Raw genomic sequence first — 52,429 nt, 5'->3', positions numbered from 1 at the left:
ACCTTTTTGCTGGGCCTGACCCAGACGGCAGGCTTTGTACTGCTGACCAATCTGGCGCTGGCTGCCGGCGGGGCGGGCAAGGTGTCGGTGTTGTGCTACACCATGCCGTTCTGGACGCTGTTGCTTGCGCGTGTTTATCTGGGCGAGCGCCTGCTGAAAGTGCAATGGCTGGCGGTGGGTCTGGCTTTTGCCGGCCTGCTGGCGATTCTCGAGCCGTGGAATCTGTCCGGTAGCTGGTTGTCCGATGTGCTGGCCATTGGCGGCGGCCTGGTATGGGCTATCGCGGCCATCATCGCAAAAAAACTCAGAACCCAGCATAAGGTCGACACGCTGGCGCTGACCTTCTGGCAAATGCTGTGGGGTGCCGTACCCTTGTTGCTACTGTTGCCGCTCTTTCCGGCGCAGCCGCTGGTGTTCTCGTGGTCCTTGTTGTGGGTCTCTTTGTTTGCCGGTGTGTTGGCTGGCGGTCTGGGCTGGCTGGCATGGATGAGCCTGCTGACGCGCTTGTCGGCCGGTATGGCCGGGTTGAATATCCTGGCCGTTCCTGCCGTGGCGGTCATGATGGCGTGGCTGGCGCTGGGCGAAGTGCCGACGTTGGCCGAGGGGCTCGGTATGGGCCTGGTGACGCTGGCTTTGGGTCTGCTCGCCGGGGTGACCTTGTGGCGTGAGCGCAAGTTGGGCTAAGTGCGATAAAAATTGATTGAAAGCCAATTTGAAAAAATGGTTGACGCCTTCGATTCTGCTTGCTTATAATGCGTCCCACTGATCGCGGAGAGATGCCGGAGAGGCTAAACGGCCCTGACTCGAAATCAGTGGGCGGCGTATGCCGCACTAGGGTTCGAATCCCTATCTCTCCGCCAGTACCACAGCGCTAAGCCCCGAATTTCGGGGCTTTTTGCTTTTCTAGTCGAGGACTAGCGCCAATTTTTAGCGTGACGTGACTTCTACAAAAATCAGCAGTCTTCTACAAAAACGCTGTGTTCATCTCCAGCACACAAGACACGCCATCATGAAATTGGTTAAGCATGATAGACATCATGCTTGGCTGTTGTGCTTGACGGTCTGATCAACAGACCGTATTCTGCAATCTCTCTCAAGTTCGTCAGCAGCACCCCGCGACTGTATCGCGGTATTTTTATGCCCTCTATCGGCTAACGTGCGTCTGCACGCGGGTCATACAGATCAAGGGGGGTGTCGGGTGACGGTAACGCCCCGGACGCGCTGACGTGCGTTGAGAGCACCCCCACCCGCATACGGTGGTTCTCAATCTCTCGAAACGTCAGGAGCCCATCATGGCCCAAATTCTCTGCGCACTTACGCGCCTGTTCCGTAGCAAGCCCCAATCCATCGGTTTTTTCGCCACCCGCGAGCAAGCTACCGGCTACGCCCGCCGCGAGCTTGGCCACCTTGGCAAACGCATTGCCGTGGTCAACCACCTTGATGGCTTCGCCGTTTACCGCATCGGGGGGCTGTGATCATGAGCGCACCCACACTGTTTCACCTGATGAATCTGCAAACCCGGATGGAGCGCCTGCGTGGCATGGACAGTGATGTGCTCAAAGCCGCCGGATTTGACGAGATGCTCGATGAACTGCAGGCCGTCACCACCAACCTCAACACCCTGCGTGCGGTGGTATCGGACGTGGCCGGCATCGATGAAGCGATCGAACTGCTGCTGGGCCTGCTGCAAAGCGCAGAGGACAAGCCGCTGCACGCCGCCAGCTTGATGTACCTGTTGCAGCCATTGCACGGAAACCTGCACCGGCAGACAGAACGGCTGGGCGGGTTGGTCTAAACATATAGCGCCACCAATTGTGGCGCTTATTCATATATTACAAGTGATATCATATCGTATGATTTCATATCATATCGGAGTATAGGCTATGATCTTATTGGTCGGCGGTGAAAAGGGCGGTGCAGGTAAGAGCACCCTGGGCAGCAACCTAGCGGTGGTGATGGCCAAGCGCGGCGTCGACGTGATGCTGCTGGACGCGGATCCACAGGGCACCGCGAGCAAGTGGATCGGCCGTCGTAACGACGCAGGCCTGCAGGTGATCCACTGCGCGCAGAAGACGGGAGAGGTGTTCGCCACGGCCAAGGATCTGGCCAAGCGCTACGAGCTGGTGATCATCGATGCTGGCGGCCGCGACAGCAAGGAACTGCGCTCGGCGATGATGGCGGCCGACGTGATGCTGATGCCGATCCAGGCGAGCATCGCGGATCTGGAAACCCTTGAGCACATGAGCGAGGTGATCGGCATGGCTAAGTCGATCAACATGAGCCTGCAGGTCAAGGCAGTGATCACCAGGGCGCCGACCAACCCGAGCATCACCGAGGTGGCCGAGGCCCGCGAGCTGCTGACCGACTACCCTGAGATCGAGCTGGCCAGCAGTATCATTCGTGATCGAAAGGTATATCGTGACGCGCTACTGGAGGGACGTGGCGTCGTGGAAATGGACAACAGCAAAGCCCGGGCTGAGGTACAGCTGCTGTCGTATGAAATTTTTGGGGAGGTGGAATGAGCAGTAACCGATTCAAACGGGCACTACCTGGTGCTGTACAGCCGTCAGATCCCGCAGCCGTGGCTAGCTTTATTGCCGGCGCTGATGCACACGAGGCGGCGCCAGCCGCAGGTACTGGCATCGATGAGCCTCAATACAAGGTTATCTCGGTTCCGGAGTACGACCAGGGTGGCGGCAAGATGTCAGAGGCGGTGCTGTTCCGTTGCACGCCGGCGGTATTCCAAGAGCTCGATTTCGTGTTCAAGCACAGCACGGCCAAGAGCAAGCAGAAGCTGATCGAGTCGATCTTGCTGCCGCAATTGAAGGCGATGGCCAAGGAGATCAAGGGAGGGCAGTAGATGCAGCTATATCAGAAAGCCTTTGTTGAATTGATGGATGCACAGGCCGCGCTATGGAAGGAGTGGGCACTTGGTGACTATGAAAACGGTGATACTGGATGCCCGCGCTGCGGGCGAATGCGCCTGTGTAAGTGCCCCAATGGAAAACACCGATGCGAAAAGTGCAACTGGTCGCCGGAGTTGAATGGCTTCGCCCCTGTAAGTGAATGATATGACCACAGCTACAAGCCCCGAGCGATCGGGGCTTTTTTCATGCACGTAAGAGACCTCACGCATGCGCGCCCCTACGTGTGTAGGCAGGCATTTTTCAAAGTCATGGCCGTGGTCAGAAAAAAGGTAACATCGGTAACCAGTGATGCAGAACACGGCTATAAGCCGCGCCATATAAGGCTTACAGCGGTTTGGCAAAAAGTAACATCGAGGTAACTTAGAAGTAATCAGGTTACCAAATAAGAAGTAACTTTTTACTAAACATACACCTATACAAATCAATGACTTATCAGTGTGTTACCTTTTGTGTTACCTGAAATTACCTTTGCCGGTAACAAAAATAAACAAGCAATATCAAGCACTTGCGTTGTAAAAATACATGCTTGGCGTGGTGGTTACCTTTTTCCAAACCCCCTACCCAGTACTTGAACTCCCAATCCTTGCATGAACACCCCCTCCAGCTGCATGAATCCGCAAGTTTTCCAGCGTGCTGCCACCCCCTGTGATGCCCAGCACGGGCGGGCTTTACAGCCGATTCATGCAGCTGCACGTTTTCCCACACATGAAGCCCGGGGGCGTGGCGGGGTCATGAGCGCGCGCGCTGGGTGCTGGTAGGGTAGGGGGTGGTCACGAACCTCGCCGCCTGGGCAGCAGAAAGGCCACCTGATGGTGGCCTGGATGGTTGTGTGGCTGACGGGTCGGATCAGGCGGCTGGCGGCAGCGCTAGCTGGTAGGGGCCGAAGTCGATCACCTGCTCGCCGATAATCTCGTTGATCTCTTGCAGCCGCGCCTGCAGCGGCATGATCTCGTTGTAGTAGAACACCTCGGCCGCTTTGCTCGCATCGCCGAAGCCACCGGTATTGCTCGGGATGATCCCCATCAGCTGCGGCGGTACCCTGTGCGCCGCCAGTACATCGTCTCGGGTGACGTTCTTGATGTTGAAGAATTCATCTTTTGCGGCCACCTCGCTGATCGGGATGATCTGTATCCCTTCTTTTTTACCGTTTGGCGCGTACATGAACAGGTTGCGGAAGTTGCCCGGCCCCTTGCTGTCCTTCAGTGCTTTGCGCAATGCGTCGACGTCACTCTGCTGCTGGGCCGCATCTGTCATGTACAGGATGAAGCCGGCGTGGCTACCGTTCTGGTAGTACTTGCGCCGAAATAGCGTGGCCGACTCATTCAGCCAGGCACTGTTGAGCGCAGCCAGATACTCGGGCAGGCCGTAGACCTCCTGGTTGATGTCGTGCTCCATCAGGTGGATCACATTGTCGAGCTGCCGCTCCTGGTTGTAGGACGGTACCCACCAGTAGCTGGACAGATCCACCCCGCGCCGCGTGAACTTCGCCGGTGCCGGATCCAGACTCATCAACCCGCCCAGACGGTTCTTAACCTGTTGCAGGAACATGTTGCCGAACACCAGATGGTCGGTCACCACCTGGGCGAAGGCAGAGCGCGACAGGAGCGGGTGCGGCTTGAAGGTGCTGACCAGCACATTGCGTTTCACCGCGATCGCGCTGTTGTGATGCACCGAAGCGCGCCAGCTGCGCGCCAGGCCTTCCCAGCTGATCGGCGGCTCGTACCACTTGCCGTCATTCAGGCACTCGGCATAGTCCATGATCTCGCGCCGATCAAGCACCGGAGTCGGGTCTCCGAATGTGAAGGCTTCGATCTTATCAGCAGGCCGGGGCGTGGCAAGGTGAGCCGGCGGTACGTGAGGGGTAAACCGAGAGCGGTGTCTCTTGGCCATCAGGAAATCTCCATAAAGCTGGAGTTGGCCGCTGTCGCCCCCTCCAGCGGTTCGTTGAAAAGTGCGTGCATGGCTGCCCATGCAATATCGGCGTGGCTGGTATCTTCAGATCGCCCAGCCTGATACGTGGCCTGTCGGCCAGATGCCGTCAGGGTTTTCTTGATTGCCATAAAGCTGGCAGCGATATCCGTGTGCCCGGCATCGTACTCAAGCCGGCCGTTGTGCAATACGTTTAGCGCCTTCAGCACCATCTTGGTTTTCAGCTCAACGTTGTACGTGAATGTCACCGTATCTGGCCGGAACTGCTTGACCAGCTGGTACACCGCAGAACCGATGCCGGTCACATCCATACCGATGTACGCAACGTTGAAGCGATCGCAGGTGGCCTTGATCATCTTGGCCTGCCCCTCATAGTCCGAGCCATGAAACTGGATCCGCTCAAGAATACGGAACTTGCCACCCGGCACCATCGGCGGTGCCAGCACCACCAGCGCTGCTTTGTCACCACCATTCGATGGGTCATACCCAACCCATACCGGCTTGTTGCCGAACGGTCGTAGTGAAAATGGCTTCCAGTCATCCCATACCTCCCAACTGTCCACCATGCCGCGCTGCATCAGGCTAAAGCCGAACACCGACTCGCCATCGTCAATGAACTGGCACATGAACAACTGCGCGAACTCCTCCGGCGTGTTCTCAAGCCTCAGTCGGTCTAAGTCGAATAGGTCGCAGCCACCAGCCAGTGCGTCCAGGATGGTCACGATCTGGCGCCACTGACCATCAGGACAGGTTAAGCCTTTGCAGAGTGCGGCATGACTCAGATCAAGCTTGACGTGCTCGATCTTTTGGCGCCCCTTGTTGAACGCTTCTCCCGTCCACACTGGATACGCCTCGTGGCTCATCGCAGACGGCGTCGAGAAGTAGGTCATCCGGTACTGCTTTTGCGACGCCATGCCGCTGGCCAGCTTCTTCAGCTCACGGTAACGCGGGATCCAGAAGTATTCGTCCAGGTACAAGTTGCCGTGGCGACCCTGGGCTGTTCGGCTGTTGGTTCCGAGGAACATCAGCTCTGCCGCGTTAGGCAGCTTGATGACCTCTCCCTTCAGCTCGACGTCAGCCACCTCCTTGGCGAAGTCCACGATGTAGCTGCGGAATTGGAAGGCCTGCGCCTTACTAGCACTGAGGAAGATCTGGTTGCGCCCGGTCTTTAGCGCATCGATGAAGGCCTCGTGGGCGAAGTAGTAGGTCGCGCCGATCTGGCGACTCTTGAGGATGTTGCGGATCCGCTCGACCAGGCCTGCCCGGTACCAGTGTTTCTGGTAGTCGAACATCCGGTCGAGGAAGGCCTCCTCGAGCAACTTTTGCTGCTCTTCGCTGATGGCGTTCTTTTCCGGCTGGCGCTTAGGTACCGAATTGCGGTTGGCGATCTTCGGATTGAGATCGATCTCCTTGCCTGTCTCCTGGTACTTGCCCACTCGCGCCATGCGCTCGACCTGCCGCCCGAGCAGGTCAATCTCCTTGAAGTCGATCCCTTCCTTGTGTTCCTTCAGGATCAGCTGTTGCAGACGGGATTCGATGGTGGAGGCGATACGTTCTGTCGGATCCGAATCATCCCAGGAGTCGCGCCTCTTCCAGCTGTGAATCGTCGCCGGCTTCTCTCCAAGGTGCTCGGCAATGCGCGCGATACGCCATCCCTGCCAGTACAAGGATCTTGCTGCGCGACGCGGATCAAGGTCCGGTGTTTGTGGTGTGGTGATATCACTCATACCCGCCAGTCTGACGCGCGCGCAAAAGCCAGCGGACATGTGCTTGTCGTGCCAAAAGCCAGCACAGCCGGCACCTGTTGAATGGGGCGCGTCAGCGTTTCAGCATGGGCGCATCTGACCCGATCAGCCCACGGCAAAACCGCAAAAGGATCCGCACATGGCAGGCAAGTCCAAGAAATTCCGCGTCGCCACTGAAGGCGCTACCACCGATGGCCGCATCATCGAACGCTCGTGGATCGAGCAGATGGCAAAGAACTACGACCCCAAGAAGTTCGGCGCGCGCGTGAATATGGAGCACATCAAGGGCTATAGCCATGATGGAACGTTCAAACGCTATGGCGACGTACTGTCCTTGAGCGCTGCCGAGAACAGCGAAGGTAAGCTGGAGTTGTTCGCGGTGATCGATCCCACCGATGAGCTGGTCACCATCACCACCAAAGACCGGCAGAAGATCTACACCTCGATCGAGGTCAACCCGAAGTTTGCCGACACCGGCGAAGCCTATCTTGTCGGTCTGGCCGTTACCGACGACCCTGCCAGCCTCGGCACCGAGATGCTGGCTTTCTGCGCCAAGGCGGCAAAAAGCCCGCTGGCCAAGCATAAAGCTGATCCAGACAATCTTTTCACCGAAGCCGTCGAATTCACCCTTGAGCTGGAGGAGGAAAGCACCGGTCTGATTGATGGCTTCGCCGCCAAAATCAAGGGCATGGTCAGCGCCTTCAAGAAATCCAGCGACACCAATTTCACGGAGCTGCAGGACGCTATCACCGTCATCGCAGAAAGTCAGCGGGCGCTGCTGGAGAAGTACGTCCAGCTGGAAGCCGGCAGCGCCAAGTCCGACGCACTGAAAGCTGAGCTGGAAAAACTGTCTGCCGACCACGCCGCCCTGGTGCAGAAACTCAGCCAAGAGCCGGCTGGCCAGCGCCGTGACCGCACGCCTGGCGGCAATGCCACAGCTGCCATCACCGACTGCTAATCCACCATACTCCAGAAAGACGACAATCCATGCGTAACGAAACCCGCCCACTGTACGAAGCCTTTGCCGCCCAGGTCGCCAAACTGAACGGTGTGGCCACGGCTGAAAAATCCTTCACGGTTTCCCCGACAGTCCAGCAGACGCTGGAGAACAAGATCCAGCTGTCCAGCGCCTTCCTTGGCACCATCAACGTCGTACCGGTCACCGATCAGGAAGGCGAAAAGCTCGGACTGGGCGTGATCGGCACTATCGCTGGCCGCACCAAGACCACCACCAACAAGAAGCGCCAGCCGCGCTCGATGGCGGACTTCGTGTCCGGCAAGTACCGCTGCGAAAAGACCGACTTCGACACGGGTATCCCGTATGCGCAGATCGACATGTGGGCCAAGTTCCAGGACTTCCAGACCCGCCTGCGCGACGCCATCATCAAGCAGCAGGCGCTCGACCGCATCATGATCGGCTTCAACGGCGTATCCGTCGCTGAAGATACCGACCGCGATACCAACCCGCTGCTGCAGGACGTCAACAAGGGCTGGCTGCAGCAATACCGCGAGAATGCGCCGTCGCGCGTGATGAAAGAGGTCAAGGCGGGTACCAACAAGGTTCAGATCGGCCCGAATGTCGCTCCGGCTGATGGCTACAAGAACCTGGACGCCATGGTATTCGATGCCACCAATAACCTGATCCACGAAGTATTCGCCGAGCACCCGGATCTGGTGGTGATCGTTGGCCGCGACCTGCTTGCCGACAAATACTTCCCGATCCTCAATAAGGACAATGCGCCGACCGAACAGCTGGCGGCGGACTTGGTCATCAGCCAGAAGCGTATCGGCAACCTGCCCGCCGTGCGCGTGCCGTTTTTCCCGGCCGGCAAGATGCTGATTACCCCCCTGTCCAATCTGTCGATCTACTTCCAGGAAGGCGCCCGCCGCCGCCACGTGCGCGAAGAGCCGGACTACAACCAGATCGCCAACTACGAGTCGAGCAACGACGCCTACGTGGTCGAGTGCTATGAAGCCGGTTGCCTGATCGAAAACATCGAGCTGGTGGTCTGATGACTAGCCCCGCCCGCGCCCATTTCCTGCGGGCCACCGCTGCCGAGGCCTCCGCCTCGGCAGTTTCTGGCCAGCCGCTGGAAAACTGCACCCAATACGAACTGATGCTGCTCAAGCTTGCCGAAGACCGCCGACGTCTCAAAGACGTCCAGTCCATGGAGGCCAAGGCCGAACTCAAGCGCAAGCTGCTTCCTGACTACGCCCCATGGGTGGAAGGTGCTATCTCCGTCGGTAAAGGAGCCCAGGATGATGTGCTGATGACGGTGATGTTGTGGCGCATTGATGCTGGCGACTACAGCGGCGCGCTCGACATCGCCGAGTACGCGCTGCCGTACCAGCTCGTCATGCCTGACCGCTATCAGCGCACTACTGCCACCACGCTGGCAGAGGAGGTGGCTGATGCGGCCAAGCGCGCCCGAGATGGCAAGCAGCATTTCGAAACGGCCATCCTGCATCGCTGCCAAGCACTTACCGAAGCTGAAGACATGCACGATCAGGTGCGCGCCAAGCTGCATAAGGAGCTTGGCCTGCTGCAAGAGGCATCCGATCCAGCTGCTGCACTCGCCAACCTAAGACGCGCCAAGGCCCTGCACGAAAAGGTCGGCGTGGTAAAGGACATCGAGCGCATCGAGAAGGCCATCAAGAACAATACCGCCCCCGGCGGTTAACCGAGCGTACCCCGCGCACCAGGGCGGCAGGGGGCGGCGACAGCATCGTCTGATCAAAGCCCCCTCCACCGCCCCCACCCGGAGCCGACATGCTAATCCAACCCGCCAATCCACCCGCAACAGGCAGCCAGATCGATGGCAATGCCATCCGTTCCGGCACATTCTGGCCCGAGCTGGATCCGGTGGCCGCTCGTGCAGCCATGCGTCTGGACGGTACGGTTACTGCAGAGCGCCTGCGTGGTGCGCTGATCGAGGCGATCGCCAGCGTCAACAGCCAACTTGCAGACTGGCGCCGTACACAGCAATCCGCCGGTTATGCCGGTCTGGACGCGGTACCTGCCGATGATATTGACGGCACCTCCATGCTGGTGCAGCGCTGGCAGCGTGCCGTGCTGTGCGATGCCACGGCCACTCTAACCGAGCGCTATCGCAGCTTTGATAGCACTGCAGCCGGTAACAAGAAGGCAGACGAGCTGGACACCACCGTCGATGACCTGCGCCGCGACAGCCGCTGGGCCATCAGCGATATCACTGGCCAGCAGCGCACCACGATCGAGCTGATCTGATGCGAGTCATTGCCAACCAGGGCGACACCGTCGACCAGATTTGCCAGCGCCACTATGGCCGAACTGCCGGTATCACCGAGCAGGTCTATGCAGCCAACCATGGACTGGCAGACCTCGGCCCGATCTTGCCGCTAGGTACTGTCGTCACCTTGCCCGATTTACCAACTCAGCCAGCTGCAACAACCCGCCAGCTGGTCAACCTATGGGACTGAAAATGGCAGAACCCGCCTCCACCACTGTAGCTACCGCCGCCATCACCGGTGTCAGCCTGCTGGCGCTGTTTCCCGGCCTAGATGCCGGTGCCGTCCTTGGCGCATTTTCCGGCGCGGCCGTGTTCGTCATGTCCAGCCGTGAGCTGGGGGGCATCCAGAAGTTGATCTTCCTGTTTCTGGCCACTATCGCCGGCCTGATTGGTGCAACGCTGGCCGCTGACCTTATTGCCACCGTGTTGCCTGCCAGCGTCAAAGTGTCCATCGGCGTCGGTGCCCTGGTTGCTTCTGCCCTGGTGATCAAAGTGCTGATCTGGATGATCAACAAGGCCGACAACCCGGCCGACCTGTTGTCTGGTCTGAAAGGGGGCGGGAAATGACCACCACCATGCTGCTCAATGCACTGCTGGCCGCCGCCATTTGCCTGCGCCTGATCCTGTTCCGCCGCGAAGGCGGTACCCACCGGCCGCTGGCCAGCATGCTGGCGTATGTCCTGACCGTTGCGTCCGGTGCCTTCGCCATTGCCATCCTGCTGCTTTGTCTATTGCCGGACTTCACGCAAGCAGCCATCGATCTGCTGCTCACCAGCATCGGTTATGCACAGACGCTGCTTAATCTTGTGCTGTGCCTGGCCATCGTCGCCATGCGCGGCAATGTAGTTGAGCTGTTCCGACGCAGCGACGATATCTCCGATAACCCCATCACCCGCTGGCTGAGGAAAGAAAAATGGCTGTAATCATCAAGAAGGGAGACCACGGAAGCGCCGTCCATGATCTGCAGAGTCGGATCAATCTGCACGGTACACGCCTGATCGTCGATGGCTGGTTCGGCGATGCCACTGAGGCCGCCGTCGCAACTATCCAGCGTCGCGCCGGATTGGTGGTTGATGGTGTGGCCGGTCCCAAGACCATGGCAGTGCTGCGTGGTGAGGATTGCAACCGACGTTTGAAGGAAGCGGACCTGCAAGCCGCTGCTGATCGCCTGGGTGTGGAACTTGCCTGCGTCAAGGCGGTGAATGAAGTAGAGTCGCGCGGCTCCGGTTTTCTGGACTGTGGCCGCCCGGTCATTCTGCTGGAACGCCACGTCGCCTACCGCCAGTCCAAGGCGTCAGGTCTGCCAATTGATACGCTGGCGCTGCGCTATCCAAACCTGGTCAGTCCGAACCGTGGCGGTTACGCCGGCGGCACGGCAGAGTGGTCACGCTTCGATAATTTGCGCAGTGTCACCACCCAACAGATCGCCGTCGAATCCTGTAGCTGGGGCTTGTTTCAGGTGATGGGCTACCACTGGCAGACGCTAGGTTATGCCAGCGCAGATGACTTCCAGCTGTTGATGATGTTTAGCGAGGCAAATCAGCTCGATGCCTTCATCCGCTTCATTGAGGATGATCCGGCCCTGCTCAAGGCACTGAAGGCTAAGAAGTGGGCCGAGTTTGCCCGTCGGTACAATGGACCGGCATACAAGGAAAACCTCTACGACGCCAAGTTGGCCGCTGCCTATGCCAAGGCTGAAAGGTTGGCCGCATGAGCTGGATCCGCGACAACCTGAAATGGCTGGCTGTGCTGGTCTGCTCTCTGTTGGCCGCCGGCGCCGGCTTCACCATCTGGCAGCAGCAGAGTGACAACACAAAGCTGACGCAACAGCTTACCGCCTCCAACACCCAGCGTGATCTGCTGACTGGCCAGCTCAAAACGGCTGAGACCACGATCAGCACGCAAAGCGGCCAGATCCTCGCCCTGGTCGAACTTAATCGGCAGCAGTCGGCAGACGTCGCTGCCCAGCTGCAGCGCCTCGACACCATCACCCGCAACGCGACGGCGCGCGCCGTCAAACTGGAAGCTATCACCCATGAAGACGAAGCTGCTCGTATTTGGGGCGACACTCGCCTGCCTGACTCAGTTGCCAGCCTGCTCGACAACACCGCCAGCGGTGGTGATCCCGCCAGCCAAGCCGATCGTGACGCAGGCCTGCGCGCCGGTAGTGGCGTGCCGGATCCCGGCCAATCGCCCGCTGGTCAACCGCCAGCTGGCACAAAGCCTGCTGGACACGCGCGCAGCACTTGAGGCCTGCGCTATCCAGGTCGACACCCAACTTGCCTGTCAGCAACGCACTGCGAGCAATCACCAATGAGTCACGCCATCACCATCACAGCGCTGCTGCTGGCCTTCGCGCTGGCCGCATCGCCCGTCGCCTGCACCATGCACCGCCAGCAGTTGGTCGCAGATGCGATCGCATCCGGTGTCGAGCCGATCGCCGCACGCTGCGGCATCGAGGGGCCGATGCATGACACCAAGGCTGACACCACATGCATCATCAAGGCCATGGAGAAGGGCACGCGATGACAGACATTTTCGACCGTGCCCAGGAGCTGGAGCAGCGCCAGCGTGAAACGGCGCTGGCACGCCAGGCTGAAGCCGCCCGCCGGCGTGGAGGCAGTCTGAGCCACTGCTACGACTGCGGCTACGAGATCCCGCCGCTGCGTCGTGAAAAAGTACCCGGCTGCACTCGCTGTGTTGAGTGCCAGGCCGCTGCCGAGAAAGCCATGCGATGAACAAGCCCGCCAGTTGCCGCGCTGCCATAGAGGCGGCTTTGCCATACCTGAAAGACGAACCCGACCGCTTGGTGATGTTCATCGAAGCGGGTCAGATTGCCTCTGGCCTTGGTGGCCCCAGCTTCGAGTACCGCTACACGCTGACAATCGGCTTGCTCGACTTCAACCAGCACCCGGACACGGTAATGATCCCGCTGCTGCAGTGGCTACGCGCCAACGAGCCAGCTGCTATGCAAAACCCGGACAGGGCAAAGGAGGCCATCACCTTCGAAGCCGAGATCCTCAACCACACCACCTGTGATTTGCGCCTGCAGCTGAAGCTGACCGAGCGCGTTAGCGTTACCAGCGATGGCACCAACACCATTGCTACCCATCTGCCAGAACCTGACCTGGGTAAGACGTGGCCAATGGCGGAGCGACTGCGGATTTTCGTGAAGGACGAGCTGGTATATGACAGTACAGCGGTTTGAGGATCAGCTCGCCGGCCTGCTGGCCAATATGGATGGCAAGGCGCGCCGTGAGCTGGCGCGCGAAATTGCAAAGCAGATGCGCCAGAGCCAGCAGCGTCGTATCGCTGCCCAGCTCAACCCGGACGGTACAGCATTCGAGAAGCGCAAGCCGCAGATCCGCGAGCGGAAAGGGAAACTTCGCCGCACCATGTTCGCCAGGCTGCGCACCGCCAAGTACCTCAAGACCGAGGCCAAGCCAGACGCAGCCGTGATCGGCTTTGTCGGTGAGGTGGAGCGCATTGCCCGCGTTCACCAGTATGGTCTGCGCGACCGCGCACAGAAGGGCAGCCCCGATGTGCAGTACCCAATCCGCCAACTGCTCGGCTTCACCGATGTCGATATTGAGGCCGTCAGCGACGCGACCATCAAGCATTTGGCACGATGACACCCGCTTCACGTCGTGCCAGCAGCCTGCACGACGACTATCCCGCGACCAGCCACCGCGCGCGCGGCACACTCGCCGTATGGACGAAATCGCAGACCTCATTCGCCGGCTGGAAAGCCTGATCCGCTACGGCACCATCGCCGAAGTGCAGATGGCACCACCGCGCGTACGCGTGCAATCTGGAAAGCTGATCACCGCCTGGCGGCCGTGGGTTTCCCTGCGTGCCGGCGATACGTCTGAATGGGACCCGCCGACGGTGGGTGAGCAGTGTGTGTTTTTCAGTCCAAGCGGCGATCCATCCACCGGCTTTTCCCTGGTCGGCCTGTTTTCAGATGCCCACCCAGCCCCATCTAGCAGTCCGGATGAGCACGTCCGTGCATATCCTGACGGTGCCCGCATCATCTACAACCATGCCACCGGCGCACTGTCGGCAACCGGCATCAAGACGGGCCTGATCGGGGCCGCCGAGAAATGCACCGTCGACTGTCCGCTAACCGAGTTCACCGGTGACGTCCACATCCTGGGCAAGCTCACCGTTGACGGAGAGACCTTGCTCAAGGCGCTGCTCACCTACATGGCCGGCATGGCTGGGCAAGGTGGAGACGCCGGCGCTAAGACCGTCATCAAGGGCGACGTCGAGTTTGATGGCGACTTCCACCACAAGAGTGGCAGCTTCACTTCCGATGAGATCCTGCAAGATGGCCATACGCACCGAGACAGCATCGGTGGCATGACTGGAGGACCGCAATGACCGCCCGCTATATCGGTCTGAATGCAGCCACCGGCGCTCAGCTTAGCGACCTCGACCACATCAAGCAGAGCATCGCCAAAATTTTCAACACCCCCATCGGTACCCGCGTCATGCGCCGCGACTTCGGCAGCCTGATTCCGGATCTGATCGACCAGCCGCTCAATGGCAAAACCCGCATGCAGCTGATGGCCGCTACCGCCATGGCCATCGCATCCTGGGAGCCTCGGGTGGCGCTTAATAGCGTCATTCTGCAGCAGGGCGATGAAGCCTCATCCTTGTACGCCGACCTTGATATCACTCGCCGCGATGGCCCGGGCGCCGGCCAGCGCAGCAAGCTGCAGATTCCCATGAAAGCCTGACATGCCATCTGTAGACCTCACCCAGCTGCCCGCGCCGAAGGTGATCGAGGAGATCGATTACGAGACCCTGCTGCAACAGCGCAAGAATCGCCTGATCACAGCAGTGCCGGCCGACATCCGCGACCAGGTTGCTGCCACGCTGGCTCTGGAAACCGAACCGCTCACCATTTTGTTGCAAGAGAATTCCTACACCGAGATGATTCTGCGCCAGCGCATCAACGAAGCAGCCAAGGCCGTCACCTTGGCTTACGCGCTTGATAGTGATCTTGACGTGATTGCGGCCAATCTGGACACCGAGCGCAAGATTATCCAGCCAGCAGAACCCGATGCGGCACCGCCGGTGCCGGAAGTCATGGAGAGTAACGACGAGTTCCGAGCACGTGCACAGCTGGCCTTCGAAGGACTTTCTGTCGCAGGACCGCGCGGTGCCTACGAATTTCATGCGTTGTCTGCAGACCCACGTGTGGCCGACGTGAAAGCCGTCAGTCCGGCTCCATGCGAGGTTGTCGTCACGGTACTGGCTCGCGCCGGCGATGGTGCGGCACCGGCCGATCTGGTGACTGTCGTAGCAACAGCCCTAGACGATGAAGACATCCGTCCGGTTGGTGATTTTGTCACGGTACAAAGCGCTGCGATCGTGCCGTATGTCATCGAAGCGACCCTATTCTTTTTCCCGGGCCCAGAAGCCGAGCCTATCCGCGCCGCGGCCGAAGCCTCGCTGCGGGACTTCATCAGCAAACAGCGCCGTATCGGCAGGGATATCCGACGCTCGGCGATCTACGCCGCACTGCACGTCGAAGGCATACAGCGCGTGGAGCTGGCCAAGCCATCTCAAGACATCGTGATTACTACCAGCCAAGCGGGACACTGCACCGGCTACACCCTAACCATGGGCGGCGCCGATGAGTAAAACCCTGCTGCCGACAGGATCCACTCCGCTGGAAAAAGCCGCCAGCAGCGCCATGGCGGAGTTCATGGCACTGCCAGTGCCGCTGCGCAACCTGTGGAACCCTGAGCGCTGCCCGGTGAACATGCTGCCCTACCTCGCCTGGGCCTTGTCGGTAGACCGCTGGGATGAAAACTGGCCGGCTCACATCAAGCGCCGGGTGATCAAGACCTCGTTCTTCGTCCACCAGCACAAGGGCACCATCGGCGCCTTGCGCCGTGTGGTAGAGCCGCTCGGCTACCTGATTGAGGTGGTTGAATGGTTCCAAACCAACCCGTGCGGACCACGCGGAACGTTCCGCCTAAAAGTCGGCGTGCTGGAAACCGGTATCACCGACGAGATGTACCAGGAGCTGGAGCGCGTCATCGACGACGCCAAGCCGCTGTCGCGCCATTTGGTCGGCCTCGCTATCAGCCTTGAATCGCGGTGCCGGCTTTACATCGGCCTGTCGTCCTATCAGGGCGAGATCACCACCGTCTACCCGTACACCCCGAGCGAGATTGTCGTCACCGGCATCGCTGCGTTCGGCGGCGGCACACATACCATCGACACACTCACTATCAGGGGGAGCCACTAACCCATGGCACAAACCTATTTCGCTATCCTCACCGCGATCGGTGAGGCCAAGCTTGCCAACGCCACCGCCCTCGGCACTATGCTGCAGCTCACCAAAATGGCAGTGGGAGATGGCAACGGAGCCACGCCCATCCCGAACCGAAATCAGACCGCCTTGGTACATGAAAACCGCCGTGCCCCACTGAATACCTTGTTCGTGGATCCGGCCAACGCCAGCCAGATTATCGCCGAGCAGATCATCCCGGAAGACATCGGCGACTGGTGGATCCGCGAGATCGGCCTGTACGATGCTGCCGGTGATCTGTGTGCTGTGGCCAACTGCCCGGATACCTACAAGCCGGTGTTGTCATCTGGCTCGGGGCGCACCCAGATTATCCGTATGGTGCTGATCGTAGCGAATACCAGCTCGGTCGAGCTCAAGATAGACCCGTCGGTCGTGCTAGCGCCGCGCAGCTACGTCGACCAGGTGATGGCCGGCCATCTTGTCGAACAGAACCCGCATCCGCAGTACACCACAGACGCCGAAGTTGCAGCGCTGATCGCAGCCGAGATCAACAAGCTGGATGGAAAGCAGTCAGTGCGCGTTGCCACCACAACGTCAATTATTTTGAGCGGGCTGCAGACGATCGACGGAGTTGCACTCGTGGCTGGCGACCGCGTGCTGGTAAAATGCCAGTCGGCAGCGAAGGATAACGGCATTTACGTGGTCGCTGTAGGTGCATGGTTCCGGTCTACTGATGCTGACATCAGCATCGATGTCACGCCGGGCCTGTTTGTGTCGGTTGACCAGGGAACCGCGAACGCGGACTCTATCTGGCAACTGGTGACCGATGCGCCGATCACGCTGGGTACGACCGGCTTGGTCTTTGAAATGTTCGCTGGCAAGTCAGGTGTGGCAGCTAACACGTACCGTAGTCTCACTGTTAATGCGCGTGGACAGGTGATTGGAGGTGCCAACCCGAATACGTTAGCTGGCTACGAACTAGTCGAGCAGATTGTGAGTCAAGCAGCCACCGCATTCACCAGCGCCGGCACGGCGTTGGCATATACGCTGACGCCAAGCATGGCGCTTGGCGCGCTCGCGGCCAATACCCGCTACAGGATTAAATTCCACACGGCGAACAGCGGCGCAGCGTCGACGCTTTCGGTGTCTGGGCTGGCAGCGAAGAGCGTCAAACAGTACGACGCCACTGGTGCCAAGGTCTCGGCGGTGATCAAGGCGGGACAGTTGGCTGATGTCGAGTACGACGGCGCAGACTGGGTGATTGTCGACCCTCTTCCGACAATGCTTCTCCCCGCCGGACTTCCGCTTGACTGGATAGGCATCACTCCGCCGCCGTGGGCCGTCGTGCGTGACGGATCGGCGCTGACCAGAACCAGCTACGCCAGCTTGTACGCCGCGTTGTGCCCGACGCGCAGCGGCACGCTAACCAGCGGTTCGGTCAACGTCACCGGCCTGTCGACCACGCTCGATATGTGGGTTGGCATGCCGGTCGAGGGGGCTGGGATTCCAGCCGGCGCAACCGTCGCCAGCATCACCAGCGTCAGCGCAATCACACTGTCGGCCAACGCGACCGCATCCGGCGCGCAGACGCTGACGCTGTTCCCGTTTGGTTATGGCAACAGCGGCTCAGCGACGACGTTCGGGGTGCCGGATGACCGCGGCTTGCATACCCGATCCTACGACTCCGGCCGCGGCTATGAGCAATCGACGCTGACGGCCAACATGACCAATGCCAGTAACGCGCTGTCTGGCATCAGCAGCACACGCGGCTTATACGCCGGCATGCCGGTGTCAGGTCCCGGAATTCCGGCAAACACATCAATAGTCATAATAAGCGCGAATATTGTCTACATTAGCAATAATGCAACGGCAAGCGCCACGGCAGCTGCGCTAACAGTTACTGGGCGGCAGATTGGAGCGGAAGGTATGGACGAAATCAGGTCGCACAAGCACTTGCAGTCATATGACCTGACAGGTGCTAGCGGCTCAGCCGGAGGTCTTGTGGGTACTATGTACGCAACCAATTCGTTTACCAGAGATTCAGGCGGACCAGAAAACAACGTCAAGCGCCGCATTTACCTGCCCATCATCACTATTGGAGCCTGAGCATGGTCATTTACCTCTATCACGCTGACAACGGCACCCTCCTGGGTGAGAGCGTGGCACACGAGTCTCCGCGCGAGCCGGGCGTATTCCTGTTACCGGCATTCGCCACCTTCGACGCCCCGCCGTCAATTGGCGAGCGCGAGGCGGCTGTTTTTGCCGATGGCGCGTGGGCTACCGTCCCCGACTGGCGCGGTGTCGCCCTGTGGTCGACCGCGAGTGGTGCACCGTTGGTCATTGGTGAGCCGGGCGTGACGCCTGTAGATGTAGCCGCCACCGATATTGCACCGCCAGGCCCAGAGTTCCTCTGGGATGGAGCGCGCTGGCTGATCGATGCTGGGCGACGCATGCAATTGTTGATTGCGTTGCAAGAGCGACGAGCGGCCGAGGTAAACGCCAACGCATCTGGCCGGCTAGCTACGCTGTCTGCGGCATACCCTGATGGCGAGGTGCAAAGCTGGGGACAGCAGACGCGCGAAGCCGAGGCGCTTGCCGTCAATCCGTCCGCACCTGCTCCGCTGTTGACCGCTATCGCTAGCGCACGTGGTTTGCCGCTTGCAGATCTCGCCGCACGTGTACGCGAAAAGGTACAAGCCTATGCCGTGGCCAGCGGTCAGATCATTGGTCAGCGCCAGGCGCTGGAAGACGCCATCCATGCGGTTGATCTTGCCGCGCCGGATGCGGCTGCGCAGCTGGAGGCGATCAAATGGCCTGCCTGATCCGCTTGATGATGTGGGCGCTTGCCGCAGTTGCTGGCCTGTTCGCTATAGCCTGGTCATTCCTTGCCGTTCTGGCGGGAAGTCAGCGTGCGGTGCGTGTGGCGGTAGCGAGGATGAGACCATCAGCAGCCGTGCAGGCAAGGGTGTCTTGCATGGCGTGTGGCACTGGTGCCTGTTGTGCCGCCTGCTCGACAAGATCGACCCCGGACACTGCGCGAAGTCGATAGAATCTGATGAAGGCGTGGCTGGCTGATTAGAGGGATAAGCCTCTGCTGCGGATTGGTGCTGCCTTTCTCGTCGAAATCGCAGCGCCATATGCAAGCCTAAACTCGATTATCTTGTCAATTTCAAACAAGAATCCACGATTTTCAAAGGCGCTTCGTGGGAAGTAGTGCGCTCTGACTGGGCCCGCATCAACGAGAATGAACTGTTCGTTCATGCCGAGCAGTTTTCCGGAGTATGAGTGGCCATCTATTCCTGCTTTTGCTTCGAACCCCCGATTTTCTGCGAGCTGCAGGATGTTTGTTCTGGCCAGTTCAAGGGCGTTAGCGTGGTATTCCGCATCTCCTTTGGTAGGCCATGGGCCGCTGATCTGGGTACCCTCTGAGTTGAACACATACCAGCCATCTTGCTTAGGCGGCTGATTTTCTATTTTTTGTACGTTGTAGTAGGCCATTGGGCGCTCCTGTTGTCTGAGGAATGAGTAGCATGACAAATTGCTAGGAGACGCCGCAAGTGGCCTAGCCATGAAATAGTGGCCGACCAGGTGTTCCACCACCCGGTCAGCCTCTCCCAACCCACTGACTAGACCAGTGAGCCGAAAGCCAGAGAAAAGGCTCACACCATGCAAGACATCCGCTGCGGTCAATGCAACCGCAAGCTGGCCGAGGGCCAGATCATCACGATCAAGATCAAGTGCCCTCGCTGCCACACGCTGAATTCACTGAGCGCCACGCGTGCCGAACCAGAACGCCACCGAGCGTCGCCACCAAGAGCAAACCATGAGCAGCAGTCCCATCATTCCGTGGCTGGGCGGCAAGCGCCGCCTGGCTGACAAGCTGATCCCGCTTTTCCCGCCTCACGAGTGCTACGTCGAGGTATTCGCTGGCGGTGCCGCGTTGTATTTCCTGCGGCCGATGCCGGCACAGACCGAGGTGCTAAACGACATCAACGGCGACCTGGTCAATCTCTACCGGGTGGTGCAGCACCACCTGGAGGAGTTCGTCCGCCAGTTCAAGTGGGCCATCAGCAGCCGCCAGATCTTCAAGTGGCAGCAGCTTACGGATCCCGCCACCCTCACTGATATCCAGCGCGCAGCGCGTTTCTACTACCTGCAGCAGCATGCCTTCGGCGGTAAGGTGGACGGACAGACCTTCGGTACTGCCACCACCGGCCCGGCAATCAATCTGTGCCGTATAGAGGAGAACCTCAGCGCTGCCCACTTGCGCCTGTCTGGCACCTACGTCGAGAACCTGCCGTGGCAGGAAGTCATGCGCCGCTACGACCGTAGCCACACCTTCTTCTACTGCGACCCGCCGTACTGGCAGACCGCCGGTTATGGCGTCGACTTCGGCTTCGAGCAGTACCAGGAGTTGGCGGCGTTTATGCGTAGCTGCAAGGGTAGGGTGATGGTGTCTATCAACGATCACCCGGATATCCGCGCCTGTTTTGACGGCTTCAACATGGAAAGCCTGGGCATCAAATACGCCGTGTCCAACAACCACGGCGAGGCACAAACCAGCCGCGAGCTGGTGATCACGAACTGGTCTCCGGATGCGTTTGCTGGGTTGTTTTAAGACGTTCGGTATCTGGGATACGAAGCATGCCAGCTTCGTATTTCAGGGCAGCAGAAACACTGCGGCAAAAGAAGTAGATGGAGTTGTCATCTGCGCTAGAAGAAAGCGACACACCGAGCTTTTCAAGACATAGGCAGACATTATCGATGGTGTCTGCCGGTGAAGTACCAATAAGTGGATTGATAGATCTGGTTTCGGTTCTGCTATGGGACATTCTATTTGTTTTTCATTAAATGCAACGTAATGGCATTTTGATTGAATAAATCAGAATTTCATATTGGCGGAAAAGCCAATGCCGGTGATCGCGGCGACAAGTGCCAGCCGATTTGCCGTTCCGGTCTTGCGTTGCATATTCTCGATATGAGCGCGCACCGTGCGCACGCTGCAACCGAGCTGCAACGCCAGTTGTTTGTTGCTTGCTCCGAGCTGCAGAAACCGGCTCAACTCCTTTTCTCGTGGCGTGAGTTTTGCCAATGCATCCTCCGATGCAACACCGGCCTGAGCGGCCGACTGCATCATGTTGAGCAGTGCGCTGGCGACCGCTGCTTGATCAACCCCGCACGTCACAACATCGTTGGTCTTCCTCTTAACTCGACGAAAAACAAAGTGCATATCGCAATCATCAACCGACTCAACGATCGAGTAGAGTTGAGTGGCGGATGGCTTATTCATGTGTACCTCTTGATGTTTTTATCAACGTAGTCGGTAAATGTTGTGCCAGCTACCGGCACAGCAAGCCAGCGCAGACCCTTACGCCTGCGCGCGGCACACTCGGCATGCATCCTAACGAAGGAGAAAAGCATGCCTACCGATTACCACCACGGCGTCCGTGTCTTTGAAATCAACGAGGGCACCCGCACCATCCGCACCGTCTCCACGGCCGTCATCGGCCTGGTGGCGGTAGCGGAGGACGCCGACGCCAGCTACTTCCCGCTGGACACCCCCGTCCTGATCACCGACGTCAACGCGGCCATCGGCAAGGCTGGCACCACCGGCACGCTGGCCGCCGCGCTTGATGCCATCGCCGACCAAGCCAAGCCTATGGTCATCGTAGTACGCGCCAAGGAAGGCGCGGACGAAGCCGAGACCACCAGTAACTTGATCGGCACCACCACCGCCGAAGGGAAGATGACCGGCATGAAAGCGCTGCTGTCGGCGCAGACCCGCTTTGGCATCAAGCCGCGCATCCTTGGCGTGCCGGGCCTCGACAGCCTGCCGGTCGCCACCGAGCTGGCCAGCATCGCCAAGAAGCTGCGCGCCTTCGCCTATGTATCATCCTGGAACTGCAAGACCAAGGAAGAGGCGGTCACCTACCGCGAGAACTTTGGCCAGCGCGAAGTCATGGTTATCTGGCCTGATTTCGTGAACTGGGATACCACCGCCAACGCTGAGGTCACTGCCAGTGCTGTAGCCCGGGCGCTGGGTCTGCGTGCTTACCTGGACGAGACGGTTGGCTGGCACAAGACGCTGTCGAACGCGCCGGTGGAGGGTGTGCAGGGCATCAGCCGCGACGTGTACTGGGATCTGCAAGACCCTGCTACCGATGCAGGGTTTCTCAATGCTGCCGATATCACCACGCTGATCCGCCGCGACGGTTTCCGCTTCTGGGGCAGCCGCACCTGCTCGGCGGATGCGCTGTTTGCCTTTGAAAACTACACCCGCACCTCCCAGGTGCTGGCGGACACCATGGCCGACGCGCATTTCTGGGCAGTAGACAAGCCGATGCACCCCACCCTGGTACGCGACATCGTCGAAGGCATCAATGCCAAGGGCCGTGAGCTGGTCGGCAACGGCTATTTGCTTGGCTTCAATTGCTGGTACGACGCGACGATCAATACCACGGACACGCTCAAGGACGGAAAGTTGTATCTCGATTACGACTACACCCCGGTACCGCCGCTCGAAAACCTGATGCTGCGCCAGCGCATCACTGATCGTTACCTGGTGGAATTCGCCGCCAAGGTCGGCGCCTGATAACCCGCCCCCGTCTTCGGGCGGGGGATACCGAAAGGAAGCCAGATGGCACTCCCACGCACCCTGCGCATGTTCAACGTATTCGTGGACGGCGTCAGCTTTGTTGATCAGGCGCTCGAGCTCAAGCTGCCCAAGATCGCCATGAAGACCGAGGAGTACACCGGGGCCGGCATGCTGGGCCCGGTCAAGTTGCTCAAGGCAATCGAAGCCCTCGAGATCGAGCACACCTACAACGGGCCGATCAAGGAAATCGTCGCCGGCTTCGGTGCTGAAAAGCACGATGCCAGCTTGCTTCGCTTCATGGGTAGCTACAGCGAAGAAGGTAGCGGCACAGATCAAGCGGTCGAGATTACCGTACGCGGCCGCCACAACGAGTTCGACCAGGGCGACGCCAAGGCCGGCGAGAACGGTAACTGGAAGGTCAAGTCCGATCTGACCTACTACAAGCAGACCGTCAACGGCGAGGTCTGGCTGGAGATCGACGTGGTTCACAAGATCTTCATCGTCATGGGCGTTGACCGCCTCGCCGCCCACCGCAAGAACATCGGCTTGTAACCACATTGCTGCCGGCCGCGTGCCGGCAGCGCTCTGAACGATTAAGGATTCCCTCATGCAAACCACCAAGACCATCACCCTCGACACCCCGATCAAGCGCGGTGACGACACCATCACCGCCGTGGAAGTGCGCAAGCCGGCTTCCGGCGAGCTGCGCGGCTGCAATCTCACCGACCTACTGCAGATGGATGTGGTCGCGCTGACCAAGGTACTGCCGCGCATCACGTTGCCGGGGCTGACCGAGAGCGAGGTGTCCAAGATGGACCCGGCCGACATGCTGCAGATGGGTACCGAGGTATCCGGTTTTTTGTTGCCGAGTCGCATGAAGCCGGCGGACTTCCAGCCCGAGTAGAAGACCCGATGGCTGACATCGCCACGGTGTTCCACTGGCCGCCGGCGGCGATGGACGCCTTTTCCCTGACTGAACTAATGGAATGGCGCGAGCGCGCCAGGCAACGAAGCGGAGCCGACGAGTGAGCAACATTCGAAACCTGAAGCTGGAAGTGGTCCTGTCCGCGATCGACAAGGCCACCCGTCCGATCAAGGCGGTGATGGGCAGCTCGTCCGGCCTCTCAAAGCAGCTCAAGGACACCAAGGACAAGCTCAAGGATCTGAATCAGGCGCAGGGTAGCATCAGCGCCTTTCGCACCTTAACAAAGGATGCCAAGGCAGCCGGAGAAACGCTGGCGGCCGCACGTCAGAAGCTTAAGGAAATGAATGCGCAGATGGCAGCGGTTGGTCCACCGACCGAGGCCATGACACGCAAGCTCAAGAGCGCAGAGATCGCGGTGGAAAAGCTCACCCTGGCCAACCGCAAGAAGATCGACGCCGCCAAGGCCGCCAAGGCTGCGCTGGACGCCAACGGTATCAGTGCGGCCAAGCTGGGTGCCCACGAGCGAGAACTGGCTGCCAAGATAGACCAAGCCAACGCCGCCATGGAACGTCAGCAGGACAAACTTGCCAAGCTATCTGCCATGCAAAATCGGCAGCGCACAGCGCGAAGCCGCTACGAGCAGTCGCTAGAAAACCGCGACCGCATCGCCGGAGCAGGCGCGACCACCATGGCAGCGGGTACCGCCGCAGGTCTGCCGATCGTGAAGATGGTCCGCGACTACTCGAGCTACGAAGACGCCATGCTGGGCGTGGCACGGCAGGTAGAAGGCGCACGCGACGCCAACGGCAAGCTCACCGCCACTTATTACCAGATGGGCGACGCCATCAAGGCGATGGCCGAAAAGATCCCGATGGCCACCACCGAGATCGCGGCGCTGGTGGAAGGGGGCGCCCGGATGGGTATCAAGGGTAAGGCGGATCTGCTCGCCTTCGCCAAGACCGCCGCGCTGGCCAGCACGGCGTTTGACCTGCCGGCCGACCAGATCAGCGAAGACCTGGGCAAGATCGCCAACACCTACAAGATCCCGATCAAGAACATCGAGCAGCTGGGCGACGTCATTAACTACCTGGACGACAACGCCCAGTCCAAGGGCGCCGACATCATCAACGTGATGCAGCGTATTGCCGGTAGCACCGGCAACATGAACTTCAAGGAAGCGGCCGCCCTGGGGAGTACATTTCTGTCGCTGGGTGCCTCGGCTGAAGTCGCCGCTACGGCCACCAAGGCCATGGTGCGAGAACTGGCCATCGCAGAGAAACAGCCCAAGCGCTTTCAGGCCGGTTTGAAAGAGCTGGGGCTTAACGCCAAGCAGGTGCAGGCCGACATGGCCAAGGACAGCACCGGCACCATCCTCAATGTGATGGAGGCGGTGAAGAAGCTGCCGGAAGCCACGCGCATGGGGGTGATGGTAGATCTGTTCGGCAAGGAATATGGCGATGACGCTGCCAAGCTGGCCGACAACCTTGCCGAGTACCGTAAGCAGCTGGCTCTGGTGAACGAGGCCAAAGCAAAGGGCAGCATGGGGCGCGAGGGCGATGCCAAGAACGACACGCTATCCGCGCAATGGCAGATGACCCAGAACAAGCTGTTCAACCAGTCCAGCGAGCTGGGAAGCACGCTGCGCCAGCCGCTGATGGAGGTGATGGAGACCACAGGTAACGTACTGAAGTCTGTCGCAGAATGGACCAAGGCCAATCCGGAGTTGACTGCGACGCTGGTCAAAATCGCGGCAGTATTGGCAGCAGTAATGGTGGCAGCGGGCGGTGTCATGCTGGCAGTTGCCGGCATCATCGGGCCTTTCTTGGCCGCCCGATTCGCCATGACCATGTTCGGTATCCAACTCACCAGTGGCATCGGCATCATGGGCAAGCTGGGTGCATCCCTTGGTATGGTTGGCCGTGTCATTGCCTTTGTCGGTCGCCTGTTCCTGCTCAATCCGATCGGGCTCGTTATCACCGCCATCGCCATCGGTGCCTATCTGATCTGGCGCAACTGGGACACCCTCGGCCCGAAGTTCGCTGCGTTGTGGGGTGCAATCAAACAGGCCTTCGCCAGTGGATGGGAATGGATCAAGACCAATGCGAGCGGTGCATTCAACTGGTTTCTCGCCTTGCCAGGCCGTTTCATGACTCTGGGCAGCCAGATTATGCAGGGGCTGGTAAATGGCATTACCACGGGGCTAGGTGCGGTCAAGGCAGCGATTACCGGAGCCGGCGAATCCACCATTGGCTGGTTCAAACAGAAGCTGGGTATCCACAGCCCGAGCCGCGTCTTTGCCGAGCTGGGCGGATTCACCATGGAAGGGCTGCAGCAAGGTATCACTGGGGGTCAGGGCGGCCCGCTCGGCGCGGTGATGAACGTGGCCAAGAAGCTGACGTCGGCCGGCGCCGGCATCGCCATTGGTGCGGCCAGCGGACTGGCTGGCGCGGTCACCATGGATACGCGACCACCCATCAGCGCAATGCGTGCGCCGGTTGCAGCCAGCGCTGCCCAACCTATCCAGATTACAGTCAACCCGGCACCAGGCATGAGCGAGCAGCAGCTGGCCATGCTGGTTGCCAGGGAAGTTGAACGCATCCAGCGCCAGCAGGCTGCACGCAGCCGCAGCCGCCTCACTGACAAGGATTGACCATGCTCGGCTTACCCATGATGGCCCTCGGCCTGTTCGTGTTCATGCTGGAGACCGTGCCGTACCAGCAGTTGCAGCAACGCTTCGCCTGGCGCCTGCCCAGCAACAGCCGCATCGGCAAGCGGCCATCCCACCAGTTTCTCGGGCCGGACGATGAATGCATCACGCTATCCGGCGTGCTGATGCCCGAGCTAACCGGCGGCGATACCGCGCTGGCGTTGCTGAAGCTGATGGCCGACCAGGGCAAATCGTGGCCGCTGATCGAGGGCACCGGCATGATCTACGGCTTCTACGCTATCGAGAGCATCGACACGACCAGAAGTGACTTATTCAGCGACGGGAAAGCCCGTCGTATCGAGTTCACCATTAGCCTGAAGCGCACCGATGACACCCTGCTCGATACGCTGGGTTCCGTGACGCGTGGCATGCTGGAGCTGGTTCTATGAGCATCCAGGATCTGCTCGCCAAAGGCGAGGATCTCTACCAGCAAGGCGCACAGGCAGTCGGCGACCTGGCTGACACCGTGGCGGATTTCGCTGGCGCCGGCCAGCTGCAGCAGCCCGCCTACCGGCTGCTACTTAAGGGCAAGAACATCACCGCCACTTTTGCGGGCCGGCTGATGTCGCTCACCATCACCGATAACCGTGGCTTTGAGTCCGACGAGCTGGAGATCGTACTGGATGATGCCGACGGCAAGCTGGAGCTGCCGCCGCGCGGCGTGGTGCTGGAGGCGGCCATTGGCTGGCAGGGCAGGGCACTGGTGGACAAGGGCAGCTTCACGGTAGACGAGGTGGAGTACGCCGGCGCGCCGGATACGCTCACCATCCGCGCCCGGGCCACAGACCTGCGTGCCGGCATCGCCACCAAGCGCGAGCGCAGCTGGCATAAGACCACGCTGGGCAAGATCGTGGACGCCATCGCCAAGGCCAACGGGCTGATACCGTGCATCTCCGGCTGGCTGGCCAAGCGCCCGGTTGATCATATCGACCAGACAAACGAGAGCGACGCTAACCTGCTCACCCGCCTGGCGCAGCAGCATGACGCGATCGCTACGGTGAAGAGCGGCCGGCTGCTGTTCATCAAGGCAGGCGACGCAGAGAGCGCGACCGGCAAACCCTTCCCGCTGGTGAAGATCAACCGGGCCAGTGGCGACCGCCACCGCTTTTCCGTGGCTGACCGCAATGCCTACACGGCGGTGAAGGCCTACTGGCACAACCTGGACAAGGCGGAGAAGGGCGAAGTGATCGTTGACGCCAACACCCAGTTCGAACGGCGCAAGGGCGTGACCAAACGCGGCAAGCCAACCAAGCGCAGCCACCTGACCGCCACCCAGGTGAAAGCCACCGAGCCCAGTGCGCAAAACTTCAAGTTGCTGCGCCACATCTACGCCACCGAGGCTACCGCCCTGCAGGCGGCCAAAGCAGCCTGGGAGAAGCTGCAGCGCGGCGTGGCCGAGTTCAGTATCACGCTTGACCACGGCCGGCCGGAGATATTCCCCGAGTTACCGGCCAGGGTGAGTGGCTTCAAACCGGCGATCGACAGCTGTGGCTGGCTGATCAGCAAGGCCACGCACTGTATCGCTGACAGCGGCTTTACTACGGCGCTTGAGCTGGAGATGCGGCTGGAGGATCTGACGGCCTGACTATTCACTAACTGTTTCTGTGGATAACCATGCGGATAATGTTGGTCGCAGCCAAAGACAAAGCGCCTCACGTGGAGGCGCTTATTTTTTAGATGGCACTCTTGTTGAATTCCTTTACTGATTCAGCCCAACTGAATGCGTCATCAACCTCGCCGGTATCCTCAGAAGTTACCTGCCCTATCACGCGATCAAGGCGGAAGGTACGCAATGCTCGGCGACTCTGACAGACGCCCTGAAAATATTCATCATCCAGCACGCGCACCACCACACTTCGATCGGAGAACTTACCATCTGCGTTAAGGTAGCTGAACCTGATGGCGTCCAGCCTGTTACCGGTAATACGGCTTTGACTCTGCTTCTTCTGACGGCGCTTGACCTTTGGTGGTTCGTTCTCGATCAGCGGTGCCAGTGCCTGCCAGCCATGCATATCAGCAAACGACTTTCCTTGCGCCAGTGCCTCGACCAGATCAAGCACGTCCAGCGACTCCCGTACAGATATCTCTCCATCCTCCAGTACCTCATCGAGGTGACTGGATAGCAGCCGTGCAAGTTCATCCTGCTTCACTTGTTGGTGGCTTATCAGCCAGCGATGAAGCGAGTGGATCTCCTCATCATCCAGCGTTCCGTCCGCGACCAACTCCCTGCACAACTGGCGTAGCTCGTCCAACATGCCAGTATGGATCGAGGTTTTCTTGGCCCGATTATGCACATCACTGCGTTGGCTGCTGGTTAGTTTGTTAAGTGAAGATTTGCTGATGATGGATGTGTTATGACCTGAAAAAGTAGCAGGTGCGCCACCTTTTGCCTGAACGAACATCCCTCCAACAATGGCCAACGACAGCAGCCACTGCCACCAGGATGGGCTGTCAGCACTGAGTAGTGCTATGACCATGCCAGCCACAATGTTGGCGAAGACAAAGCCGACCAAGTGGCGTATTAGAAAGCTTTTGCCACGCTGCTTTAGATCGGCTGCCATAGCAACCCAAGCAAAGTAAAAGGTACCTGCGAACAGCAGCAGCCCGAAGAAGGCCACCATTACACATCCTCCTGCCGGATTGCAGATCCATAGGCTCGGTAGAACCCCAAGATCGCTGCGCGCAACTCATCCGGGCTATCGCGCCAGGCACCAAGAATCATCATCTCATCCGGCGACATGATGCCGCCTGTTCCCTGGCTACCAGTGATGACGTAGAGCACATCAACGCCATATTCAGACCATTGCTGTAAAGCTTCTGCCTTGGGAGAACTATCCCCATTTTCATATGAGCAAAGGGTGCTGAAACCAACACCTCCACGCTTTGCCATCTCGGTCTGGGTAAGTCCCAAGCGGTTACGCTCCTGACGTAATCGCTTACCTATTTCTTGATTTCGACTATTCATCTATTGCCTTTTAGTCGTTTTGGAGTAATATCCGGCTTGTGAATATCGCAATTCCACAATGATGACACAAACATGAGCATACCTAAACGCCGCGCCCCTGCTGGGGTGAACATCGACCTACCGGTCACCGTACGATTCATGCCTGAAGAGCGCGACGCATTGATCGAGCTGTCCCGGCAGGATGGCAGGACAAGAGGCAGTTTCGTTCGCATGATTTATCTCATTGGCCTTGCCGAGTGGAAACGCCAGCTCGGCATCAAGTAACCATAGATCGACTTTGCGAATAGCAACACCACAAGGGACAGGAGACAGGTTGTGGACAAGATCCGAGGCAGCTTACAAATGATGTGCCGCGCAACAAACGGCGGCTGGGCCGGCATGGCGGCAACGCAAGGGATGAGCCTGACGGCACTTGAGAACCGCGTGTATGCCCGCAAGGGGCAGGAAATCACCGTTTCATGTGCCATGGCCATGCAGTCGGCCAGCGGTACAACTTACTTTGCCGAGGCGGTGGCACAAGAAAGCGGCGGCCTGTTTATCAGGCTTCCAACCGCCGAGGCTGTCGGTGCCGAGGATATCCAGGAGCAGTTCATCCAGATGCTGGAGAAGGCGGGCGAGTTTGCCGCCGAGTGGCGCCGCGCCACGGCGGATGACGAAGTGAGCAAGCGCGAAAAGCGCCAGCTGGGCAGCCTGGCAACAGACCTGTGCCGCCATGTGCACGAGATCCTCCACACCACCTTCAAAATCTTCTGCAAGCAGGACGCGTAATCATGCCTTCCATCTGCACCAGCTGCGGCGAAATTGCCAACACCCGATGGAGCCGTCGCCTGTCCATCTCGCTGATCGAGCGTTACTACCAGTGCACCGACCCGGTATGCGGGCACACCTTCAAAGCCATTGAAGAGTCGATCGAAACCATTTCTCCCTCGTCTATCGCCGAGCCCATCCAGCGACTGCCGCAGTCCAGCCGGGCCAAGCTGGCCGCGATCCGGATCGCCATGCTCAGGGATAAAGGTGATGAGCAGATTCCGCTGGCGCTAGACAGTTAAACCGCTGGCCTAGCCACACACAACAACTTAACACCGACCGTCACAGCCTGTTTTAGGCCGTGAGGGGATTGTCTTGCCTACGGAAATGAATCATGGATGCACAACTCCACCAACAAGTTCTTGATCGGTTAGACCGCGACTTCCGCTTCAAGAAGGAGCAGAGCGGCTGGCTGCGCCAGGGTGAGTGCCCAAACTGCAAAAAGAAGGAGCTGTACGTCCATGCCGATCATCCGTGGGTCGTGCGCTGCGGCCGGTTGAGTAAATGCGGCTTCGAGGGCCATGTGCGCGACCTGTACAGCGAGCTCTTCGAGAGCTGGAGCGACCGTTTTCCACAGGCACCTGAAAACCCCAATGCCGCCGCCGATGCCTACCTTCTGCACGACCGTGGCTTCGATCTGGCCATGATCAATGGCTGGTATAGCCAGGAGACCTACCACAGCCGCGAGCTTGACATCAGCACCGCGACGGTGCGCTTTGCGTTGCCAGGAATCGGCCATTGGGAACGGCTGATCGACCGGCCACACCGCTTTGGCAAGAAGAAAGCCCACTTCAACTACGGTTGCAAATACCAGGGAACGTGGTGGCAGGCGCCCACACAGCGCTGGGATGACGTGCAAGAGCTCTTCATTGTGGAGGGCATCTTCAAGGCCATCGCCCTGTTGCACCATGGCTATGCCGCCGTATCGAGCCTGACAACCAGCAATTATCCCTATCTGGCGCTGAAGGCGCTGGCCGAGCAATGCGAGCGCGCCGGACGCCAGCGGCCGGTGCTGGTATGGGGGCTGGACGATGATCCGGCAGGGCGCAAGGTCACGCCGGAGTACATCCGCCGTGCCGAGCAGGACGGATGGGAGTGCCGCTGTGCGCTGGTGCCAAGCCATGGCCGCAAAAAGCTGGACTGGGATGACATGCACCGCCTGGGCAGACTCTCCGAGAAAGACATGGAGAGCTTTCGCCACCACGGTGCCCTGCTGATTGCTCGAAGTGCCACCGAGAAAGCTGTCCTGCTCTATAGCCGGGATGGCCGCCAGAGCTTCCCGTTCGACTTCGACAGCCGCCTGTACTGGTTCAAGCTCGACATGGAGGCGCTGAACAAGGAGATCCAGCAGTTGGAGGAATCCATGCCGGATGCCACCGATGAAGAGCGGCGCGACGAGGCGCTGAAGAAGTGCGGCGGGGTAAGCGAGATCGCCAACTGCCTGCCGACTCCGCTGTACAACCTGCGCAGCGAGGTGACCGACGAGAGTTGGTACTACTTCCGTGTCGACTTTCCGCATGATGACCCCGCCGTGAAGGGCAACTTCACCGCCGGCCAACTGACGGCCGCCAGCGAATTCAAGAAACGCCTGCTGCACATGGGTACCGGTGCGTTCTTCGACGGCAACCAGGGACAGCTCGATGCCCTGGTGAAGCGCTGGACTTACAAGCTGAAGTCGGTGAAGACCATCGACTACCTGGGATACAGCATCGAGCACGGTGCCTACGTCTGGAACGAAGTCGCGGCCAAGGGTGGCCAGGCGGTCGAGATCAACGAGGAAGACTACTTCGACATCGACAAGCTGGCGATCAAGAGCCTGTTCAAGTCGATCAAGCTCGACATCAACCCGGACCTGAAGGCGCACTGTGATGACTGGTTCGACAAGCTGGTGACTTGCTGGGGCATTAAGGGCGTGGTGGCACTGGCCGCCTGGTTCGGCAGCTTCTTTGCCGAGCAGGTGCGCCGCGACTTCGAGAGCTGGCCGTTTGTCGAGATCGTCGGCGAGCCGGGTGCCGGTAAGACGACCTTGATCGAAACGCTGTGGAAGCTGTGCGGCCGCAACGGCTTCGAAGGTGATGACCCGATGAAGGGCTCGATGGTTGGCCTGATGCGCACGATGGCACAGGTATCCAACCTGCCGGTGGTGATGATCGAGTCAGACCGCAGCGAGGATGGCGGCGACGGTAGCCGCGGGCGCCCACGGCAGACCTTCCACTGGGACAGCTTCAAGAGTTTGTTCAACGGCGGCAGCCTGCGCACCACCGGCGTCAAATCTTCCGGCCTGGACACCTACACCCCGCAATTCCGTGCCGCGCTGTTCATCAGCCAGAACGCGGCGGTATCGGCCAGCGCGCCGATCATGGAGCGGATTGTCCACCTGTGGTTCGACAAGGCAAAGCAAAGCCAGGAGGGCCGCGAGGCTGCGCTGGAGCTGAACCGCATGACCGGCAGCGACCTTTCCGGCTTCATGCTGCGCGCCATCCGTCACGAATCCAGCGTGCTGGCCGAGCTGGAAAAGAACCAGCGCGAGTACGAAAAGGCGATCGGACAGGGTGGGGTGAAGAATCTGCGGGTCCAGAAGAACCATGCACAGCTCATGGTGATGGTGGATTGCCTGTCCTTTGCATGCCGCATCACCGAGCAGCAGAAGCTGGCCGCCAAGGAGATGCTGCTCGACATGGCCATCGAGCGCGAGAAGACGCTGGCAGCAGACCATCCGATCGTGGCGGCATTCTGGGAGATGTACGACTACCTGGATGGCGATGATCCAGACAGCGCGGCAGTGCTGAACCACAGCCGCGACGACGGCATGATCGCCATCAATCTGAATCACATGAAAGAAGTAGCGGCCGAGCGCCGGCAAGACATGCCGGATATCACCGAGCTGAAGAAGCTGCTGCCAACCAGCCGTCGCCACAAATTCATCGAAGCAAACCGCACGGTGAACAGTGCCATCAACGCACAGTTCAACGCGCGAACATCCGGCCCAAAACGCTCTGCAACCGTGAAGTGCTGGGTGTTTGAAGCCAAACGCAGTGCCTGATTTGAAACCTCAGAAAGGAAAACCACCATATGAACCAAAACCAACTTGACCACCTAGACAAGATCGCAGCTGATGCCCGCAACCATATAGATGAACGCGTCGGTGTGCTGTCTACCGGAGAACGCCTTTACGTCGCTCTGGCGGCCAACCGCCTTGATCTGATGAACGACTACACCATCGCTCAGGCACTGGCCCGGATGGACGACGGTGACATTGATGAACTGATCGCCCGCTGGCGCTACGCATAGGACAAACCATGAGCAACTTACCTATGAGCCTTGATGGCACCTGCATTGCCGAGCGGGCCATCCAGCAAATCAGACGACTACCCAAAAAGCGGGTGGCAGTCTTGGTGGTCAACGCCAAGCCATCGATGCGCTATGTTTCTACTGTGCAAGCCGGGGGTAGAGAATACCTGGCCGACCGCACAACGGGCACGCTGTACCGCACTGACGATGGCCGTTGCTTGAGCAGTAACCGCCTGCGTCTGGATCTTTCTACGCTGGAATGAGGAGAACGCTGGCCATCTGGCCAGCACCATGGCAATGAGCATGTTTCTGACCAACGATGAGATCCAGCGCCTTACCGGCTACAAGCGGCCAGCAGACCAGCTGCGGTGGCTGTTGCACCGTAGATGGCTGCATGAGGTCAACGCGGCCAACCGGCCAATAGTGCTACGCAGCTATGCTGACCGTAAACTAAGCGGGAATAAGAAAACAGGCCGCAACCAGATGCAGATCACTCCAAACTTTACAATGGTCAACGGGTAATGGGTCGTAGACGTACCGTAAATCTCAAGCTGCCGCCCCACATGCATCAGAAGGGCGGCAGTTTTTATTTTGTCCAAATGGTAGATGGGAAACGCAAGTGGATCCCGCTGGGCAATGACATGGCTGTTGCACGCGTGAAATGGGCCGAGCTGACCAATATTTCCGATGCTGAGATTGACAATGCGTCCTTTGAAGTAGCGGCCATCCGTTATAGGCGCGATGTACTGCCGACAAAGGCACTCAAGACTCAGGAAGAGTACGACCGCCAGCTGACTAAGCTGGTATCGGTGTTTGGCAAGGTTCCACTGGATCTGATCACCCCACAGTTCGTCCGCCAGTACCTGGATGGTCGTACCGCTAAGGTCGCGGCAAATCGTGAGAAAGCCCTGTTATCTACCGTGTTCAACCATGCCAGGGAATGGGGGTACACCAAGGCGGCCAACCCTTGCGCCGGTGTACGCGGCCATCGGGAGGAGGGGCGTCTGCGCTACGTTGAGGACAAGGAACTGCTGGCAGTTTTGGATCATGCCTGTCTGCCACTCAAGGATGCCATCGAGCTGGCTTACTACACCGGGCAGCGCCCGAGTGATGTGCTGAAGCTGAGGCGGACAGATATCAAAGATGGTGCCCTATGTATCCGTCAAGGCAAGACCAAGACCGCCCTGCGGATCTCGATCGAGGGGCCATTGTTTGACGTGCTGCTGCGTATGACAACAGAGCAGGTCATGCTGCAACCAGGTGCGGTTCGCACGCTATACCTTGTGCAAAATGAGAATGGACAGCAATTAAGCTACCACAGCCTGCGTTGGCGATTTAGCAAAGCATGCAAGAGTGCCGGCGTGCCCGATTTCCAGTTTCGCGATATCCGGGCGAAGGCGGCAACAGACACCGAGGAGGTAGGCGGCATGGGACATGCACAGCGGTTGCTGGGTCACGTGACGCGCTCGATGACCGAACACTATGTGAAAGACCGGATTGGCTATCGTGTAGCGCCGACACCTCACCGGTTAATCGTGAAGAAAAAGCGTGGATGACGCCTTCTACAAAATGCTTGAGAACCTATGAGGAATAAGGCTCAAACGGGTGGAAACGTCGGTGTTTTGTAGAATGAAAATCATGTTAAGTTGTTGATTATTTTTGTTTTGCTTCATAACTCGAAATCAGTGGGCGGCGTATGCCGCACTAGGGTTCGAATCCCTATCTCTCCGCCAGTACCAGAGCGCTAAGCCCCGAATTTCGGGGCTTTTTGCTTTTCTGCCTTTGCCCGCTGCTGACCAGCATTGTTTTTTCAGCGTCTTCCCCTTCTTTTTCAATCGTGCGCTTTGCTTTTTTGACAGGGTGACCGGTTTGCCGGCATGATTGCTTGGTCATATTTGCTTGCCCGCTGTTTTTTGCGCATGCAGATTCCACCCAAAAAGGAAGGGTTATGAACGCCGTTGCTTCGGCCTCCCTGTCTTTGCCATCCGCTCACCATGCGCCTAGCTGGGTCACACTAGACCCCATGCTGGCCGATGATTTTCCGCGCGCCTGAGTTTTTTTCTGTTTGACGGCCCTATGGCCGGATATCGCTTGATCAAACACGACACACTGACCGCACACGCCGTGCGGCAGGGAGAAACTCATGGCCAGACGCATTCCCGAACCGTTCCGTATCAAGATGGTGGAGCCTATCCGCCAGACCACACCCGACTATCGCCGTACCAAGCTGGCCGAGGCTGGCTGGAACCCGTTCCTGCTGGATGCGGAAGATGTGTATATCGATCTGTTGACGGACTCGGGTACCGGCGCGATGTCGGATCGGCAGTGGGCCGGCCTGATGATGGGTGACGAGGCCTACGCCGGCAGCCGCAACTTCAAGCATTTGCAGGCGACGGTGGCCGAGGTGTTTGGTTACGCCCACACCATACCCACCCATCAGGGGCGCGGTGCCGAGCAGATTCTGTTTCCCGAACTGGTGAAGCGCTGCCGTGGCACTGCGCCGCTATTCGTCTCCAATTATCACTTTGATACCACCAAGGCGCATGTGGAAATGGCTGGCGCGCGGGCGCTGAACGTGCTCGATGCACGTGCGTTCGACACCACCACGCCTTATGACTGGAAGGGCAACTTCGATCTGGCGCGTCTGGAAGCGGCGCTGGACGAGGCGGGCGACAACGCCGCCGGCCTGATCATCACCATTACCTGCAACAGCGCCGGCGGCCAGCCGATGGCTATGGACAATATCCGTGCGGCTGCGATGCTCGCGCGCTCGCGCGGCGTGCCGGTGGTGATCGATGCCGCGCGTTTTGCCGAGAATGCCTGGTTTATCCGCGAGCGCGACCCGGCCTACCGTGAGGTTGAGATTGCCGATATCGTGCGCGAGATGTTCGGTTACGGAGATATGTTTACCATGTCGGCCAAGAAGGATGCGCTGGTGAATATCGGCGGGCTGTGCTGCTTCAAGGACGATGTCGAGCTGTTCCGTGCCGTGCAGGTGCGCTGCGTGCCGATGGAGGGCTTTGTCACCTATGGCGGACTGGCCGGGCGCGATATGGAGGCGATGGCCATCGGTCTGAAAGAGGGTATGGAGCAGGCGTATCTCGATTACCGTATCGCTCAGGTCGCGTATCTGGGCGAGCGCCTGGCTGCCGGTGGGGTGCCGATCCAGACCCCGACCGGCGGGCATGCTGTGTTTGTCGACGCGAAGAAGATGCTGCCGCATATCCCGGCCGGCCAGTTCCCTGCGCATGCGCTGGCGTGCGAGCTGTATCTGGAGGGCGGTATCCGTGCCGTCGAGATCGGCTCGCTGCTGTTGGGGCGCAATCCGGCAAGCGGCGAGCAGGAAGCGTCGCCGTTCGAGCTGATGCGCCTGACCATCCCGCGCCGCGTCTACACCAACGACCATATGGATTACATCGCCGACTGCCTGATCGACGTATTGGCGCGCGCGCCTTCTGTGCGCGGGCTGGATTTCGAGTATGAGCCGCCCATCCTGCGCCACTTTACCGCGCGCCTGAAGCCGAACTAACTGGCAAGCGTGCTTTTGTCTGTCCTGTTGCCGCCCTTCATGGCGGCATTTTGCATGCGGTGTGCAATGCGGGCTGATCCGCATTGGGGCATACCGATATAACTGATAAGATTCGCTTATTGCAATTAAGCGGGTTGTTGAACCATGAAATGTCCATTTTGCGGCCATGCCGACACCCAGGTCATTGATTCGCGCGTGAACGAGGATGGCACCAGCATCCGCCGCCGTCGCCGTTGCCTATTGTGCGAAAAACGCTTCACCACCTTTGAAAATGCCGATGTGCGTATGCCGCAGGTAGTGAAAAGCGGTGGCCATCGTGCCGAATTCGATGTGGCCAAGGTGAGGACCAGTTTTTTGCGCGCGCTGCACAAGCGCCCGGTGCCGACCACGCTGGTGGACGCAGCCATCGACCGCATCTGTCAGCGTCTGTTGCAACTGGGTGAGCGCGAGATCGACTCGCGCGCGATAGGCGAGATGGTGATGAACGAGCTGTCCAAGCTGGACAAGGTGGCTTATGTGCGTTTCGCCTCGGTCTACAAGAGCTTTCAGGATATCTCCGAGTTTACCGATGCCATCAAGGAAATCGAGAAGTCGGCCGAGTAAGTCCGGTCGCGGGAGCTGTCATGTCGTTTAGTGCTGCCGATCATCTGTATATGCAACAGGCCCTGCGTCTGGCTGCGCTGGGGCTGAATACCACCACGCCCAATCCGCGCGTGGGCTGCGTGATGGTGCGCGATGGGGTTGTGGTGGGCGAGGGCTGGCATGTGCGTGCCGGCGAGCCGCATGCCGAGGTATTTGCCTTGCGCGAGGCGGGGGCGCGTGCACGCGGTGCGACCGCCTATGTCACGCTGGAGCCTTGCAGCCATCACGGTCGCACCCCGCCTTGTGCACAGGCCTTGATCGACGCCGGTGTCACGCGCGTGGTGGCAGCCATGGTCGACCCCTATCACGAGGTGGCCGGACGGGGCTTGGCCATGCTGGCTGCTGCCGGCATCGATACCGCCGCCGGTTTGCTGGCCAGCGAAGCTGCTGAGCTTAACAAGGGCTTTGTGTCGCGCGTGAGCCGCGAGCGGCCATGGGTCACGCTCAAGGCCGCAGCCAGTCTGGATGGTAAGACGGCGCTGTTGAACGGGCAAAGCCAGTGGATTACCGGGACGCAGGCACGCCATGATGTGCAGGCGCTGCGTGCACGCTCCTGTGCCATTCTCACCGGCAGCGGCACGGTGCTGGCCGATAACCCGCAATTGACGGTGCGCGAGATCGCCACGGCACGCCAGCCCTTGCGGGTGGTGGTCGACGGCGCGCTGCAGACATCGCCTGACGCGCGCATTTACGGGCCGGAGGCGCCGACCCTGCTGGTGACGGCGGTCAGCGACACGGCGCGTCATCAGCCATGGCTGGTGCATGGGATTGAAATCCTGGCCTTGCCGGGTGTGGGGGGACAGGTTGATCTTGCCGCCTTGATGACGGCGCTCGCGGCGCGCGGCGTGGGGGAGTTGATGGTCGAAGCCGGGGCCGGTTTGGGCGGAGCCCTGATTGCGGCGGGGCTGGTCGATGAGCTGGTCCTGTATCTGGCACCTTGCCTGATCGGCGATACGGCGCGCGGCCTGTTTGCCTGGCCCGAATTGCAAAGCCTGGCGGATAAACAACAACTGACGTGGCGCGATGCGCGTCAGGTGGGGGCGGACATGCGTCTGACGCTGGGCATCAGTGTGAGGGCAAGCGGTGGATAAGACATATCTGGCGGTCGCGTTGCAGGCCTATCTACAGCTTTTGGCCGGCAAGGGGGCGGAGCCTGCCGTGTGCTCGCGCAGGCGTGTACTGCTGACGGCATTGAATGCCCGGCTGCAAGGCTTGCCCTTGCAGCCGGATCATTATCGCCAGGCGGTGGATGCGTTGCTTGAGCATTGCGAGGCGGCGGAGCATCCGGCCGTACTGGCGACGGCGCGCGAGTATTACTATTTCTGGCTGGGTGATGTAGCACGGCTGGCGCGCAAAAATGCGCGCGGCGACTTTTTTACCACGCTTCATCCAAGCGTTCCCCTGGCCGGCTCGCTATCCGAGTTGCAGGCTCAGATGGTGCAAAGCGGCTTTGATGACTTTCCGCCAGCACTGGAAATCTATCTGGGCGAGCTGTATGAAAATGGCGTCGATGCCCGGTTGCTGGAGCAGTATGAGGCGCTGATCAAGCCTTTGCTATTTCTGCTGCGGGACCAGTTGCATCATGCGGACAGCTACCGCATGGCGGTGGACGGCATGCTGCTGCAGCCGGGGGCACAGGTGTGGCGCGATGATTTTCTGCATATTTCGCGGGAATTCTATTACTACTGGCTGACCTTTCCGCATGCGCGCGCACGCCGTCTGCTGGCATAGCGCACCTTGCGCCGGGGTTTATTCGGTTTTCAGGCGCAGCCAGCGTGTGGCGGCAACAGCCAAGAGCGGCAGCAGTACGCCGATCAGCATGGCGGCGAGCAGTAGTGCGGTCAGCTCGTTGTAGTCGGCGGGTGTGACCAGCACCCCATTGGCAGGGTTGCGTACCTCGCGTGTCAGGGTAAAGACACGGTTCAGGTATTTGGTGCCCAGTTCGCTGGCCGAGAGGGCCAGATTGGTGAACGAGGCCATTACGGCAAAATAGGTGGCTTTCAGCTCTGCGGGTGCCGAGTTGGCTATCCATGCCAGCATAGGAATCATGGCGATCTGTCCCAGGGGCGAGGACAAGGCGGTGTCGATAAGCGCAATAAAGCGGGCATCGATCACGCCGCCGCTATGGGCAGCGGTCCACTGGTGCAGCCCCAGACTCATCGCCAGCGTTGGCAGCGAGAGCAGAAGCTGGGCCAGGGTGAGAAAGACAATAATGTATTGCATCGAGCGCTCGGCCATAAAGCGGCGCAAGGCAAACATGCCGGCCAGCGTCAGCAGGCTGCCGATCAGCGACAAGGTGGCAAAGAAGTGGGCGTCGAATCCCAGCGTGTCTATGCTCCACCATGTGACGCCGGCACCGGGGGCAGGGGCGGCCCGGAACATAAAGATCAGTAGCGCAGTACCCAGCAGCGTGCGCCTGGCCTCTGGCGCCAGTACACGGGTCAGGCGAGCCATCAGCAGTACAATAATCAGCAGCGAGCCGGCAAAAATGGCCTCTTGTCCGTAGGCGGCTTCCGACATGCCCATCAGCAGGGTAAACACAACAAATGCCGCACTGCCTCCCAGCAGTTTCCAGTTGATCTCGGTGGATCCGCTGCTGTGTGCCGTCAGTTCGCGTATGGCCTGATCGGACAGACCGTGCCGGCGCAGCTTTTTTACCCGCTGGCGCTGTAACTGGCCTGCCAGCAGGACGCCGGCTACCGAAATCAGCGGAATGGCCAGCGCCATCAGGTAAATATCGCGGTAAAGCGCGGCCTGTTCGGCGCGCGCCAGCGCGGCGCTGTCGTCAAACAGCCACAGATTGGCCAGTGCGACCAGAATGCTGCCGCCGATAATGGCTACCCGTCCCAGCGTCTGCATCGTCGTGTGCATGCGGCGTATTTCTTCGGGCAGGCAAGGGCTGCCGTCACTATGGATGTGCGGCACGGCCTCGACTGTCATCGCATCGGCTACTGCGTCCTGTAGCACATAACCGACGGGAACCAACAGGCTGGCCAGCACATACCAGGCATTGACATGCATGATGGCCGCCATGGCTTCGCGCTGGCCGATCAGCAGCGCCATGATGGACAGACTGATGGCAATCAGTGTCGCCCCCAGATAGACCAGCCAGTTCTTGTGTCGCCACATCAGGTCGACAAGGTGGCCTAGCGGCATTTTCAGCGCCCACGGAATGCCGGCCCAGAAGCCCAGTGCCGCAAGGAATTCGGCCGATAGCCCGAGGTAGTCCTTGACGAAGAAGGTGCCGACAATGCCGGTCAGCCCCTGAATGCCGGCGGCGACATAGACCATCAAAGGGGGCAGGTAGCTGATGCGCATCTCGCGCCCGAGCGCGAATAGATGGCTGTCCAGTAAGCGCAGAACCGGACCGGCTTGCGGACGCTTGGCTTGCGCGCGTACCGGTACCCTTAGCAAAAAGCCAAGCAGGATGGCCGCAATGACCGCCAGCAACAGGCGATGCGTATTGTCAGGCACCAGCAGCATGCTGCTGCCGAACGACAGGCAGATCAGGGCGACAGCCCAGGGTTTGACGCCGGGCGGCATGCTGCGGTGCGTCTGCCACTCGCGGATGATCGGGCCGGCCAGCTTGTGAGCCAGTAGCGCACGGTGCAGGCGCGGCGAGCTTTTGGCAAAACAGGCGGCGGCCAGCAAGACAAAAGGCGTGGTCGGCAGCAAAGGCAGGAAAACGCCGGCCAGACCCAGCAGCAAGGCCAGGCAGCCACAGGCGGCAAGCACGATGCGCAGCGTACGCGAGCGATGCAGATGCTGCGCAGGGTGCTTGCCGTTCACGCTTTATTCGCCGCGAAAGTCGGGTTTGCGCTTTTCGACAAAGGCGCGTACGCCCTCATGGCCGTCACGGGTCTGGCTTTGCGCGATGATGGTGCGCGCCTCCAGTGCCAGATGGTTTTCCAGCGTATTTTGATGCGTCTCCAGCAGCAGGGCCTTGACCTTGCCATAAGCGCGGGTCGGCCCTTGTGCCAGGCGACGTGCCAGGGTGGTCACGGTGTCGGCCAGCGCATCAGCAGCGACCACCTGGTTGACCAGACCCCAGTCCAGCGCTTCGGCGGCAGAGAGGGTGCGCCCGGTCAGGTAAAGCTCCATGGCGCGGCGCTGGCCGATCAGGCGCGGCAGCAGCCAGCTGGAGCCGCCATCCGGCGTATAGCCGATCTGGGTGTAGGCGGTGGTAAAGCGCGCGTTGTCGCTGCAAATTGCAATATCGGCCAGCGCCACCAGGCTCAGCCCTACGCCGGCGGCCACGCCGTTGACTGCGGCAATCACCGGGATATCCAGCCGCATCAGCCGGGCAACGGCGATATTCAAGGGGTCGGTCATTTCCTGCAGCAACTCTCCCACCCGTGCCGATTGCTCGACAAAAGTGCTGACATCGCCGCCGGCGCAAAAGGCCTTGTCGCCGCTGCCGGTGATCACCAGCGCACGCACGTTTTTGTCGTGCGACAGGCGGTTGGCGATTTCGCCCAGTTCGATAATGCCTGCCGTATTGAGGGCATTGAAGGCGGCCGGGCGGGTGAGTGTCAGCCAGGCGATGCTGTCGCGAATTTCAAAATTGATCATGCTGGTGTTCATCGTATTCCCCGTGTCTTGTTGGTTGTACTGCTGCGTGTGTCGTGTTTTTTTGTGCCACAGCATATACCAAACGGGTTGTTTGTGGCAGGCCGTGCTAAGGTCGGGGTCTCCGCTGTCACATACGAGGTCATCATCATGAGCGCTGCCGTCAAACCCCTGATTATGCTGGCTGATCTGGACAAGCTCGATATCCGTTGCGGTACGATTAGCGCCGTGAGTGATGTCGCCGGCTCCGACAAGCTGGTGCAGTTGTCCGTCGATTTTGGCGATTTTCAGCGCACCATTTTGTGCGGCATCAAGCAGGAGCGTGCCGACCCGGCAGCACTGACCGGCCTGCAGGCCTTGTTTGTAGTGAATCTGGCGCCGAAAAAAATGTGTGGCGTGATGTCGGAGGGAATGATGTTCGATATAGGCTACGCCGACGGCTTGTTGCCGGCGGCGCTGGCCCAGCCCGAGTTTGCCGTGCCCAATGGCGTACGCGCCGGTTAAGCGCCGCGTGTGCGTTGTGTCCGGTGTCGCCATACGCGCCAGGCAAGCAGCACACCCAGCAACAGGGCGAACAGCAGCGGCTGGCGCATATCCGATTTGGTCAGCCACCAGAAATGGATGACGGCCAGCATGCTTGCCGGATAGATCAGCCGGTGCAGCTGACTCCAGCGGCGTTTGAGGCGGCGCATCCAGCCATCGGTCGAGGTGATGGCCAGTGGCAGCAGTAGCAGCCAGGCACTGAAGCCGACCACGATATACGGGCTTTTCATGATGTCGTCGCCGATGATGGCGGGGTCGCCACCACTTAGCAGCAGATAAATGGCCAGATGTACGCTGGCATAGGCAAACGCATACAGGCCCAGCATGCGGCGCAGGCGCATCAGTTGTGGCCAGTGTCCCAGCTTGACCAGCGGCGTGATGGTCAGCGTTGCCAGCAATAGCGCCAGCGCCCACCAGCCGCTTTCGCGCGTCAGATAATCGGCCGGATCGGCCGCCTCGCCCTGATACACCCGCCAGGCTGCATGTAGCAGCGGCACGGTGCACAAGGCAAAAAGCAAGGGCTTGGCCCAGAGGGGCAAGGGGCGGGCTGCCATCAGAACCAGCGCCTCAGATCCAGTTTCGAGTACATTCCTGCTACCTGTTCGCCATAGCCGTTGAACATCAGCGTCTTGCGCCGTGAAAACTCGCCGACGCGGCGCTCGTTGGCCTGGCTCCAGCGCGGATGGTCGACTTCGGGGTTCACATTGGCAAAGAAACCATATTCATTGGGCGCCAGCTGTTGCCAGGTTGTCGTCGGTTGCTGCTCGACCAGATTGATGGCGACGATGGACTTGATGCTTTTAAAACCATATTTCCACGGCGCCACCAGGCGGATGGGCGCGCCATTCTGCTTGGGCAGGGTTTCGCCATACAGGCCGACAGCCAGCAAGGTCAGCGGATTCATGGCTTCATCGATACGCAGCCCTTCGCGATAAGGCCACGGCAACAAATCGGTGCGCTGGCCCGGCATCTGGCTTGGCCGCTCCAGCGTGACAAACTGCACGAAGCGGCCCTTGCTGGTTGGCTGCACCTGCTTGAGCAGGCTGGCTAGCGGCACGCCTATCCACGGAATCACCATGGACCAGCCTTCGACGCAGCGCAGACGGTAGATGCGCTCTTCCAGTGGCGCAATACGGAACAGCTGGTCGTAGTCCAGCGTCAGCGGCCTGGCGACATGGCCGCCGATTTTCAGTGTCCACGGATCGACGACAAGTTGCCCCGCGTACTTGGCCGGGTCGGTCTTACTGCTGCCAAACTCGTAAAAATTGTTGTAGTGGGTAATTTCGTCCAGCGAGTTGGGCTTTTCCTTCAGAGAATAAGGGCCTGGCGCTGCCTTGAGCGGAGCTGCGTGCGCCTCGGGCAAGAGCAGGCCCGCCACACCGGCTGCGCCGGTGGCCAGAAAGCGGCGGCGGTCGAGATATACCGCCTGCGGGGTGATCTCGGAGGGAAGGGGGGCGCTGGGGTCGCTTAACCGGATCAGGGGCATGGTGTGCTTTCGCTTGCGCTAACGGTGATGCAGTTTGGTCGGGTGGCAGAATGCTGGCAAGTAGGGTGGTTTTGCCTTTTAGCGCATGAGGCGGCATAGTGCCGGCTCATGCCTTGATTCTGGATACCCATACAGTATGGAACGTATTGCCGTCATCGACTTCGAAACCAACGGACTCTCCCCCGGCTCCAGCTGCCGTGCAACCGAAATCGCGGTGATACTGGTCGAAAACGGGAAGATGGTGGATCGCTATCAAAGCCTGATGAATGCCGGCGTGTGGATTCCGTCCGATATCGAACGCCTGACCGGTATCAGCAACCGCATGCTCAAAAGCGCACCACCGGCGAGCGAGGTGATGCAGGAGGCCGCCCGCTTTGTCGGTAATACGCCTTTGCTGGCCCACAATGCATCGTTCGACAAAAAATTCTGGGATTATGAGTTAGGCCTGTTGGGACAGCGCCGCACGCAGGATTTTGCCTGCTCGATGTTGCTGGCACGCCGTTTGCTGCCGCAAGCGCCCAATCATAAGCTGGGTACGCTTAACCGCTATCTGGGCCTGCCCGACACCGGCCGCGCCCATCGCGCCTTGGCTGACACCGAAATGGCGGCCAATCTGGCACTTTATCTGGCGTCACATTTGCAGCAACACTATGGTCTGGCCGAGGTGACGCATGGTTTGCTGTGCAAGCTGCAAAAGCAGCCGGCGGCCAAGGTCAAAGTCTGGTTGCAGGGGCTATCCGTCTGATGCACCCTGTTCCTCTAGGCTGCCAAGGGGCAGGTGATCATGCGGCGGCTTCGGATATAATGGCCTGATGCATGCCCGCGGGGCATGTGCGGCTAACGCGGTTTAAGCAATCGGTTATGAGCACATTTTCAAGCTGGCTGGATGAGGGCGGGCTCGGACAGTATCTGTTGCAGAGCGAACAGGCCTATTTTGATGCGGCGGTTGCCGATGCGTTCGGCTTTCGTGCGCTGCAGTTTGGTGCCCCCGGCCATGATTTTCTGCGTGCCAACCGCATGCCATGGCGCGCCTGTATCGGTGACTCGGGCGCCGTTGCCGTACGTTGTGATGCCGCACAATTGCCTATCGACTCCCGCAGCCTGGATTTACTGCTATTGCCACATACGCTGGATTTTACCGCCCATCCGCATCAGGTGCTGCGTGAAGCTGAACGGGTACTGGTACCGGAAGGGCGGCTGGTGTTGACCGGCTTCAACCCGTTCTCGGCCTGGGGGGGGCGTCGCCTGCTGCAGGGGCGCAGCACCGTGCCGTGGAGCGGAAATTTTTTGCGCCTATCGCGCTTGAAAGACTGGTTCGAACTATTGGGTTTCGAGCTCTCCGACAGCGTATTCATGTGCTACGCCCCGCCGCTTGACCGGCAGGACTGGCTGGCCCACTGGCAGTTTATGGAGCGGGTAGGCCATCGTTGCTGGCCTTTGGTCGCGGGGGTCTATGGTCTCAGTGCGATCAAGCGCCAGCGCGGTATGCGCCTGATCAAGCCGCGCTGGCAAGCGCGCGTGCCGGTGGCCAACCTCGCGGTACTGGGTGACCGGCGCCATGCAGTAGATAATCCTCACGATGAGACACTATGACGCAAGACAAGGTTGAAATTTATTCTGATGGTGCCTGCAAGGGCAACCCCGGGCCCGGGGGCTGGGGCGCATTGTTGCGCTTCAAGGGCAAGGAAAAAGAGCTGTGCGGCGGCGAATTGGGGACCACCAATAACCGTATGGAACTGCTGGCGGTGATCGAAGCGCTCAAGGCGCTGACCCGGCCTTGCCATGTCGTGGTGTATACCGATTCGCAATACGTGCAAAAAGGCATTTCCGAGTGGATACATGGCTGGAAGCTGCGTGGCTGGAAAACCGCCGCCAAAGCACCTGTTAAGAATGCCGACCTGTGGCAGGCGCTGGATGCCGAGCGCAACCGGCATTTGTCGGTGGACTGGCGCTGGGTCAAAGGCCACGCCGGCCATGAATTCAACGAGCGGGCTGACGAATTGGCCAATCGCGGCGTGACGCTGGCACACTGATAGACAAGCCGTGGCTGATACAGCACGGCCATCCGGAATTTCCCATGAGACAGATTATTCTCGACACCGAGACGACCGGCCTTGAGCCGTCGCAAGGGCATCGCATTATCGAATTTGCTGCGCTGGAAATGGTCGACCGCAAACTGACCGGGCGCCATTTGCATCTGTATATGCACCCGGAGCGGGCCATTGATCCGGATGCGCAGCGCGTGCATGGCATCTCGCTCGAGTTCCTCGAAGGCAAACCGCGTTTTGCCGATGTGGCCGCTGAAATTTCCGATTTCATCGCCGATGGCGAGCTGATCATTCACAACGCCCCGTTTGATATCGGCTTTATGAATGCCGAGTTCGAACGCGCCGGTTTGCCGATGACCGCGATGCAATGCGCGGGCGTGATCGATACGCTGGTGATGGCACGCGATCAGTTTCCGGGCAAGCGCAATAGCCTGGATGCCTTGTGTGACCGTTTTGACGTAGACCGTTCCAACCGGACGGTGCACGGCGCCTTGATCGACTGCGAGTTGCTGGCCGAAGTCTATCTGTGGATGACGCGTGGCCAGGAAAGCCTGGCAATGGATGTCGAGCAGGAGGAGAACGGGCTTGAGACGCTGGAATTGCTGAACTACGAACGCAAACCCATTCCGGTATTGCGCGCCAGCGAGGATGAACTGGCTGAACATGCGCAGTATCTGGATGCGCTGGACAAGTCGGTGAAGGGCGTATGTGTGTGGCGCCAGCTGGAAGCGGGGGGGCAGGCATGAGTGCTTATATTGCGCTTGTGCCGGCCGCCGGATCGGGCAGCCGCTTTGGTGCGCCCAGTCCCAAGCAGTATCTGCAGCTATTGGGTAAGCCGCTGATGTGGCACACCCTGTCGGTGCTGGCTGCCGTGCCCGCCATTACGCGGGTCGTGGTGGTGATTTCGCCGGAGGATGAGTGGTTTGACTGTTTTGACTGGGCGATCCCCAAGCTGGAAGTGTTGCGGGTCGGTGGCGCTAGCCGTGCAGCCAGTGTGCGCAACGGTCTGGCTGCGCTTGGCGCTGCCGGGGATGATTGGGTGCTGGTGCATGATGCGGCGCGCTGTTGCCTGACTGTGCCCATGGTTGAACGGCTGATTGCCCGCGTGGCTGATGACGAGATCGGCGGCTTGCTGGCTTTGCCTGTGGCCGACACGGTCAAGCGTGCGACGTCCGATGGCCATGTCAGCAAGACCGTATCACGTGAAGGCTTGTGGCTGGCGCAAACACCGCAGATGTTCCGTTGTGCACAATTGCTGCGCGCGCTGAAAGATGGCGCTGAGGCGGCGGTCACCGATGAAGCCTCGGCGATCGAAATGCTGGGCTTGCAGCCGCGTCTCGTCGAAGGCGAGGCGCAAAACTTCAAGGTAACGTATCCGGCTGATCTGGCGCTGGCGCGTGCCATTCTCGCATCAAGCAAGGAGGGTTGAATGTTCCGTATCGGACAGGGTTACGATGTGCACCGCTTGGTCGAGGGGCGCCCCTTGATTTTGGGCGGGCTGGAAATACCGCATGACAAGGGCTTGCTTGGCCACTCCGACGCGGATGCTTTGCTGCATGCCGTGACCGATGCTTTGCTGGGGGCTGCGGCGCTGGGCGACATCGGGCGTTTGTTTCCCGATACCGATGCTGCCTTCAAAGGGGCGGATAGCCGGGTTCTGCTGCGCGAGGCACTGGCGCGTGTGCAGGCGGCCGGCTGGCAAGTGGTGAATGTGGATGCCACGCTGATTGCACAGCAGCCGAAACTGGCACCGCATATCGATGCCATGCGCACTAATCTTGCTGCGGATCTGGCGATCGATATCGGTGCGGTCAATATCAAGGGCAAGACCAACGAGACTTTGGGCTATCTTGGACGATGTGAGGCCATTGAAGCGCAGGCAGTTTGTTTGTTGATGGCGGCACATTAAAACGACATAAAGACTCGAATGTGAAATAATCGAAGTGACTAAATAACCTGATGTGGAGTCGCCACCATGCTTAGCCCTGACCAATTGAAGTTGGCTGCCGCCAGAAAAGCGCTGGAATTCGTTCCCGAGGACGCCATCATCGGTATCGGCACCGGCAGTACCGTGAATATTTTCATTGAAGAGCTGGCTGCCACCATGAAGGGGCGGATCAAGGGAGCGGTGTCCAGCTCTGAAGCCAGTACGGCACGTCTCAAGGCGCATCATATTCCGGTATTCGACCTCAATAGCGTGGACGAGATCCCGGTCTATATCGATGGTGCCGACGAGATCAACCACTATCTGCATATGATCAAGGGTGGTGGCGGGGCGCTGACGCGCGAGAAAATTGTTGCCGCCGTCGCGCAGGAGTTTATTTGTATTGCCGATGCGTCCAAGTATGTAGATGTGCTGGGCAAGTTTCCGGTGCCAATCGAGGTGATTCCGATGGCGCGCAGCTTGGTGGCGCGCGAACTGGTCAAGCTGGGTGGCCATCCGGAACTGCGTCAGGATTTCACGACCGACAACGGCAACATCATTCTTGATGTATACGGCATGCACATTGCCAAGCCGGTCGAAGTCGAAGAGCTGATCAATCATCTGCCCGGTGTGGTGACCTGTGGTCTGTTCGCCCGCCGTCGTGCTGATGTTTTGTTGCTGGCCCGCGAGAGTGGTGTCGAGGTCTTGCGCTAATTTCCTGTAATGGGGCTGTCATGTTGACTTGTTAGCATGCAGCCCTCTGTATCTGCCGTTGCGAGTCTTTCATGTCTGATCATATTTCCAAGCAATTCGACCTTGAGCTGGAGACCGTTCGTACCCGTGTGTTGCAAATGGGCGGACTGGTTGAGCAGCAGATTCTCTCCGCCATTGATGCACTGCTTAGTGGCGATATCGAGCGTTTTGACAAAGTGATTGTGGATGATGCGCTGGTCAATGCACTGGAAGTGGCGATCGATGAAGACTGCCAGCACATTATTGCCCGCCGTCAGCCGGCCGCCAGCGATTTGCGCATGGTGATTTCTGTGATCAAGACCATTACCGACCTGGAGCGTATCGGTGATGAGGCACAGAAAATAGCGCGCATGGGCAAGATTATCTACACCTCGGAGCGCTACCAGCTGCCGCGTTTTCGCGAGGTAAGCAAGATGGCCGAGGTCGCGGTCAATATGTTGCGCCGCGCGCTGGATGCTTTTGCCCGGCTGGATGCCAGCGCGGCACTGGAGCTGGCGGAGGAAGACAAGGGGCTGGATGAAGACTTTACTGCCGAGCTGCGCCAGTTGATGACCTTTATGATGGAAGATCCGCGCACCATCAGCATGTCCATCGATACCTTGTTTATTGCCAAGGCAATCGAGCGCATCGGTGACCATTCGAAAAACATCTCCGAGTATGTGGTCTATCTGGTCAAGGGCAAGGATATACGCCATACCTCGATTGAAGAGATCAAGCGTGAAATCGGTCTGACGGCCGGCTAGATACGCCAAAAGCTGAAAAAAAGCGGTAACATGGTTACCGCTTTTTTTATTCCTGCCACTTTTGGAACGCTGTTTTGCCTCTCACCCCTAGCGACTTCCCTTATACCGTACTGGCTGCTGCCGATCTGGGATCGAACAGCTTTCGCTTGCAGATTGCGCGTGTGCTTGACCGTCAGCTGTTTACGCTGGACTCTTTGAAAGAGACCGTGCGGCTGGGCGCCGGCTTAGATGCGGATAAAGTATTGGATGAGACTACACGGCAGCGGGCTTTGGCCTGTCTTGCACGTTTTGGCGAGCGTTTGCGCGGCTTTGAGCCGGCCCAGGTGCGCGTGGTAGGAACCAATACCCTGCGCGTGGCGCGCAATGCACCCGAATTCATGCGTGAAGCGGAGGCGTTGCTGGGGTTTCCCATCGAAATTATTGCCGGACGCGAAGAAGCCCGCCTGGTCTATCTGGGGGCTGCGCACGCCATGCCCAATACACCGGAGTCCAGGCTGGTTGTCGATATCGGCGGGGGGTCTACCGAGTTTATTCTGGGTAGCCAGTTCAGCGCCCGTGTGACCGAGAGTCTGCCGTTGGGCTGTGTCAGCTACACCATGCGTTATTTTCCTGACGGAAAAATCACCCGCTCAGCCATGCGTTCGGCAGTGCTGGCCGCACGCAATGAAATCCAGCGTATCAGTCATACCTATACCCGGGAGCAGTGGCAGTTGGCTATCGGCACCTCCGGTACCGCGCGTTCGCTACGCGACATGCTGGAGCTGAATGACTGGTCCGTGCGCGATATTACTCACCGCGGCATGGTGCAATTGAGCGAGGCATTTATTCGTGCGGGCTGCATCGATGCGCTGGCGATCAACGGCCTCAAGCCTGACCGCGCAGCGGTAATGCCGGGGGGGCTGGCGATCATGATGGCCGTTTTTGAAGAACTGGGTATCGAAGTCATGTGCGTGGGGGAGGGGGCATTACGTGATGGCGTGCTGCATGATCTGATGGGGCGGCAGCGAAATCATGATCAGCGTGAGCTGACTGTGGCGGCCTTTGCCCGGCGTTACCATGTAGATGAGGCGCAGGCTGACAGAATCCAGCCCTTGGCCGAGCAGTTTTACCGGCAGTTGTCGGGAGAGGATTGTGAACCGGATACGCTCAGGCAATTACGCTGGGCGGCGCGGTTGCATGAAATCGGTTTGACGATTGCGCATACGGCTTATCACAAGCACGCGGCCTACATCCTGCAAAATGCCGATATGCCCGGTTTTTCCCGTCGTGAGCAGTCCGAACTTGCGACGCTGGTGTTGGGGCACCGCGGGGACATGGGCAAGATGCAAGCCTTGGTGGAAGAGCCCGACCGCTGGTATGCAGTGGTGGCACTACGGCTGGCAGTGCTGTTTTATCGTCGCCGCATGCTGCTGGACCTGCCGGCACAGCTTGACTTGCAGGCGCGGGCGCGGGGCTTTGCCCTGGTGCTTGATGGTGCATGGCTGGATAGTCACCCATTGACGGCTAGTGCCTTCGAGCAAGATGTCGCGCAGTGGCAAAAAATAGGCTTCAAGCTGGAACTGGTGAGACGATAGCATGCACACCCCCGAGCTTAAGGCGCAAGGCCCCATTCTGGATAAGGCTCCCAGAGTGGGGGCGTCGGATACGACGGTACATGGGGAGGTGTCGGTTTCCCTGATCGAGTATGGCCCGCAGGGGTGTCACGAGACGCTGTTTTCCAGTGTGGCGGAAGGTCTGGCCTATCAAACCAAGGCGGAGGTGTTATGGCTGAATGTTTACGGCCTGGCCAACCCGGAATTAATGCAGGCCATAGGCCAGCGCTTCGGCCTGCATCCTTTGGTGCAGGAAGATATCCTCAGTGTACGGCAGCGCCCGAAAGTCGAGGAGTACGATGGCTACTTGTTTCTGGCAACGCGCGTATTCCACTATCTGGCGGGTGAAGAGCGCCGCCTGCAGTCCGAGCCCATGTATATGGTGGTGGGGCAGGGCTTTGTGCTGACATTTCAGCCGCACCCGCTGGGTGTATTCGGTGCCGTGCGCGAGCGTTTGAAAAAGCCCGACTCCATGTTGCGGCTGCATGGTGCCGATTTTTTGGCTTATACCCTGATTGATGCGGTGATTGATGATTACTTTGGCGTGCTGGATGACTTCGGTAACCGGGTTGAAACGATAGATCGCCAACTGCTGGCGGACAAGAGTGGCGGTGTATTGCGCAGTATTCACAGGCTTAAGTATGAAGGTATGCGTTTGCGTCGCGCTTTATTGCCACTGCGCGATATGCTCAACCAGATGACGCGTGGTGATCTGCCGCAGTTCAGGCCGGAAACCCGGTTGTGGTTGCGGGATGCGTTTGACCATTGCCTGCACTTGCTGGAGTCGCTGGATGCTTCACGCGACATGGTGGCAGGCATGCTTGATTTATACCTTTCTATCCAGTCCAACCGCTTGAATGTGCAGATGCGTGTACTGACCATTATCTCCATAATCTTTATGCCGCTGACGCTGATTGCCGGTATTTACGGCATGAACTTCGATTACATGCCCGAGTTGCATTGGCGTTGGGGGTATTTTGCTGTTTTGGCCGTGATGGGGCTGATTGGGGCCGGCATTGCATTCAGTTTCTCGCGCAGGCGCTGGTTGTAAGTTGGTTGATTTTTTATTTTGTCTTTTCCTTTGCAATCATAGGCTTATTGTTTTTTCGTGTTCGGTTGGCGTTTTTCTTGGGTTTTAGCTGTTGACGCACCTGTGCAAGGTGCGTATATTT

68 protein-coding genes, 2 tRNA genes and 1 pseudogene (1 of these 71 cut by a window edge) are annotated in these 52,429 nt (G+C 59.3%); 58 read left to right on the top strand and 13 right to left on the bottom strand.

Going from position 1 to position 52,429, the window contains the following annotated elements:
• The 6 genes from GQF02_RS13750 to GQF02_RS13725 all read left to right on the top strand — a co-directional run.
• Positions 1–684, top strand: partial view of a DMT family transporter gene (locus GQF02_RS13750; protein ID WP_124735622.1) — the 3' portion only. It extends 207 nt beyond the left edge of the window; only the last 684 of its 891 coding nucleotides appear in the window; its start codon lies beyond the left edge, outside the window; it ends in the stop codon at positions 682–684.
• A gap of 86 nt (positions 685–770) precedes the next feature.
• A tRNA-Ser gene (locus GQF02_RS13745) sits at positions 771–860 on the top strand.
• 432 nt (positions 861–1,292) lie between these two features.
• Positions 1,293–1,475, top strand: coding sequence for a hypothetical protein (locus GQF02_RS13740; protein WP_160797919.1), 183 nt, complete (start codon positions 1,293–1,295; stop codon positions 1,473–1,475).
• Between the two features lie 2 nt (positions 1,476–1,477).
• Positions 1,478–1,795: a hypothetical protein gene (locus GQF02_RS13735; protein WP_160797917.1), complete on the top strand. Its 318-nt coding sequence runs from the start codon at positions 1,478–1,480 to the stop codon at positions 1,793–1,795.
• A gap of 88 nt (positions 1,796–1,883) precedes the next feature.
• Complete coding sequence (locus GQF02_RS13730; protein WP_160797915.1) at positions 1,884–2,522, top strand: AAA family ATPase; 639 nt, start codon at positions 1,884–1,886, stop codon at positions 2,520–2,522.
• 59 nt (positions 2,523–2,581) lie between these two features.
• Entirely contained in the window at positions 2,582–2,860 is a 279-nt protein-coding gene (locus GQF02_RS13725) for a hypothetical protein (RefSeq protein ID WP_220789488.1), read from the top strand.
• A gap of 913 nt (positions 2,861–3,773) precedes the next feature.
• On the opposite strand, the gene GQF02_RS13720 is transcribed toward GQF02_RS13725, so the two are convergent.
• Both GQF02_RS13720 and GQF02_RS13715 read right to left on the bottom strand, forming a co-directional pair.
• Positions 3,774–4,817, bottom strand: coding sequence for a phage portal protein (locus tag GQF02_RS13720; RefSeq protein WP_160797911.1), 1,044 nt, complete (start codon positions 4,815–4,817; stop codon positions 3,774–3,776).
• The gene (locus GQF02_RS13715) at positions 4,817–6,583 is read right to left on the bottom strand and encodes a terminase ATPase subunit family protein (protein WP_160797910.1); all 1,767 of its coding nucleotides are present in this window, start codon (positions 6,581–6,583) and stop codon (positions 4,817–4,819) included. Before GQF02_RS13715 ends, GQF02_RS13720 begins: the two co-directional genes overlap by 1 nt.
• 157 nt (positions 6,584–6,740) lie before the next feature.
• Here GQF02_RS13715 and GQF02_RS13710 point away from each other — a divergent pair, with 157 nt between their 5' ends.
• From GQF02_RS13710 to GQF02_RS13675, 8 genes are all read left to right on the top strand, one after another.
• Positions 6,741–7,559: a GPO family capsid scaffolding protein gene (locus GQF02_RS13710; RefSeq protein ID WP_160797909.1), complete on the top strand. Its 819-nt coding sequence runs from the start codon at positions 6,741–6,743 to the stop codon at positions 7,557–7,559.
• Positions 7,560–7,588: 29 nt separating this feature from the next.
• Positions 7,589–8,614 (top strand): phage major capsid protein, P2 family, encoded by a 1,026-nt coding sequence (locus GQF02_RS13705; RefSeq protein WP_160797908.1) that lies wholly within the window; start codon positions 7,589–7,591, stop codon positions 8,612–8,614.
• A complete protein-coding gene (gene gpM / locus GQF02_RS13700; RefSeq protein WP_160797907.1) occupies positions 8,614–9,282 on the top strand; it encodes a phage terminase small subunit in 669 nt (222 codons plus the stop codon). The genes GQF02_RS13705 and gpM overlap by 1 nt, the downstream gene beginning before the upstream one ends.
• Before the next feature lie 89 nt (positions 9,283–9,371).
• Positions 9,372–9,848, top strand: coding sequence for a head completion/stabilization protein (locus GQF02_RS13695; protein WP_160797906.1), 477 nt, complete (start codon positions 9,372–9,374; stop codon positions 9,846–9,848).
• Positions 9,848–10,060: a tail protein X gene (locus GQF02_RS13690; protein ID WP_160797905.1), complete on the top strand. Its 213-nt coding sequence runs from the start codon at positions 9,848–9,850 to the stop codon at positions 10,058–10,060. Before GQF02_RS13695 ends, GQF02_RS13690 begins: the two co-directional genes overlap by 1 nt.
• 2 nt (positions 10,061–10,062) lie before the next feature.
• A complete protein-coding gene (locus tag GQF02_RS13685) occupies positions 10,063–10,437 on the top strand; it encodes a putative holin (RefSeq protein WP_160797904.1) in 375 nt (124 codons plus the stop codon).
• Positions 10,434–10,793, top strand: a complete 360-nt coding sequence (locus GQF02_RS13680; protein ID WP_160797903.1) for a phage holin family protein — start codon at positions 10,434–10,436, stop codon at positions 10,791–10,793. Before GQF02_RS13685 ends, GQF02_RS13680 begins: the two co-directional genes overlap by 4 nt.
• Positions 10,784–11,584: an N-acetylmuramidase domain-containing protein gene (locus GQF02_RS13675; RefSeq protein ID WP_160797902.1), complete on the top strand. Its 801-nt coding sequence runs from the start codon at positions 10,784–10,786 to the stop codon at positions 11,582–11,584. Before GQF02_RS13680 ends, GQF02_RS13675 begins: the two co-directional genes overlap by 10 nt.
• Here GQF02_RS13675 and GQF02_RS16240 read toward each other — a convergent pair.
• Complete coding sequence (locus GQF02_RS16240) at positions 11,554–11,907, bottom strand: hypothetical protein (RefSeq protein WP_220789487.1); 354 nt, start codon at positions 11,905–11,907, stop codon at positions 11,554–11,556. The two genes, GQF02_RS13675 and GQF02_RS16240, sit on opposite strands and share 31 nt — an antisense overlap.
• On the opposite strand from GQF02_RS16240, the gene lysC reads away from it, so the two are divergent.
• The 11 genes from lysC (at position 11,906) to GQF02_RS16020 (ending at position 18,960) form a co-directional block, all read left to right on the top strand.
• Positions 11,906–12,187, top strand: coding sequence for an Rz1-like lysis system protein LysC (lysC, locus tag GQF02_RS16235; protein WP_220789486.1), 282 nt, complete (start codon positions 11,906–11,908; stop codon positions 12,185–12,187). The two genes, GQF02_RS16240 and lysC, sit on opposite strands and share 2 nt — an antisense overlap.
• Complete coding sequence (locus GQF02_RS13665; RefSeq protein WP_160797898.1) at positions 12,184–12,399, top strand: hypothetical protein; 216 nt, start codon at positions 12,184–12,186, stop codon at positions 12,397–12,399. The genes lysC and GQF02_RS13665 overlap by 4 nt, the downstream gene beginning before the upstream one ends.
• A complete protein-coding gene (locus GQF02_RS13660; protein ID WP_160797896.1) occupies positions 12,396–12,608 on the top strand; it encodes a TraR/DksA family transcriptional regulator in 213 nt (70 codons plus the stop codon). Before GQF02_RS13665 ends, GQF02_RS13660 begins: the two co-directional genes overlap by 4 nt.
• Positions 12,605–13,078, top strand: a complete 474-nt coding sequence (locus GQF02_RS13655) for a phage tail protein (protein ID WP_160797894.1) — start codon at positions 12,605–12,607, stop codon at positions 13,076–13,078. Before GQF02_RS13660 ends, GQF02_RS13655 begins: the two co-directional genes overlap by 4 nt.
• Positions 13,059–13,502 (top strand): phage virion morphogenesis protein, encoded by a 444-nt coding sequence (locus GQF02_RS13650; protein WP_160797892.1) that lies wholly within the window; start codon positions 13,059–13,061, stop codon positions 13,500–13,502. Before GQF02_RS13655 ends, GQF02_RS13650 begins: the two co-directional genes overlap by 20 nt.
• Positions 13,503–13,581: 79 nt before the next feature.
• The gene (locus GQF02_RS13645; protein ID WP_160797890.1) at positions 13,582–14,253 is read left to right on the top strand and encodes a phage baseplate assembly protein V; all 672 of its coding nucleotides are present in this window, start codon (positions 13,582–13,584) and stop codon (positions 14,251–14,253) included.
• A complete protein-coding gene (locus GQF02_RS13640) occupies positions 14,250–14,612 on the top strand; it encodes a GPW/gp25 family protein (protein WP_160797888.1) in 363 nt (120 codons plus the stop codon). The genes GQF02_RS13645 and GQF02_RS13640 overlap by 4 nt, the downstream gene beginning before the upstream one ends.
• A gap of 1 nt (position 14,613) precedes the next feature.
• Positions 14,614–15,522 (top strand): baseplate assembly protein, encoded by a 909-nt coding sequence (locus GQF02_RS13635; RefSeq protein WP_160797886.1) that lies wholly within the window; start codon positions 14,614–14,616, stop codon positions 15,520–15,522.
• A complete protein-coding gene (locus tag GQF02_RS13630; protein WP_160797884.1) occupies positions 15,515–16,135 on the top strand; it encodes a phage tail protein I in 621 nt (206 codons plus the stop codon). The genes GQF02_RS13635 and GQF02_RS13630 overlap by 8 nt, the downstream gene beginning before the upstream one ends.
• 3 nt (positions 16,136–16,138) lie before the next feature.
• Positions 16,139–18,244, top strand: a complete 2,106-nt coding sequence (locus GQF02_RS13625) for a phage tail protein (protein WP_160797882.1) — start codon at positions 16,139–16,141, stop codon at positions 18,242–18,244.
• Positions 18,245–18,246: 2 nt separating this feature from the next.
• Positions 18,247–18,960, top strand: a complete 714-nt coding sequence (locus GQF02_RS16020; protein WP_235930200.1) for a hypothetical protein — start codon at positions 18,247–18,249, stop codon at positions 18,958–18,960.
• A gap of 253 nt (positions 18,961–19,213) precedes the next feature.
• On the opposite strand, the gene GQF02_RS13615 is transcribed toward GQF02_RS16020, so the two are convergent.
• Entirely contained in the window at positions 19,214–19,636 is a 423-nt protein-coding gene (locus GQF02_RS13615) for a hypothetical protein (protein WP_160797880.1), read from the bottom strand.
• Positions 19,637–19,804: 168 nt separating this feature from the next.
• Between GQF02_RS13615 and GQF02_RS13610 the strand changes: the two genes are divergently transcribed.
• Both GQF02_RS13610 and GQF02_RS13605 read left to right on the top strand, forming a co-directional pair.
• Positions 19,805–20,014, top strand: coding sequence for a Com family DNA-binding transcriptional regulator (locus GQF02_RS13610; protein WP_160797878.1), 210 nt, complete (start codon positions 19,805–19,807; stop codon positions 20,012–20,014).
• On the top strand, positions 19,962–20,756 hold the full coding sequence (locus GQF02_RS13605; RefSeq protein WP_160797876.1) for a DNA adenine methylase: 795 nt from the start codon (positions 19,962–19,964) through the stop codon (positions 20,754–20,756). Before GQF02_RS13610 ends, GQF02_RS13605 begins: the two co-directional genes overlap by 53 nt.
• Before the next feature lie 264 nt (positions 20,757–21,020).
• On the opposite strand, the gene GQF02_RS13600 is transcribed toward GQF02_RS13605, so the two are convergent.
• Positions 21,021–21,428, bottom strand: a complete 408-nt coding sequence (locus tag GQF02_RS13600; RefSeq protein WP_160797874.1) for a helix-turn-helix transcriptional regulator — start codon at positions 21,426–21,428, stop codon at positions 21,021–21,023.
• Between the two features lie 129 nt (positions 21,429–21,557).
• On the opposite strand from GQF02_RS13600, the gene GQF02_RS13595 reads away from it, so the two are divergent.
• Genes GQF02_RS13595 through GQF02_RS13565 form a run of 7 tightly spaced genes read left to right on the top strand, consistent with a single transcriptional unit; the run spans position 21,558 to position 27,950 of the window.
• Complete coding sequence (locus tag GQF02_RS13595; RefSeq protein ID WP_160797872.1) at positions 21,558–22,730, top strand: phage tail sheath protein; 1,173 nt, start codon at positions 21,558–21,560, stop codon at positions 22,728–22,730.
• 45 nt (positions 22,731–22,775) lie between these two features.
• Complete coding sequence (locus GQF02_RS13590; protein ID WP_160797870.1) at positions 22,776–23,285, top strand: phage major tail tube protein; 510 nt, start codon at positions 22,776–22,778, stop codon at positions 23,283–23,285.
• Positions 23,286–23,340: 55 nt separating this feature from the next.
• Positions 23,341–23,637: a phage tail assembly protein gene (locus GQF02_RS13585; RefSeq protein ID WP_160797868.1), complete on the top strand. Its 297-nt coding sequence runs from the start codon at positions 23,341–23,343 to the stop codon at positions 23,635–23,637.
• Between the two features lie 8 nt (positions 23,638–23,645).
• Positions 23,646–23,762, top strand: coding sequence for a GpE family phage tail protein (locus GQF02_RS13580; protein WP_160797866.1), 117 nt, complete (start codon positions 23,646–23,648; stop codon positions 23,760–23,762).
• Positions 23,759–26,308 carry a phage tail tape measure protein gene (locus tag GQF02_RS13575; protein ID WP_160797864.1) on the top strand — a complete coding sequence of 850 codons (2,550 nt, stop codon included), beginning with the start codon at positions 23,759–23,761 and terminating at the stop codon, positions 26,306–26,308. The genes GQF02_RS13580 and GQF02_RS13575 overlap by 4 nt, the downstream gene beginning before the upstream one ends.
• Positions 26,309–26,310: 2 nt before the next feature.
• A complete protein-coding gene (locus GQF02_RS13570; protein ID WP_220789484.1) occupies positions 26,311–26,754 on the top strand; it encodes a phage tail protein in 444 nt (147 codons plus the stop codon).
• Entirely contained in the window at positions 26,751–27,950 is a 1,200-nt protein-coding gene (locus GQF02_RS13565; RefSeq protein WP_160797862.1) for a phage late control D family protein, read from the top strand. Before GQF02_RS13570 ends, GQF02_RS13565 begins: the two co-directional genes overlap by 4 nt.
• Before the next feature lie 88 nt (positions 27,951–28,038).
• Here GQF02_RS13565 and GQF02_RS13560 read toward each other — a convergent pair whose 3' ends face one another.
• Together GQF02_RS13560 and GQF02_RS13555 are read right to left on the bottom strand one after the other, a co-directional pair.
• Positions 28,039–28,986: a hypothetical protein gene (locus GQF02_RS13560; protein ID WP_160797860.1), complete on the bottom strand. Its 948-nt coding sequence runs from the start codon at positions 28,984–28,986 to the stop codon at positions 28,039–28,041.
• On the bottom strand, positions 28,986–29,330 hold the full coding sequence (locus tag GQF02_RS13555; protein WP_160797858.1) for a helix-turn-helix domain-containing protein: 345 nt from the start codon (positions 29,328–29,330) through the stop codon (positions 28,986–28,988). The genes GQF02_RS13560 and GQF02_RS13555 overlap by 1 nt, the downstream gene beginning before the upstream one ends.
• 72 nt (positions 29,331–29,402) lie before the next feature.
• On the opposite strand from GQF02_RS13555, the gene GQF02_RS13550 reads away from it, so the two are divergent.
• From GQF02_RS13550 to GQF02_RS13510, 9 genes are all read left to right on the top strand, one after another.
• Positions 29,403–29,594, top strand: coding sequence for a hypothetical protein (locus GQF02_RS13550; protein ID WP_160797856.1), 192 nt, complete (start codon positions 29,403–29,405; stop codon positions 29,592–29,594).
• Positions 29,595–29,645: 51 nt separating this feature from the next.
• Entirely contained in the window at positions 29,646–30,098 is a 453-nt protein-coding gene (locus GQF02_RS13545) for a YmfL family putative regulatory protein (protein WP_160797854.1), read from the top strand.
• 2 nt (positions 30,099–30,100) lie between these two features.
• Positions 30,101–30,379 carry an ogr/Delta-like zinc finger family protein gene (locus tag GQF02_RS13540; RefSeq protein ID WP_160797852.1) on the top strand — a complete coding sequence of 93 codons (279 nt, stop codon included), beginning with the start codon at positions 30,101–30,103 and terminating at the stop codon, positions 30,377–30,379.
• A gap of 92 nt (positions 30,380–30,471) precedes the next feature.
• Positions 30,472–33,180 carry a toprim domain-containing protein gene (locus GQF02_RS13535; RefSeq protein ID WP_160797850.1) on the top strand — a complete coding sequence of 903 codons (2,709 nt, stop codon included), beginning with the start codon at positions 30,472–30,474 and terminating at the stop codon, positions 33,178–33,180.
• 29 nt (positions 33,181–33,209) lie between these two features.
• A complete protein-coding gene (locus GQF02_RS13530; RefSeq protein WP_160797848.1) occupies positions 33,210–33,428 on the top strand; it encodes a hypothetical protein in 219 nt (72 codons plus the stop codon).
• A gap of 8 nt (positions 33,429–33,436) precedes the next feature.
• Positions 33,437–33,691 carry a hypothetical protein gene (locus tag GQF02_RS13525; RefSeq protein ID WP_160797846.1) on the top strand — a complete coding sequence of 85 codons (255 nt, stop codon included), beginning with the start codon at positions 33,437–33,439 and terminating at the stop codon, positions 33,689–33,691.
• Between the two features lie 40 nt (positions 33,692–33,731).
• A complete protein-coding gene (locus GQF02_RS13520) occupies positions 33,732–33,950 on the top strand; it encodes a DUF4224 domain-containing protein (RefSeq protein ID WP_160797844.1) in 219 nt (72 codons plus the stop codon).
• Between the two features lie 41 nt (positions 33,951–33,991).
• Complete coding sequence (locus tag GQF02_RS13515; RefSeq protein WP_160797842.1) at positions 33,992–34,984, top strand: tyrosine-type recombinase/integrase; 993 nt, start codon at positions 33,992–33,994, stop codon at positions 34,982–34,984.
• Positions 34,985–35,015: 31 nt separating this feature from the next.
• Positions 35,016–35,161: transfer RNA gene (locus GQF02_RS13510), tRNA-OTHER, on the top strand.
• Here the strand turns inward: GQF02_RS13510 and GQF02_RS13505 are convergent.
• Entirely contained in the window at positions 35,148–35,321 is a 174-nt protein-coding gene (locus GQF02_RS13505; protein WP_160797840.1) for a hypothetical protein, read from the bottom strand. The two genes, GQF02_RS13510 and GQF02_RS13505, sit on opposite strands and share 14 nt — an antisense overlap.
• A 250-nt stretch (positions 35,322–35,571) precedes the next feature.
• Here GQF02_RS13505 and GQF02_RS13500 point away from each other — a divergent pair, with 250 nt between their 5' ends.
• The 4 genes from GQF02_RS13500 to GQF02_RS13485 all read left to right on the top strand — a co-directional run bounded on the left by GQF02_RS13500 (position 35,572) and on the right by GQF02_RS13485 (position 39,330).
• A complete protein-coding gene (locus GQF02_RS13500; protein WP_160797838.1) occupies positions 35,572–36,957 on the top strand; it encodes a tryptophanase in 1,386 nt (461 codons plus the stop codon).
• A gap of 144 nt (positions 36,958–37,101) precedes the next feature.
• Positions 37,102–37,560 (top strand): transcriptional regulator NrdR, encoded by a 459-nt coding sequence (nrdR, locus tag GQF02_RS13495; protein WP_124735620.1) that lies wholly within the window; start codon positions 37,102–37,104, stop codon positions 37,558–37,560.
• A 20-nt stretch (positions 37,561–37,580) separates the two neighbouring features.
• Positions 37,581–38,690, top strand: a complete 1,110-nt coding sequence (gene ribD / locus GQF02_RS13490; RefSeq protein ID WP_160797836.1) for a bifunctional diaminohydroxyphosphoribosylaminopyrimidine deaminase/5-amino-6-(5-phosphoribosylamino)uracil reductase RibD — start codon at positions 37,581–37,583, stop codon at positions 38,688–38,690.
• Entirely contained in the window at positions 38,683–39,330 is a 648-nt protein-coding gene (locus GQF02_RS13485) for a hypothetical protein (RefSeq protein ID WP_160797834.1), read from the top strand. The genes ribD and GQF02_RS13485 overlap by 8 nt, the downstream gene beginning before the upstream one ends.
• 18 nt (positions 39,331–39,348) lie before the next feature.
• On the opposite strand, the gene GQF02_RS16230 is transcribed toward GQF02_RS13485, so the two are convergent.
• The 3 genes and pseudogenes from GQF02_RS16230 to GQF02_RS13475 form a co-directional block, all read right to left on the bottom strand.
• On the bottom strand, positions 39,349–40,662 hold the full coding sequence (locus GQF02_RS16230; RefSeq protein WP_407924830.1) for an MFS transporter: 1,314 nt from the start codon (positions 40,660–40,662) through the stop codon (positions 39,349–39,351).
• A gap of 396 nt (positions 40,663–41,058) precedes the next feature.
• Positions 41,059–41,343, bottom strand: a pseudogene (locus GQF02_RS16225) (YbaN family protein); the annotation flags it as partial.
• 48 nt (positions 41,344–41,391) lie between these two features.
• Positions 41,392–42,183, bottom strand: coding sequence for an enoyl-CoA hydratase/isomerase family protein (locus GQF02_RS13475; RefSeq protein WP_220789482.1), 792 nt, complete (start codon positions 42,181–42,183; stop codon positions 41,392–41,394).
• Between the two features lie 135 nt (positions 42,184–42,318).
• On the opposite strand from GQF02_RS13475, the gene GQF02_RS13470 reads away from it, so the two are divergent.
• Positions 42,319–42,672 (top strand): tRNA-binding protein, encoded by a 354-nt coding sequence (locus GQF02_RS13470; protein WP_160797832.1) that lies wholly within the window; start codon positions 42,319–42,321, stop codon positions 42,670–42,672.
• On the opposite strand, the gene GQF02_RS13465 is transcribed toward GQF02_RS13470, so the two are convergent.
• Positions 42,669–43,265: a protein-methionine-sulfoxide reductase heme-binding subunit MsrQ gene (locus tag GQF02_RS13465; protein WP_160797830.1), complete on the bottom strand. Its 597-nt coding sequence runs from the start codon at positions 43,263–43,265 to the stop codon at positions 42,669–42,671. The genes GQF02_RS13470 and GQF02_RS13465 overlap by 4 nt on opposite strands.
• A complete protein-coding gene (msrP, locus tag GQF02_RS13460; RefSeq protein ID WP_160797828.1) occupies positions 43,265–44,197 on the bottom strand; it encodes a protein-methionine-sulfoxide reductase catalytic subunit MsrP in 933 nt (310 codons plus the stop codon). Before msrP ends, GQF02_RS13465 begins: the two co-directional genes overlap by 1 nt.
• 136 nt (positions 44,198–44,333) lie before the next feature.
• Here msrP and GQF02_RS13455 point away from each other — a divergent pair, with 136 nt between their 5' ends.
• From GQF02_RS13455 to corA, 10 genes are all read left to right on the top strand, one after another.
• Positions 44,334–44,942 (top strand): 3'-5' exonuclease, encoded by a 609-nt coding sequence (locus GQF02_RS13455; protein WP_124735614.1) that lies wholly within the window; start codon positions 44,334–44,336, stop codon positions 44,940–44,942.
• A 116-nt stretch (positions 44,943–45,058) separates the two neighbouring features.
• On the top strand, positions 45,059–45,790 hold the full coding sequence (locus GQF02_RS13450; protein WP_124735613.1) for a class I SAM-dependent methyltransferase: 732 nt from the start codon (positions 45,059–45,061) through the stop codon (positions 45,788–45,790).
• Entirely contained in the window at positions 45,787–46,230 is a 444-nt protein-coding gene (gene rnhA, locus GQF02_RS13445; protein WP_124735612.1) for a ribonuclease HI, read from the top strand. The genes GQF02_RS13450 and rnhA overlap by 4 nt, the downstream gene beginning before the upstream one ends.
• Positions 46,231–46,274: 44 nt before the next feature.
• Entirely contained in the window at positions 46,275–46,991 is a 717-nt protein-coding gene (gene dnaQ / locus GQF02_RS13440) for a DNA polymerase III subunit epsilon (RefSeq protein ID WP_124735611.1), read from the top strand.
• Positions 46,988–47,674 (top strand): 2-C-methyl-D-erythritol 4-phosphate cytidylyltransferase, encoded by a 687-nt coding sequence (ispD, locus tag GQF02_RS13435; protein ID WP_160797826.1) that lies wholly within the window; start codon positions 46,988–46,990, stop codon positions 47,672–47,674. Before dnaQ ends, ispD begins: the two co-directional genes overlap by 4 nt.
• Positions 47,675–48,154 carry a 2-C-methyl-D-erythritol 2,4-cyclodiphosphate synthase gene (gene ispF / locus GQF02_RS13430; protein WP_124735609.1) on the top strand — a complete coding sequence of 160 codons (480 nt, stop codon included), beginning with the start codon at positions 47,675–47,677 and terminating at the stop codon, positions 48,152–48,154.
• A gap of 66 nt (positions 48,155–48,220) precedes the next feature.
• Entirely contained in the window at positions 48,221–48,883 is a 663-nt protein-coding gene (gene rpiA, locus GQF02_RS13425; protein ID WP_124735608.1) for a ribose-5-phosphate isomerase RpiA, read from the top strand.
• A 71-nt stretch (positions 48,884–48,954) separates the two neighbouring features.
• Positions 48,955–49,665, top strand: a complete 711-nt coding sequence (phoU, locus tag GQF02_RS13420; RefSeq protein WP_124735607.1) for a phosphate signaling complex protein PhoU — start codon at positions 48,955–48,957, stop codon at positions 49,663–49,665.
• A 74-nt stretch (positions 49,666–49,739) separates the two neighbouring features.
• The gene (gene ppx, locus GQF02_RS13415; protein WP_220789481.1) at positions 49,740–51,239 is read left to right on the top strand and encodes an exopolyphosphatase; all 1,500 of its coding nucleotides are present in this window, start codon (positions 49,740–49,742) and stop codon (positions 51,237–51,239) included.
• A 1-nt stretch (position 51,240) separates the two neighbouring features.
• On the top strand, positions 51,241–52,308 hold the full coding sequence (gene corA, locus GQF02_RS13410; RefSeq protein WP_160797824.1) for a magnesium/cobalt transporter CorA: 1,068 nt from the start codon (positions 51,241–51,243) through the stop codon (positions 52,306–52,308).
• Positions 52,309–52,429: the final 121 nt, after the last annotated feature.

The sequence above is a fragment of the Craterilacuibacter sinensis genome (genome assembly GCF_009831765.1).
GTDB classification, from domain to species: Bacteria; Pseudomonadota; Gammaproteobacteria; order Burkholderiales; family Chromobacteriaceae; genus Craterilacuibacter; species Craterilacuibacter sinensis.
This window is presented reverse-complemented; position numbering and strand designations above follow the sequence as displayed.

What these genes read in the sequence shown, in the direction of transcription:
- GQF02_RS13740 (WP_160797919.1), top strand. Translation starts at nt 1,293, where the DNA reads ATGGCCCAAATTCTCTGCGCACTTACGCGCCTGTTCCGTAGCAAGCCC.
- GQF02_RS13735 (WP_160797917.1), top strand. Translation starts at nt 1,478, where the DNA reads ATGAGCGCACCCACACTGTTTCACCTGATGAATCTGCAAACCCGGATG.
- GQF02_RS13730 (WP_160797915.1), top strand. Translation starts at nt 1,884, where the DNA reads ATGATCTTATTGGTCGGCGGTGAAAAGGGCGGTGCAGGTAAGAGCACC.
- GQF02_RS13720 (WP_160797911.1), bottom strand. Translation starts at nt 4,817, where the DNA reads ATGGCCAAGAGACACCGCTCTCGGTTTACCCCTCACGTACCGCCGGCT.
- GQF02_RS13715 (WP_160797910.1), bottom strand. Translation starts at nt 6,583, where the DNA reads ATGAGTGATATCACCACACCACAAACACCGGACCTTGATCCGCGTCGC.
- GQF02_RS13710 (WP_160797909.1), top strand. Translation starts at nt 6,741, where the DNA reads ATGGCAGGCAAGTCCAAGAAATTCCGCGTCGCCACTGAAGGCGCTACC.
- GQF02_RS13705 (WP_160797908.1), top strand. Translation starts at nt 7,589, where the DNA reads ATGCGTAACGAAACCCGCCCACTGTACGAAGCCTTTGCCGCCCAGGTC.
- gpM (WP_160797907.1), top strand. Translation starts at nt 8,614, where the DNA reads ATGACTAGCCCCGCCCGCGCCCATTTCCTGCGGGCCACCGCTGCCGAG.
- GQF02_RS13695 (WP_160797906.1), top strand. Translation starts at nt 9,372, where the DNA reads ATGCTAATCCAACCCGCCAATCCACCCGCAACAGGCAGCCAGATCGAT.
- GQF02_RS13690 (WP_160797905.1), top strand. Translation starts at nt 9,848, where the DNA reads ATGCGAGTCATTGCCAACCAGGGCGACACCGTCGACCAGATTTGCCAG.
- GQF02_RS13685 (WP_160797904.1), top strand. Translation starts at nt 10,063, where the DNA reads ATGGCAGAACCCGCCTCCACCACTGTAGCTACCGCCGCCATCACCGGT.
- GQF02_RS13680 (WP_160797903.1), top strand. Translation starts at nt 10,434, where the DNA reads ATGACCACCACCATGCTGCTCAATGCACTGCTGGCCGCCGCCATTTGC.
- GQF02_RS13675 (WP_160797902.1), top strand. Translation starts at nt 10,784, where the DNA reads ATGGCTGTAATCATCAAGAAGGGAGACCACGGAAGCGCCGTCCATGAT.
- lysC (WP_220789486.1), top strand. Translation starts at nt 11,906, where the DNA reads ATGAAGACGAAGCTGCTCGTATTTGGGGCGACACTCGCCTGCCTGACT.
- GQF02_RS16240 (WP_220789487.1), bottom strand. Translation starts at nt 11,907, where the DNA reads ATGGGTGATAGCTTCCAGTTTGACGGCGCGCGCCGTCGCGTTGCGGGT.
- GQF02_RS13665 (WP_160797898.1), top strand. Translation starts at nt 12,184, where the DNA reads ATGAGTCACGCCATCACCATCACAGCGCTGCTGCTGGCCTTCGCGCTG.
- GQF02_RS13660 (WP_160797896.1), top strand. Translation starts at nt 12,396, where the DNA reads ATGACAGACATTTTCGACCGTGCCCAGGAGCTGGAGCAGCGCCAGCGT.
- GQF02_RS13655 (WP_160797894.1), top strand. Translation starts at nt 12,605, where the DNA reads ATGAACAAGCCCGCCAGTTGCCGCGCTGCCATAGAGGCGGCTTTGCCA.
- GQF02_RS13650 (WP_160797892.1), top strand. Translation starts at nt 13,059, where the DNA reads ATGACAGTACAGCGGTTTGAGGATCAGCTCGCCGGCCTGCTGGCCAAT.
- GQF02_RS13645 (WP_160797890.1), top strand. Translation starts at nt 13,582, where the DNA reads ATGGACGAAATCGCAGACCTCATTCGCCGGCTGGAAAGCCTGATCCGC.
- GQF02_RS13640 (WP_160797888.1), top strand. Translation starts at nt 14,250, where the DNA reads ATGACCGCCCGCTATATCGGTCTGAATGCAGCCACCGGCGCTCAGCTT.
- GQF02_RS13635 (WP_160797886.1), top strand. Translation starts at nt 14,614, where the DNA reads ATGCCATCTGTAGACCTCACCCAGCTGCCCGCGCCGAAGGTGATCGAG.
- GQF02_RS13630 (WP_160797884.1), top strand. Translation starts at nt 15,515, where the DNA reads ATGAGTAAAACCCTGCTGCCGACAGGATCCACTCCGCTGGAAAAAGCC.
- GQF02_RS13625 (WP_160797882.1), top strand. Translation starts at nt 16,139, where the DNA reads ATGGCACAAACCTATTTCGCTATCCTCACCGCGATCGGTGAGGCCAAG.
- GQF02_RS16020 (WP_235930200.1), top strand. Translation starts at nt 18,247, where the DNA reads ATGGTCATTTACCTCTATCACGCTGACAACGGCACCCTCCTGGGTGAG.
- GQF02_RS13615 (WP_160797880.1), bottom strand. Translation starts at nt 19,636, where the DNA reads ATGGCCTACTACAACGTACAAAAAATAGAAAATCAGCCGCCTAAGCAA.
- GQF02_RS13610 (WP_160797878.1), top strand. Translation starts at nt 19,805, where the DNA reads ATGCAAGACATCCGCTGCGGTCAATGCAACCGCAAGCTGGCCGAGGGC.
- GQF02_RS13605 (WP_160797876.1), top strand. Translation starts at nt 19,962, where the DNA reads ATGAGCAGCAGTCCCATCATTCCGTGGCTGGGCGGCAAGCGCCGCCTG.
- GQF02_RS13600 (WP_160797874.1), bottom strand. Translation starts at nt 21,428, where the DNA reads ATGAATAAGCCATCCGCCACTCAACTCTACTCGATCGTTGAGTCGGTT.
- GQF02_RS13595 (WP_160797872.1), top strand. Translation starts at nt 21,558, where the DNA reads ATGCCTACCGATTACCACCACGGCGTCCGTGTCTTTGAAATCAACGAG.
- GQF02_RS13590 (WP_160797870.1), top strand. Translation starts at nt 22,776, where the DNA reads ATGGCACTCCCACGCACCCTGCGCATGTTCAACGTATTCGTGGACGGC.
- GQF02_RS13585 (WP_160797868.1), top strand. Translation starts at nt 23,341, where the DNA reads ATGCAAACCACCAAGACCATCACCCTCGACACCCCGATCAAGCGCGGT.
- GQF02_RS13580 (WP_160797866.1), top strand. Translation starts at nt 23,646, where the DNA reads ATGGCTGACATCGCCACGGTGTTCCACTGGCCGCCGGCGGCGATGGAC.
- GQF02_RS13570 (WP_220789484.1), top strand. Translation starts at nt 26,311, where the DNA reads ATGCTCGGCTTACCCATGATGGCCCTCGGCCTGTTCGTGTTCATGCTG.
- GQF02_RS13565 (WP_160797862.1), top strand. Translation starts at nt 26,751, where the DNA reads ATGAGCATCCAGGATCTGCTCGCCAAAGGCGAGGATCTCTACCAGCAA.
- GQF02_RS13560 (WP_160797860.1), bottom strand. Translation starts at nt 28,986, where the DNA reads ATGGTGGCCTTCTTCGGGCTGCTGCTGTTCGCAGGTACCTTTTACTTT.
- GQF02_RS13555 (WP_160797858.1), bottom strand. Translation starts at nt 29,330, where the DNA reads ATGAATAGTCGAAATCAAGAAATAGGTAAGCGATTACGTCAGGAGCGT.
- GQF02_RS13550 (WP_160797856.1), top strand. Translation starts at nt 29,403, where the DNA reads ATGAGCATACCTAAACGCCGCGCCCCTGCTGGGGTGAACATCGACCTA.
- GQF02_RS13540 (WP_160797852.1), top strand. Translation starts at nt 30,101, where the DNA reads ATGCCTTCCATCTGCACCAGCTGCGGCGAAATTGCCAACACCCGATGG.
- GQF02_RS13535 (WP_160797850.1), top strand. Translation starts at nt 30,472, where the DNA reads ATGGATGCACAACTCCACCAACAAGTTCTTGATCGGTTAGACCGCGAC.
- GQF02_RS13530 (WP_160797848.1), top strand. Translation starts at nt 33,210, where the DNA reads ATGAACCAAAACCAACTTGACCACCTAGACAAGATCGCAGCTGATGCC.
- GQF02_RS13525 (WP_160797846.1), top strand. Translation starts at nt 33,437, where the DNA reads ATGAGCAACTTACCTATGAGCCTTGATGGCACCTGCATTGCCGAGCGG.
- GQF02_RS13520 (WP_160797844.1), top strand. Translation starts at nt 33,732, where the DNA reads ATGTTTCTGACCAACGATGAGATCCAGCGCCTTACCGGCTACAAGCGG.
- GQF02_RS13515 (WP_160797842.1), top strand. Translation starts at nt 33,992, where the DNA reads ATGCATCAGAAGGGCGGCAGTTTTTATTTTGTCCAAATGGTAGATGGG.
- GQF02_RS13505 (WP_160797840.1), bottom strand. Translation starts at nt 35,321, where the DNA reads ATGACCAAGCAATCATGCCGGCAAACCGGTCACCCTGTCAAAAAAGCA.
- GQF02_RS13500 (WP_160797838.1), top strand. Translation starts at nt 35,572, where the DNA reads ATGGCCAGACGCATTCCCGAACCGTTCCGTATCAAGATGGTGGAGCCT.
- nrdR (WP_124735620.1), top strand. Translation starts at nt 37,102, where the DNA reads ATGAAATGTCCATTTTGCGGCCATGCCGACACCCAGGTCATTGATTCG.
- ribD (WP_160797836.1), top strand. Translation starts at nt 37,581, where the DNA reads ATGTCGTTTAGTGCTGCCGATCATCTGTATATGCAACAGGCCCTGCGT.
- GQF02_RS16230 (WP_407924830.1), bottom strand. Translation starts at nt 40,662, where the DNA reads ATGGCGCTGCTGATCGGCCAGCGCGAAGCCATGGCGGCCATCATGCAT.
- GQF02_RS13475 (WP_220789482.1), bottom strand. Translation starts at nt 42,183, where the DNA reads ATGAACACCAGCATGATCAATTTTGAAATTCGCGACAGCATCGCCTGG.
- GQF02_RS13470 (WP_160797832.1), top strand. Translation starts at nt 42,319, where the DNA reads ATGAGCGCTGCCGTCAAACCCCTGATTATGCTGGCTGATCTGGACAAG.
- GQF02_RS13465 (WP_160797830.1), bottom strand. Translation starts at nt 43,265, where the DNA reads ATGGCAGCCCGCCCCTTGCCCCTCTGGGCCAAGCCCTTGCTTTTTGCC.
- msrP (WP_160797828.1), bottom strand. Translation starts at nt 44,197, where the DNA reads ATGCCCCTGATCCGGTTAAGCGACCCCAGCGCCCCCCTTCCCTCCGAG.
- GQF02_RS13455 (WP_124735614.1), top strand. Translation starts at nt 44,334, where the DNA reads ATGGAACGTATTGCCGTCATCGACTTCGAAACCAACGGACTCTCCCCC.
- GQF02_RS13450 (WP_124735613.1), top strand. Translation starts at nt 45,059, where the DNA reads ATGAGCACATTTTCAAGCTGGCTGGATGAGGGCGGGCTCGGACAGTAT.
- rnhA (WP_124735612.1), top strand. Translation starts at nt 45,787, where the DNA reads ATGACGCAAGACAAGGTTGAAATTTATTCTGATGGTGCCTGCAAGGGC.
- dnaQ (WP_124735611.1), top strand. Translation starts at nt 46,275, where the DNA reads ATGAGACAGATTATTCTCGACACCGAGACGACCGGCCTTGAGCCGTCG.
- ispD (WP_160797826.1), top strand. Translation starts at nt 46,988, where the DNA reads ATGAGTGCTTATATTGCGCTTGTGCCGGCCGCCGGATCGGGCAGCCGC.
- ispF (WP_124735609.1), top strand. Translation starts at nt 47,675, where the DNA reads ATGTTCCGTATCGGACAGGGTTACGATGTGCACCGCTTGGTCGAGGGG.
- rpiA (WP_124735608.1), top strand. Translation starts at nt 48,221, where the DNA reads ATGCTTAGCCCTGACCAATTGAAGTTGGCTGCCGCCAGAAAAGCGCTG.
- phoU (WP_124735607.1), top strand. Translation starts at nt 48,955, where the DNA reads ATGTCTGATCATATTTCCAAGCAATTCGACCTTGAGCTGGAGACCGTT.
- corA (WP_160797824.1), top strand. Translation starts at nt 51,241, where the DNA reads ATGCACACCCCCGAGCTTAAGGCGCAAGGCCCCATTCTGGATAAGGCT.